Genomic DNA, 57347 nt, shown 5'->3' with positions numbered 1-57347 from the left:
CGCCGCCGAGCTCGCCGCGCTGGAGCGCGAGGTCTTCGGCTTCAGCTTCTCCGACGCGCCGCTGACGGCCGCCATCTGACGGCGGGCGCGCCGCGGCGCGGTCAGCGCACCACCGGCGCGCGCCAGCCGCCGTATTCGCCGCCCTCGCCTTGCGCCAGGGCGTCGAGCTCCCGGCGCAGGCGCAGCAGCTCGACCTGGTCGGGCACCATCATGCGGGTGCCCCGCGCCTGCCACTGGCCGCCGCCGACGCTCTCCTTCACCTCGACGGCGAAGCCGCGCTCGCGCAGGGTGCGCGCGACGCGCGCCGCCGACGCCTCGGAGGGCAGGAAGAGCAGGAAGGCGATGGCGTGCGGGCGCGACAGGTCGGAGCCGGCGTCGCGCAGCTCGAGCAGCGCCGCGGCATCCGGGGCCTCCACCAGGTCGGCTTCGCTGGGCATCGGCGCGGACGGCTCGGCGGCGCGCTGGCGCAGGGCGTAGAGCAGAATGGCGGAGTTGGCGGCGAGCAGTGCGAGGACGGCGGCGCCGCCCGCCACCCACATCCAGGTCGGCCGCGGCGCCGGGTTCCCGCGCCGGTTGACGGCGTAGTAGGTGACGGCGGCGATCAGGAAGAGCGGCAGGGTGGCGAGCCACACCGGGCCGCCGAGCCAGCGCGTCAGCAGCGGGTTGGCGCACACCAGGAGCGCCACCCAGGCGGTCTTCGAGCCGGTGCGATAGGCGGTTGCCGGTCGGATCACGGCGTCGACGGTGATGAGCCCGCCGCCGAGCACGATGGCGAGGACGACGAGGACGAGGAGCTCGGGCGCGCCCATGGCGGCGGAGGCGTGAGCGGGTCAGCGCGTCTGCCGGTCGGCCGTATCGGCGCGGGCCCCGCTCACGGCCGCAGGGCCGTCGCCGGCGCCCAGCAGGCATGCGTGCCGCTGCTGATGCGCTCGGGCAGCGCGACCCTGGCGATCGGGCCGGCGCCGAGGTCCTGGGCGGCGAAGATCCAGCACTGCGAGCGATCGGCGTTCATGTCGGTGACGAAGGTGACGAGATAGCCGTCGTCCTCGGCGCTGCCGCCGGAGCGCGGCGCCAGCGGCGTTTCGCTGCCGAAGATGCCGTCGCCGAAGGCGACGTGCTCCTCGCGCCCGGTCCGCAGATCGTGCTTCACCAGGCCGTCGAAGAGGAAGCGGCCGGGCGGCGCGGTCATGTTGTAGGCGTAGCGATAGGGCCGGCCGCCGTGGCGGCCGTTGATCATGCCGAACTCCATGACGCGATCGGAGAGATCCTCCTCGCGGGTCGCGCCGGTGGCGAGATTGAAGCGCCAGCGGTGGGCGCGCGGCTGCATCTGGTCGAGCGACAGGAAGCGGCCGATGCGCTCGTAATAGGTGGTGGCGCCGCGCAGGGAGGGCAGCGGCGTGCGCTGGAAGAAGCCGTCGAGGACGACCTCGTCGCCCTCCTCGTAGGCGTTGATCCAGTGCAGGACGTAGGTCGGCGCGGCCTCGAACCAGCGCACGTCGCCGGCGCCGCCGCGGCGCGGCAGGATGGCGAAGCGGGTCGGCAGCTCGGGGTGGAAGCGCACCGCGTAGAGGCCCTTGGCCATCAGCTCCGAATCCCAGAAGAGCGGGCAGTCGTTGAGGATCGCGTAGCGCTCGGTGAACGCCATGTCGTGCGGCAGGCGCGGGCCGGGCAGGGGGACGTCGGTGTAGTGCACCAGACGGTCGTCGGCGTCGACGACGCCGTAGTGCAGGTACGGCGCCTGCGTCGAGTAGTTGAAGAAGAGGAGCTCGCCGGTGTGCTCGTCGACCTTGGTGTGGGCCGAGACGCCGGCGGCCGGGAAGCGGCCGCCCCAGGTCTCGCGCCCGAGGGTCTCGAGCGTGCGGACGTCGACGCGGTAGAGGTCGCCGCACTGGTAGAAGCTGGTCTTGGCGACGCCGGCGTGCACCACCACGTCGGTGCTCGAGGCGTCCTTCATGCGCGTGCGCGCGCCCCAGCCATCGGCGCGCCGCGAGCGCGCCGGCGGCTCGGCGAGCCCGGCCCACAGCGGGCCGCCGGCCGCGTTCTCCGCCGCCAGGCCGACGGTGCGCACGAAGCGGTTGCGGTAGCGCGCCGCGCCGTCGGCGAATTCGATCATGTGCAGCATGCCGTCGCCGTCGAACGGGTGGTAGTTGCCGATCGCGTCGTGGACGGGATTCTCGGTGTTGCGCAGGTAGACGCCGGCGAGATCGGCGGGGATGGCGCCGATGACGTCGAGGTCCTCGGCGTCGTACTCGGTGTGCTGCGGCCGCCACGGCCCGGTCCGGTAGGGATGGTCGTCCGCCGCCGGCAGCGTCGAGCGCATGCGCCCGGCCACGTTCACGCGCATCGTGTCGTCTCCTCGGCCCTGCCTGGCACGAAGGCTCGCCGTCGGGCAAGCCCCGGACTCCGTGCGCGCCGCGCCAGCGGGACGCGCCCGGCGTCAGTCGAACTTCGGCGGCCGCCGTTCGAAGAAGGCGGCGATCGCTTCCATGTTCTCGGGCGTGCCCAGGCGCTCGGCGAAGGCCTCGTCCTCGCGCTGGCGGGCGTCCAGGATGGCCTGCCGCCGCCAGGCGCGCAGCAGGCGCTTGGTGTGGCGCACCGCGGCGGGCGGGTTGGCGGCGATCTCGGCCGCCTTGGCCATCGCCGTCTCCAGCAACTGCGCGCGCGGCACGACGGCGTAGGCCAGGCCCATGGCGACGCTCTCGGCGGCGTCGATCCAGCGCGCCGTGAACAGCAGCTCGGCGGCGCGCTGCTGGCCGACGACGATCGGCAGCAGCAGGCTCGACGCCGCTTCCGGCACCACGCCGAGAGTGACGAACGGGGCCCGCAGGCGCGCCCCCTCGGCGATGTAGTTGACGTCGGTGTGGAGGAGGATGGTGAGGCCGAGGCCGATGCCGACGCCGTTGACGGCGGCGACGATCGGCTTGTCGTAGTCGATCAACGTGCGCAGGCAGGCGGGAAAGCCGTGCTCGGCGCCCTCGGCGACCGACATCTCGCTGAAGTCCTGGCCGGCGCAGAAGGTCTCGCCGGCGCCGGTGAGCACGACCACCCGCACCGACGGGTCGGCGAGCGCCGCCGCGAGCGCCGCCGTCGTGGCGCGGTACATCGCGTTGTCGAAGGCGTTGCGCTTCTCGACGCGATTGAAGGTGAGGAGGCGGACGTGCTCGCGCTGCTCGGTCAGGACGAGGTCGGACATGACCCCGTCCTAGCCGGTGGGCGCGCGTCGATTCAACGCCGGCGGACGCTCACTTCTTGAGGCATGCGGCGATGAATTCCTTGCGCGGCTCTCCTTTGAGGTGCTGCGCGGTGGCGCTGGCGTTGCAGTCCTTCATCTTCTGCTGCTGCGGGGTCAGCGCCGCGTGCTGGGTGCCCCCGGCGGCGCCGAGGCAGTCCTTCATGAAGGACTTGCGGGCGTCGCCGGTGAGGTGCTTCTCCGCCGCCTCGGCGTTGCACGTCTTCATCTTCTCCTGCTGCGCGGTCAGCGCCAGCGCCGGGCCGGCGAGCAGCAGCGCCAGGGTGAGTCCGGTGAGGATGCGCGTCATCGTTCGACCTCCTTGGGGCGGAGGCTACTCCGGCCGCGGGCGCCGTCAATCGCTCGACCGCCGCAGATGAGAGCGCGCCTCGACGGGCGGGACGCGGTCGCGCGTTTGACCCCCACCCGGGGGCGCTGACAAGAAGCGCAGGCGTGGCCAGCCGCGACGATCAGGGGCTCGCGTTCGCGACCGACGCCAGGCTCGAGGCGTGGGCGAGCCGGCCGTGGACGGTGCCGGCGGTGCTGGTATTGGCGGCGGGGCTGCGGCTCGCCCACCTGCTGGCCTTTCGCCACTCGCCCTTCTTCGCCACGCTCACCCTCGACGCGCGCTACTACGACCTCTGGGCGCAGCGCATCGCCGGCGGCGCCTGGGTCGGGCGCGAGGCGTTCTGGGTCGATCCGCTCTACGCCTACGTGCTCGCCGGCGCGTACGCGGTCGGCGGCCACGACCTGCTGTGGCCGCGGCTGCTGAACATCGCCTGCGGCGTCGCCACCGCCTGGCTCGCGGCGCGCATCGCCCGCCGCGTCTGGGGCTCGTCGCTGGCGGCCGTGGCCGCGGCGCTGGCGGTGGCGCTGTTCGTGCCGGCGATCCACTTCGAGGCCCAGGTCGAGAAGACGGCGCTCTCGGTGCTGCTGCTGGCCGCGGCGCTCGACGGGTTCCTCGCCGGCAGCGGGCGCGCCATCGCGCTCGCCGGCGTCGCGCTCGGCCTCTCGGTGCTGGCGCGCGGCAATGCCCTCGCCTTCCTCCCGCTGGCGGCGGTGGCGCTGGCGCTGGGGTGGGACCGCGACCCCGGCGATCCGCTGACCGCCAGCGCGGCGCGGCGCTGGCGGCGCGCCGCTGTGTTCCTCGCCTGCGCCGTGCCGTGGATCCTGCTGGCGACGCTGCACAACTATCTCGCCAGCGGCGAGCTGGTGCCGACCACCACCAACCTCGGCATCAACCTCTACCTCGGCAACCATGCCGGCAATCAGTACGGCTATTACGAGCCGCCGGACTTCCTCCACGCCAGCACCGACAGCGAGGCGCACGACTTCCGCGCCGAGGCGGCGCGCCGCGGCGCCGGGACGCTGTCGGACCGCGCCCTCTCCGCCTACTGGACGCGGCAGACGTTGGCGGCGCTGGCCGCCGATCCGGCGCTCGCGCTCCGGCGCGCCGTCCACAAACTGCAACTGGCCTTGAACGACGACGAGGTGCCCGACAGCGAGGACGTGGTGATCGTCGCCGCCTGGTCGCCGCTGCTGCGCGCGCCGCTGCTGTGGTTCGGCCAACTCATCGCGCTGGCGACGCTGGGGGCGGTCGTCGGCTGGCGCCGCCGTGCCGTGCGCGTGCTGGTGGCGGTGGCCGTGGTGTACCTCGCCAGCCTGCTGCCGTTCTTCATCTTCGCCCGCCTGCGCATCCAGCTCCTGCCGCCGCTGGCGGTGCTCGGCGGCGGCGCCCTCGCCTGGCTCGCGGCGACGGTGCGCGCCCGCCAGGGGCGGCCGCTGGCGATCGTCGCCGCGATCCTCGCGGCGGCGGCGCTGGTCACCTGGCACCAGCCCGCCTGGATGGCGCAACGGCGCATCGGCTCGCTGGCCATCGGCTGGCACAACATGGGCGCCGGCTTCGCCGAGCACGGCCAGCGCGAACAGGCGCGCGACGCCTTCGCGCGCGCCGCCGCGATCGACCCCGCGGCCGTTCCCGCCTCGCTGCGCATGCTGGCCACCTACTATCGCGAGGACGGCGACTATCCGCGCGCCGAGGAGACCCTGCGCCAGCTCATCGCCGTGCGCCCCGACAGCCGCTCGGCGCGCAGCGCGCTGGATGCCCTCTACGCCGTCATGCTCGCCGATCCGCGCTGGCGCGACGACGCAGCGCTGGCGCGCCGCCGCGCCGCGTTCGCCAGCGGCGGCACCGGCAGCGGCGCGAGCAGCGGCAGCGGCGGGGTCGCGGCGGCGCCTCCGCCCGTCGTCGCCGCGGCGCCCGCCGGCGCCCGCTGGCAGCTCGCCGGCGACGAGCGCGGCCGGTTCGTCGCCACGCTCGCCGCCCAGCCGCCGGGCACCGGCGCCTGGATCGCCTTCGACGGCCGCGACGCGGCGGCGCGCACGCTGGCGCAGCAACTCGCCGCGGCCTTCACCGCCGCGGGATGGTCGGTGCGCGGCATGAGCGAAGCGCCGTTCCCGTTGCGCGCCGGGCTGTTCGTCTTCGCCGCCGACGAGACCCCGTCGCCGGCCGCCGCGGCCGTCACGACGGCCCTCGAGGCCGCGCACCTGCCGGCCGCGGTGGCATCGGGCTACCGCGACTACGCCACCGACCGCCGCCGCGCCGATCCCACCTGGTCGGGGTTCCAACTCGCGCCCGACCAGGACTTCCTCATCGCCGTCGGACGCCCGGCATCGTGACCGCCGCGCCGCGCTGATCATCAGTCGCACGCCTGACGGACATCACCATCGGTCATGCGGCCTGGCCGAGGTCGGACGTGAAGAGTTGATGACGCGTCTCGTCATTATGACGCAGCGTGTTAGTCTGGATCGGGTAAGGGAGGTGCAGGGCAGATGAACGCACTGACCATCGCCACGCTCGTCAACGTCGCCCCACCGGCGGCCGCCGCCGACGGGATTCTCGTCTTTCCGGTCCCGCCCGTCATGGCCTGGCTGGTGTTCGGCGGCCTGCTCGCCGCCGCCTGCGCGCTGCTCGGGTTCCTGAGCGAGCCGCGGCCGCGGCGTTCGCGGCGCCCGGCGCCGCCGCGCCGTCCGGCGCCGCCGCGGCAGTGGCGCCCGGCGCAACCGCAGCCGTCGCGCCCGTAGCGCCGGCCGGCGCGGTCCGGCGGTGGAACAACCGTCGAGCGATCGGCGCCGCTTCTGCTAGAGGCTCGCCAGCGGTGGCGTGAGGCGCCGCGGATCGGGGGCGAGCGAAGCATGAGCGGAACGGCGACGGCGACGATCGGCCGCGGGTGGCGCGGCGCGGCATTCGTCGGCGTCTGTCTCGCGCTGCTGGTCGGCGCGGGGCGTGCGGCGGCGGACGACGACGCCTGCCTGGCGTGCCACGGCGACGCGACGCTGCGGCGCGAGGCGGGCGAGCGCGCCGGCAGCTCCGTGTTCGTGGACGTCGCGGCTCTCGCCGGGTCGATGCATGGCGACCTCGACTGCGTCGACTGCCATGCCGATGCCAGCGACGACCATCCGCCGCGCCTCGCCGCGCCGGACTGCGCCTCCTGCCACGAGGACGAACAGGCGGAGTATGCCGCCACCCTGCACGGCGCGGCGGCGGCGGCGGGGGTCGCCGACGCGCCGAGCTGCGCGAGCTGCCACGGCGGCCACGACGTCCGCGCCGCCGACGATCCGCGCTCGCGGGTGTCCCGGCAACGGATTCCCGCCACCTGCGGCGCCTGCCACGCCGACGACGCGTTCAACGCCCGCCGGCCGGTGCGCATCAACCGGCCGCTGGCCGGGTACCAGCACAGCGTGCACTTCGCCAGCCTGCTCGCCGACGGCACCGGCGCGAGCTGCACCGACTGCCATGCCGCGCACCGGCTGTATCCCTCCGCGGATCCGCGCTCGACCACCAGCCGCGGCAACATCGCCGCCACCTGCGGTCACTGCCACGACCAGGTCGCCGAGGTGTACGCGGCGAGCATCCACGGGCGCGCGGTGGAGCACGGCAATGCCGACGCGCCGACCTGCGTCGACTGTCACGGCGAGCACGACATCCGCGCCCCCGACGACCCCGAGTCGTCGGTCTACCCGTCGCGGGTCGCCGAGGCGTCGTGCGTGCGCTGCCACGAGTCGGAGCGCATCTCGCGTCGCTATGGCCTCGCCGCCGGCCGACTGCGCAGCTATCTCGACAGCTACCACGGCCTGGCCAGCCGCGGCGGTTCGACGACGGTGGCGAACTGCGCCAGTTGCCACGGCATCCACGACATCCGGCCGTCGAGCGATCCGCGCTCCTCGGTGAACAAGGCGAACCTGCCGCGGACCTGCGGCCAGTGTCATCCCGGCGCGGGCGCGAACTTCGCCCTCGGCGCCATCCATGCCGGGATCGGCGTCGACAACGGCGAGCACCCGCTGGTGAGCCTGGTGCGGCGGCTCTACCTGGCGCTGATCATCCTGGTCATCGGCGGCATGGCGGCGCACAACGGCCTCGATTTCGCCCGCCGATTCGGGCTGCCGCGCCTGCCCTACGGGCGGGACGTGCTGCGCTTCACCCGCGGCGAGCGGTTGCAGCACGGGCTGCTGGCGGTCTCCTTCATCGTGCTCGCCTACAGCGGCTTCGCGCTCAAGTTCCCCGACGCGTGGTGGGCGGCGCCGTTCGAATGGCTCGGCCGCGGCGAGGACACCCGGCGGCTCGTCCATCGCGCGGCGGCGGTGGTGATGGTCGGGCTCGGCGTCTATCACCTGGCGTGGCTGGCGCTCGCCCGGCGGGGGCGCGAGCAGCGGCGCGCCATGTGGCCGGGGCGCCAGGATCTGCGCGACCTCGGGCAGATGCTCCGCTATTACCTCGGGCGGGCCGACCGCGGCGCGGCGTTCGGCCGTTTCAGCTACGCGGAGAAGGCCGAGTACTGGGCGCTGATCTGGGGCAGCGCGGTGATGACCGCCACCGGCTTCGCGCTCTGGTTCGCCACCTGGAGCCTGCGCCTGGTGCCGAAGTGGGCGCTCGATCTGGCGACCGTGGTGCACTACTACGAAGCCTGGCTGGCGACCCTGGCGATCGTCGTCTGGCACTTCTACTGGGTGATCTTCAACCCGCAGATCTATCCGATGAGCCTCGTCTGGTGGCACGGACGCCTGTCGCGCGAGGCGATGGCGCACGAGCACCCGCGCGAGCTGGCGGAGATCGACCGCGCCGGAGCGTCGCCGTCCGACGACGCGTGAGCGGTCCGCGCACCCGCGCCGAGCCGCTCGCGCCTGACGGTGGTCGTCGGCGGGCCGCACGGTCGCGCAGCGGATCCATCGCGGCGCGGAAAGCGGTCGCAGCGGCGCCGGTCTGCCCCTACAATCCGTCGTGCGAGCCGATGACCAACCGCGAGCCGCCAGAGCATCCGCACGACAGCCCCTTCGAGCAGGTGCGCGCGTTGCCGCCGACGGAGAAATTTCGGCTGGCGCTGCGCGCCGATCGGACGGTGCGGGCCATCCTGTTGCGCGACACGGACCCGCGGACGCTGTTCTACCTCTGCCAGAATCCACATCTGACGCTCGAGGATGTGCTGCAGATCGCGAAGGATCCGCGGATTCTCGCCGATACCGTCGGTGCCATCATGCGGGCGCCACAGTGGATCGGGCGGGAGGAGATCCGCTGCGCGCTGATCCGCAACCCCAAGACGCCGCTGGTGAGCGCCCTGCGCCTCCTGTCGGCGCTGACGCCGGGCGCGCTGCGCGCCCTCGCCAAGAGCCAGTCGGTTCGTCGCCAGATCAAACACGCGGCGCTCAAACTGGTGGTGGAGGGACATCCGTGAGGCGGCGCGCCGCCCGGCCGCCGGCGGCGAGCGGCGGGCCGCCAGCGGCGGCGGCCTGATCGACGTCGTTCCCGGCGCGGCGGCCTCCTCTGGGAGCGGGTGCGCCGCCCGTCGACGGTTCAGCGGAGCGGGGCGTAGTCGCCGCGCGCCTCGTCGAGGCGGAAGAGGGGATCGCCGACGAGCCTCGGGTCGTAGGCTTCGCGCTGCAGACGCCCCTTGACGTACTTGAAGCTCGCGGTGAGGTCGGGCGCCTCGAGCAGGCGCAGGAAGAGCGGGCGGGCGTGGCGCGGCAGGGCGGCGACGACATGTGCCGCGAGGCGGGCGGGCGAAAAGTCGGCGGTGGGGACGACCGCGGCCATGCCGGCGCGGCCCTCGCAGCCCGCGACCTCGACGCCGTAGACGATGGCCTCGGCGACCCCGGGGCAGCGCAGCAACTCCTCGGCGACCTCGGTCGTCGAGACGTTCTCGCCCTTCCAGCGGAAGGTGTCGCCGAGGCGGTCGACGAACGAGACCCAACGGCCGGGGTGCCGCCGCACGAGATCGCCGGTGCTGAACCAGTCGTGGCCGTCGCCGAAGGGATCGCGTAGCAGCTTCGCGGCGGTGGCGTCGGCGTCGGTGTACCCGTCGAAGCGGTTGGCGCGGTCGATCCGTCCGATCAGCAAACCGCTCGCGCCTGGGTCGACCCGCAGCAGGTGGCCGCGCCGATCCCGCACCGGCGTGCCTCCGTCGTCGACGCGCACCACCGCCTGGCGCGGCAGCAGGCGGCCGAGCATGCCGGGGCGACCCTCGAGGTTCACCAGGCCGACGTTGCCCTCGGTCGACCCGTAGAACTCGACGATCTCGGGGATCGCGAAGCGCGCCTGCAACGCCCGCCAGACATCGGCCCGCAAGCCGGCGCCGTAGAAGAGGCGGACGCCGTGCCGGCGCTCATCGGCCTGCGGCGGCGACGCGACCAGATAGCGGCAGATCTCGCCGATGTAGGGGACGACCGTGGCGCCGACCTCCCGGCAATCGGACCAGAAGGCCGAGGCCGAGAAGTGGGGGCGGAGGGCGAGGGTGGCGCCGGCGACGACACTGGCGCCCCAGGCGGCGAGGAGGCCGGTGGCGTGGGTCAGCGGCAGGGCCAGGTAGACGACATCCGCGCGACGCAGGCGACAGATGGCGAAGGCGAAACCGGCGGCGAAGCGGCGGAAGCGCCGGACGGTGATGCGCGCCGCCTTCGGCAGGCCGGTGGTGCCCGAGGTGAAGAGGTAGAGGAGCGTCGCCTCGTCCGCCGCCGGGAGCGCCGGCGCGATCTGGTCGCCGCGCAGATCGGCGGGGGCGAGGAGAGTGGGCGCGAGCGCCGGCGGGAGGGTCGCGAAGGCGGCGCGCGCGTCGTCGGAGACGATGACCCAGCGCGGGGCGCAGGCGGCGAGGGCATGGCGCAATGCGTGGCCGCCGATGCCGTTCGGCAGCACCGCCGCCGCGATGCCGAGGCGGGCGCAGGCGGCGACCGAGATCAGCGTCTCCGGCGTGTTGCCGAGCGCCAGGGCGATGGTCTCGCCTCGGCGGGCGCCGCGCGCGGCGAGCGCGCCCGCGCGCCGTCCCGCGTCTTCGTCCAGGGCGCGCCAGGTCCAGCGTGCCTCGCCGCAGCGCAGGGCGAGTCGCTGCGGCGTGCGCCGCGCGTGCGCGGCGATCTGGGCGGCGAGGGTCGCCGGGCGGCCGGGGCGCGCGAGACGCGCCAGCGCGCCGGCGACGCGCGCCGCGGCGCGCAGGCGCCCGACACGGGACGGGGTGGTCACGCCAGGTCGAGCAGCGCGCGCGCCGCCGTCAGGTAGTTGATGTGGGTCGTGCCGGCGCCGAGCTCGAGCAGCTTGGCGTCACGGGCGAGCTTCTCGATGTGGTACTCCTCCATGTAGCCGTTGCCGCCGTGCAACTGGATCGCCTTCAGGGCCACGTCGACCGCCATCTGCGAGCAGTAGGCCTTGGAGGCATTGACGAAGGCGACGTCGCGGATGCCCTTGCGCTGCATCCAGGCGGTGCGGAAGGCGATCGCCTCGACGTTCTTCAGCTTCACGTACATGTCCGCGAGGTCGAGTTGCACCGCCTGGAACTCGCCGATGGCGCGGCCGAACTGGCGCCGCTGTTTCACGTAGGCGAGGCTGCGCTCGTAGCACTCCTCGATGATGCCCCAGGCCATCGCCGGCAGGCCGGAGCGCTCGTTGCCGAGCGACTCCTTGGTGTCGGCGCGGCCCTCGGCGGTCTTTTCGCGGCCGCCGAGCAGGTTGGCCCTGGGGACCCGGACACCGTCGAAGAACAGCTCGCCGGTGGGCGAGTCACGCATGCCCATCTTTCTGAACGGCTTGCCCTGGGTGAAACCCGGCATGCCACGCTCGAGGATGAAAGTGTTCACCGCCATCTCGGCGCGTGGCTGGCCACGGTCGACCTTGGCGTAGACGACGAACACGTCGGCATACGGGCCGTTGGTGATGAACGTCTTCTGGCCGGTGAGCACGTAGTCGTCGCCGTCGGGCCGTGCCGTGGTATGCATCGACCCGAAGGCATCACTGCCGGCGTTGGGCTCGGTCAGGCACCAGGCGCCGATCTTTTCCAGGGTGGCCACCGGCATGCCCCAGCGCTCGATCTGATCGGCGGTGCCCTTGGCGATGATGGCGCCACCGGCCAACGCCAGCGACACGCCCCAGCTCGACGCGAAACCGGGCGAGCAGCGGCACAGCTCCTTGGCGAGGATGGCGAACAGCAACGGGTCGCCACCGGCGTCGCCATCGGCGAGCATCTCGCCGAGGCCGCCGCTCGGCCCCGACTCCGGCGCGCCGCTGGCCTCGCGCTGGCGCAACGTCCGCACCCGCTTCTCGAGTGACGCGCGGGCGACCTCGGCGAGCCCGAACTGGCGCACCAGGTCGCGCATGAGGTCGTAGGGCAGCCGCGCCCCCGATTCCAACTCCGCCAGGCGCGGCCGCAGCTCGCGGTCGCACCACTGGCGCACCATGTCCTGCATCATCCGTTGCGGCTCGGTCAGCTCGAACATCGTCCCTTCTCCCCCGGCCCGTGGCCTATTCACGAAAAGAACTTGAAACTGAATTCAGATTTGAATATGGAGGGAGAAACGAGAGAGGTCAAGCGAGATGGCGAGGACGAACGCGCGGGCGGCGGAGCGAGGTGGGGCGGAGAAGCTGCGCTGGGTGAAGCTGCCGCGACAGGCGCGCAGCCAGGAGAAGCTGGAGCGCTTCATCGCCGCCGCCGAGCGATTGATCAACGAGCGCGGTTTCCAGGCGACGTCGGTGCCGGAGATCGCGCGCGAGGCCGGCTGCTCGGTGGGCCTGTTCTACACCCGCTTCCGCGACAAGCAGGAGCTGCTCCGCTACCTCTTCGAGCACTATCTCGGCGAGGCGGTGGCGACGGCGCGCGCGGTGCTGCGGCCGGAGCGCTTTCGCGACGTGCCGGCGGCCGAGTTGGTGCGCCAGGCCGTGGCCGGCATGGTGCGCATCCACCGCGCCCGGCCCGGCCTCGTCTATGCGTTCTACGAGATGGTGCCGGTCGATCCGGTGCTGGGCGCGCGCGTGCTCGAGGTGCACCGCGAGATCGAGGCGCTGGCGCGCGACGCGCTGGCGGCGCGGGGCGACGAGATCGGCCATTCCGACGCCGAGCTGGCGGCCCGCTTCGGCATTCGCCTGGTGGTCGGAGTGCTGCAGCAGCGGGCCCTGGCCAGTCGGACGATGCCGGCGGGCGACGACCTCACCTGGCAGCAGGTGAATGACGAACTGGTGCGCGCGCTGCTCGCGTACCTGGGCCTGGCCGCGGCCTCGCCGCCGGCGCCGCCGCGCTCGCGCCCGGTGCTGCGCGCCGCCCGCAGATCCGGAGGAGACGCAGATGAGTGAGATTCGCTACGACGGCCGCGTCGCCGTCATTACCGGCGCCGCCGGCGGCCTCGGCCGCTCGCACGCCCTGGCCCTGGCGCGGCGCGGCTGCGCGCTGGTCTTGAACGACGTTGGCGGCGGGCCGCGCGGCGACGGTGGCGACCGCGCTCCGGCCGAGTCGGTGGCCGACGCGGTGCGCGCGCTCGGCGCCGAGTGCATCGCCAACGCCGACGACATCGCCACCACGGCCGGAGGCGAGGCGGTGGTGCGGGCGGCGCGCGATCGCTTCGGTCGCGTCGACATCGTCATCAACAACGCCGGCATCCTGCGCGATTCCACGTTCCACAAGATGAGCGACGAGGACTGGGACCGCGTCTTCGCCGTGCACGTCCGCGGGACGTTCAACGTCACCCGCGCCGCCTGGGCGCACATGCGCGAGGCCCGCTACGGCCGGGTCCTGATGACCACCTCCGGCGCCGGCCTGTGGGGCAACTTCGGCCAGACCAACTATTCGGCCGCCAAGCTGGCCCAGATCGGCATGATGAATACGCTCAAGCTCGAGGGGGCGAAGTACGGCATCACCGTCAACGCCATCGGGCCGGTGGCGCGCAGCCGCCTCACCGAGACGGTCATGCCGGGCGACCTGCTGGAGAAGCTCGATCCGCACCCGGTGTCGCAGTTGGTCGCCTGGCTGTGCTCGGAGGCGTGCAGCGAAACCGGCGCGATCTACGAGTGCGGCGGCGGCTGGTACGCGCGCACCTGGCTGGTACAGCACCCGGGCGCCTTCCTCGAGCCCGAGGCGATCAGCGCCGAACGCCTGCGCGACGAAGTGCTGCCGCGGCTCGCCGACCACGCCGCCGCGGTGCCGCTGGGCGGTTCGCAGGACGCCGCCATCGCCATGATGGCGCACGTGAAGCTCTGAGCGAGGAGGGGCCGTGACCATCGATCCCAGTCGCGCGCTCGGCGCCAGCCTGCCCGCCCGCGAGGCGGCGTGGGGGCCGGACCATCTCATCCTCTACGCCCTCGGCGCCGGCGTCGGCACCGGTGAGGACCCGACCGATCCGCGCGTGCTCCAATACACCTGGGAGGGCGAGCTCCGGGCGTTGCCCACCTACGCGGTGATCCCGGTCTTCGAGACCCTGCTCGGGCTGCTGGACGTGCCGGGCATGGACTTCAATCCGATGATGCTGCTGCACGGCGAGCAGTACACGGAGATCCTCGCGCCGCCGCTGCCGGTCGAGGCGCGCATCGTCAACGAGGCGCGGATCAGCGCCATCCACGACAAAGGCGCCGGCAAGGGCGCGCTGATCGTCACCGAGGTGACGAGCCGCGACGCCACCACCGGCACGCCGCTGTTTCGCAACGAGTTCACCGCCTTCATCCGCGGCGAGGGCGGCTTCGCGAGGCCTGGCGATCCGCCGGCGCCGGCGCCGGGCAACGAGCCGCCGGCACGGGCGCCCGACGCCGTCGTGACCTACCCGACACTGCGCCAGCAGGCGCTGCTCTATCGCCTGTCGGGCGACCGCAATCCACTCCACGTCGACCCGGCGATGGCGGCGATCGGCGGCTTCGAGCGCCCGATCCTGCACGGGCTGTGCACCTTCGCCAACGTCGGGCGCGCCGCCATCGACGCCGGCGCCGACGGCAACCCGGAGCGCTTCCGCTCCATCAAGGTCCGCTTCGCCGCGCCGGTCTATCCCGGCGAGACGATCGTGGTCCGCCTGTGGCGCGAGTCCGCCACCGCGATGCTGTGCACGGCGCACGTGCAGGAGCGCGATCTGAAAGCGGTGATCACCAACGCGCGGGTGACCTTCTTCGAGTAACCACGCGGCGTGAGAGCGATCACGCCCTTTTCCGGAGGAATGATGGGACGCAAGGTCTTCGTGGTCGGCGTCGGGATGACGAAATTCGAGAAGCCCGGTCGCCGCGCCGATTGGAACTATCCGCAGATGGCCAAGGAGGCCGGCGAGAAGGCGCTCGAGGACGCCGGTATTCCCTACGAGCGCATCGAGCAGGTGGTCGCCGGCTACTGCTACGGCGATTCCACCTCGGGCGAGCGCGCCGCCTACGAGCTCGGACTCACCGGCGTGCCGATCTACAACGTCAACAACAACTGCTCGACCGGCTCGACGGCGCTGTTTCTGGCCAAGCAGTTGGTCGAGGGCGGGCTCGCCGACTGCGCGATGGCGCTCGGCTTCGAGAAGATGGAGCGCGGCTCGCTCAAGCAGAACTTCCCCGACCACACGCCGCCGATCGACAAGCACATGCTGCGGATGATGGAGCTGCGGGCCTTCGAGCCGGTGATCCCAGCGCCGCAGGTGTTCGGCAACGCCGGGCGCGATCACATGGACCGCTTCGGCACCACGCCCGAGCACTTCGCCAAGATCGGTTGGAAGAACCACAGACACTCGGTCAACAATCCGTTCTCGCAGTTCCAGGAGGCGTACTCGCTGCGCGACATCCTCGACGCGCCGATGGTGTACTTCCCGCTCACCAAGCTGCAGTGCTGCCCGACCTCGGACGGCGCCGGTTGCGCCATCGTCGCCAGCGAGGACTTCGTCCGCCGCCACGGCCTGCAGGCGAAGGCGATCGAGATCGCCGGCATGGCGATGGCGACCGATGGCCCGGACACCTTCGACCGGGACTGCCGCTACGTCGCCGGCTACGGTCTGACGCAGCGCGCCGCCGCCAAGGCGCTGGCGCAGGCGGGGGCCACTGCCGCCGACGTCGACGTCGTCGAGCTGCACGACTGCTTCTCGGCCAACGAGCTGGTGACCTACGAGGCGCTCGGCCTGTGCGCGGAGGGCACCGCCGGCGAGCACATCGACCACGATGCCTTCACGTACGGCGGCAAGGTGGTCGTCAACCCATCCGGCGGCCTGATCTCCAAGGGCCACCCGCTCGGCGCCACCGGACTGGCGCAGTGCGCCGAGCTCAATTGGCAACTGCGCGGCGCGGCGGGCAAGCGGCAGGTGACCGGCGCCGCCCTGGCGCTGCAGCACAACCTGGGCCTCGGCGGCGCCGCGGTGGTCACCGTGTACCGGCGCGCCGCGCTCTGAATTTCACGCCATTCAATCGCGCCACGAGCGCCGACGAAGGAGAGGAGAACACCATGACGACAGCGGAGATCTTCGACAGCATCGCCAGGTCGTACGACCCGGCGACCGCCAAGGGGTTGAGCGGCACCATCCAGTTCAATCTCAGCGGCGCCGACGGCGGCGAGTGGTACCTGTCGGTGGGGGAGGGCGGCATCGACGTCGGCCGCGGCGCGGCCCCGGCGGCGGCGCTGACCGTGTCGGCCAGCGCCACGGACTACGCCGCGATCGCCACCGGCAAGATCCCGCCCCAGGTGGCCTTCATGCAGGGCAAGCTGAAGTTCAAGGGCGACCTCGGCCTGGCGATGAAGATGCAGGGCCTGTTCAAGCCGATCAGCGCCTGATCGCGACGGAGCAGGGGCGGTGCGGATGAGCTGATCACGACCCGCGGCGGTGTCCGGGTGGGCCGGACGCCGCCGCGGTGCCACGGACGGGCGCCGCGCGAAGCGTGCGGCGGCCGAGGGGGGACACATGACCCACGTCGACGCAAACCACGAGATCGCCACCCGGACGGCGCGCCGGCGCCGGTGTCGTGCCGTCGTGATCCTGGCGGCTCTGGCCTGCGCCGCCACGCCGGCCGCGGCCGCGGCGCAGGGGCAGTGCGCTGCGAAGATGCAAGCCGCTCTGCGCAAGATCGCGCGCGCCGAGAGCAAGACGCTGGCGAAATGCGTGGCGCAGATCGACGAGGCCGCGCTCGGCTTCTCGGTCGCGACCTGCGCGGCGAGCGACCCCTTCGGCCTCGTCCAGAAGGCTCGCGACCGCGCCGCCAGGGACGAGGCGAAGCTCTGCGCCGGCCCGGCCATCGGCTTCACCAGCCTCGATACGGTCACCGCCGCCGGCCTCTACGCCGGCACGGCCCTGGCGCGCGGCCTCTTCGGCCCCGCTGTCGATGCCGCGCTGCGGGCGAAGGCCAGCGACGCCGCGGGGGCGCGGTGTCAGCGTGACCTGCTCACGCGCAGCCAGCAATGCGCCGATCGGGCATTCAAGGCCTACGCGCGCTGCGCCGGCAAGGCGCTGAGGCGCGGCGTCACCGACCCCTTCCAGCTCGTCGCGTGCAAGCCGCTGCCCGACGGCGCTCAGTGCGACGCGGACCTCGCCAAGAGCGTCGGCAAGCACTGTGTCGGGCTCGACGGCGCCGCGCTGTTCCCAGGCTGCGCCGGCGATCTGGCGCGCTGCGCTCGCGCGCACGCCGAGCGCACCGCCAGTCAGGCGGTCAATCAGGCGGCCGCCCTGTGCCAGCAGGTCCTCGTCGGCACGCTGCCCGAGGACACCCTGCTGCGCTGCTTCGCGCCGCCGGCGCAGGAGCCGATGGCGGATTCCGGCGTCATTCCGATGCCCGCCGGCGTCAACCCGCAGCAGGCGAGCTGGGACGAGAGCGGCGAGCACCTGGTGTTCAACTTCACCTCGCCGAGCACGGTCGGCAATCAGCTCGGCATGATCCGGCCCGACGGCAGCGACTTCCGCTGTCTCACGTGCGCCACCGGCCTGATCACCGGCAACCTCAAGGTGGCGCAGCGGTTCCGTGACGGCCAGCGCCTGCTGGTGGCGGGCAACAACAACCCGAACCCGAAGTGGAACGTCCTCGAGTGCACGCCGAGCGTGCTCGACTGCCAGAGCGCGGTGATGCTGCCGATCAAGTTGCCGCCGAACCCCGATCCGACCGTCGGCATCCTGCAGTATCGCGTGCCGCACGTGACCTTCGACGATCAGTGGTTCATCTGGAGCGAGGTGCGCCTGCGCGGCCCGGGCGGCAACGTGGTCGGCATGGGGCGCCTGGTGCGGCAGGCGGATCGCTACGATCTGGCGGACCCGCGCGTCATCGCCCCGCCGGTGTCGTCGCTGGCGCTGGGGGTCGACTCGGACGTCTGGCGCAATTTCACCCAGCCCTTCGAGGCGAAGGAGGCGGTCATGCGCGGTGGGCTCGACTGGGTGGTCGCCGGGACGCCAGAGGCCGGGCACTACGACAACTTCGCCCTCGACCTCGGCAGCGGCGCCGTGCGCCGCATGACCCACTACCCCGACCACAACGAGGGCATCAACTTCAGCGCCGATGAGCAATGGACGGTGGTGTCGAGCGCCCGCACCGACAACCGCGTCGGGTTCCTCGGTCTCCTGCCGCGGCCGCCCTATGTCGACTGGATCGCCTTCTCGCTGCACTTCGTCGCCATCGCCGGCGCGCCGAGCGACGGTCTCAGTCCGGGTGGCAATCCGAACGAACGGGACTGCTATCTCGACCCATGGATGGTCGACCGGTGGTTCGAGCGTGGCGATTACATCGGGCAGCGGTTGCTCAAGCCGGCCGACGAGTGGCAGTCGGCCGCCGGCGGCTTCGAGTGGTCGCCCGACGGCACGCGTCTGTCCATCACCGAGCTGCAATGGCGCCGCGTCACGCCGCTGAACACCCCGCTGCCCGGTCGCCTGCGCGTCTTCACGCTGACCAACCGCGACCCGATCCCGCCCGCCGCGGTGGTGCCGATCGTGGACACGCCGGAGCCGACCTGGGCGATCCGCTACCAGGACTACGTCGTTCCCAATACGTTCGGCGTCACCGTCATCCCCGGCAAGGCCAGCGGCACGGCGACGATCACCAACGACTTCGCCAGCACGCTGAGCGGCTCGGCGCGGGTGGACTACCTCGACTATTCCGATGACGGCGCCTCGGTGCTCAACGGGTTCGAGGAGATCCGCATTCCGGTGTTGGTCAGCAACGGGGCGGAGTACTCGGTGAACCTGGCCCTGAGCGGCGCGCACCACGGGACGATGCAGGGCGACCTCTTCTACGACTTCGTCGCCAACGCGAACACCGGCGAGGTGGTGACGACGCTCGATGGCCGCACGCTGAGCGGTCCCAAGACCTGCTACCAGGCCGGCCTGATCCCGGTGCCATAGTCGGCCGCCGCCGCGGCGCGCGCCGCTGGCGCGCCGCGGCGGCGCGATCAGCCGAGACGGGACAGCAACTGGTCGACGCTGGCGGCGGGACCGCTGACGGTGACGCCGAAGCGCGCGCGCGGGTCGGTCGGTCCGGCGACCATCACCGTCGCGTCGCCGTAGAGGGTCTTCAGCAGGCCGTCGAGCGTCGGCCGGAAGGCGTCGTAGGTCGCCGCCTCGTTGGGCGCGCGCAGGCGGTCGTTGGCGAAGAGCTCGAACGCGCCGGCATCGAAGCGCAGGCGGCCGCCAAGGGCGGCATCCGTTTCCAACATGCGGCAGGCCCGCAGCGCGGCGCCGGCGCAGGCGCGCAGGCGCGCCGCCAGGTCGCCGGCCAGCGGCTGCTTGCGGTAGTACACCAGGCCCGGGCGTCCGCCGACCAGATCGAGGCCGAGGTTGGCCTCGTGCGCGATCAGGAGAATGCCGGGGCCCTCGGGCACGTGGTCGTAGTCGGCGACGTCGATCAGCAGGTGCCCGGGCAGCGCCGCGGTCTGGATCCAGCGATGGAACACGGGCACCAGGTCGCGCGCGGGAAAGGCGGCGTCGGTGGCGGGGATCTTGATCCCGATGCGGTGCAGATCGGCGAGCGCGGGCATGTCGACCTCGGCGGCGGCGGCGGACACCTAGCTCAGCCCTTCCAGGCTCACCACCTGCGACGCGGCGGCCGCCGCCGGGGCGGTCTTCTTCTCGGCCATGCGGAGCTGGCAGGCGTGGCCGGCCTCGACGAAGAGGCTGGCCTCCTCGACCAACTGGTGCGCCGACTCGGGGGTGATGCTGCCGGGGCCCTCCTCGTGGCGGCGGAAGAGATAGCCGGCGACCATCCCCTTGGCGAAGCGATCGAAGAACAGCTCGGTGTCGACGAAGCGCGGCTTGAACTCCGCCACGATGCGCGCCGCATCGTCGCCGACGTCGGGGAGCTGCGTCTTCACCAGCGCCTTCGCCGTCTGCAGCATCGCGCGGTAGGCGAGCGCGTCGGCCTTGGCCACGTCGCCGGCCTCCAGCGCGAGCTGCGCTTCGAAGACTTCGCGCTCGGCGTCGGCGAGATCGAACTCGACCAGCGACACGACCTCGCCGGCGCACTCGCCGGTGCCCATGTCGCCGGTGCTGAACTCGCGCGGGTCGCCCCAGTCCGAGTAGTAGTCCGGATTGGCGTCGTGCGCCGGCACCTTGACGAAGTCGTCGAGCATCTCCTTCAGCGCCTTCTTGCCGATCCGACCGCAGAACTGCTGGAAGGTCTCGGTGCCCTGGCGGTCGCGCACGTAGCGTTCCGCCATGCGATCGACCACCGCCGGGATGTTCTTCGACGGGATGGCGCCGATCGGCAGACCGTACGCGCCGCCGTTGTTGGACCACTGGCCGCCGAGCACGACCTGGAAGTGCGGCACCTGATAGCCGCCCACCTGGCGCGACACGCCGTAGAAGCCGAGATCGGCGACGTGGTGCTGGCCGCACGAGTTGAAGCAGCCGCTGACCTTGATCAGCAGGCCGCGCACCGCCGCGTCGAGCGTGAAGGCCTTCTCGCTCAGGCGGCTGCGCAGCTCGCGCGCCAGGCCGCGCGACGAGGCGATGCCGAGCTTGCAGGTGTCGGTGCCGGGGCACGAGGTGACGTCGACGATCGTCTGCGCGCCGGGCGTCGCCAGCTTGGCGGCGGCGAGGTCGCGGTAGAGGTCGGGCAGATCGGCTTCGCGCACCCAGCGCAGGACGATGTTCTGGTCGACCGTGGTGCGCACCGTGTCGCCGACGTAGCGGCGGGCGATGTCGGCGAGGGCGCGCATCTGGTCGGCGGTGAGATCGCCGAGCGGCAGCGTCACCGTGGCGACGACGTAGCCGGCCTGGCGCTGGCGGTAGACGTTGCTCTGCTGCCAGGCGGCGAAGCCCTCGGGCAGCGCGGCGCCGTTGAGCGGCGCGCCGGATTTGAGCGGCGTTTCGTGCCAGGCGGCGACCGCCGGGATGTACGACGTCCAGCGCGGATCGTGCGCCAGCGCGGCGCGCTCCTCGCGCACCAGGCGGCGGAACTCGTCGATGCCGAGATTCTTGACCAGGAACTTGATGCGGGCGCGGGCGCGGTTGCGCTTCTCGCCCAGGCGGGCGAAGACGCGCGCGATCGCCTGCGAGATCGGCAGCAACTCCTCCTCGCTGACGAACTCCTCGAGCACCTTGGCGTGGTGCGGCACGGCGCCCAGGCCGCCGCCGACGTACATGGTGAAGCCGCGCCGCGCGACCCCGTTCTCCGTCCGCGTGACGGCGAGCAGGCCGAGGTCGTGCATGTTGAGCAGGCCGCAGGCGTGCTGGGCGCAGCCGGAGAAGGCGATCTTGAATTTGCGCCCGAACTCCATGGTGTCGGGATGGCCGAGCATGAAGTGCATCATCGCATCGGCGTACGGCGAGATGTCGAACGCCTCGTCGCGGCAGACGCCGGCCAGGGGACAGCCGGTGACGTTGCGCACCGAGTTGCCGCAGGCCTCGCGGGTGGTGATGCCGACCGCCGCGAGACGGCGCATGATGTCGGGCGTGTCGTCGATGTGGATGTAGTGGAGCTGGAAGTCCTGCCGGGTGGTGACGTGGCAGATGTTGTCCGAATACTCCTCGCAGAGGTCGGCCAGCACCTCCATCTGCCGCGGGTTCATGCCGCCGAAGGGAATCTTGATGCGCTGCATCCCGGGCGCGTCCCACAGCGTCTCCGGCCCCTTGGTGAGCGGCGACGCGAAGGCGAGCGCCTTGGTGCCGGTGCCGTCGTTGCGCTGGCCGTTGTCGTACCGCTGCCCGTAGGCGCCGCGGCGCAGCCGGGTCTCGGCGAACAACTGGTCGGTCAGCTTGCCCTGCTTCTTCAGCTCGATCTGCGTCTCGAAGACGTCGATCTCGCGCGCCCAATCGGCAGGCATGTCGCCTGCGAGCACTTCTTTCCAGCTCATGTCGTCGGGACCCCACACCGTCCTGCGCCCGCTTCGTACGTGGCGCGGTGATGAGCGAGCTCGCTCTTATCGAGAAGCGTTAGCCCGTGTGTCAAGGCGACACAACCGGGGGCGCGGGCGCCTCACCCGGCGGCGACGATGGCGGCGGCGAGGCGCTGCGCCGAGAGCGGCGCCGAGCCCTCGGCCTTGTTGTTGATAATGACATAGGCGGCGCGTCCGCGCGCCGCGGCGGCGCGGCACAGCGTCGCGATCTCGGCTCGCGAGGCCGGGTCCTCGTCGACCAGCCGGTCGAAGGGCCGATAGCGCTGGCGCGCGTCGTCGTAGCGCTGGCCGTGACCGAGCATCCAGCGGACGACGACCGCCGGCGCGTCCTGCGCGAGCTGCGCCGCCTGCGCGCGCGGCGCCGGCATCGTCGGATGGACGGTGACCACGTGGCAGGCTCCGGCGGCGCGCAGGGCCTGGCGATAGGCGTCGGTGAACAGCGGTTCGGTGCGCAGCTCGACGGCGTAGGTGAGGCCGCGCGGCAGGCGGTCGAGGAAGCCGTGCAGCCGTTCGGCGAAGCGCCCCGGTCCGCCGAGCAGCGCCGGCGGCTGTGGCGCGAACTGGAAGACGAGCACGCCCGCCCGCTCGCCGAGGCCCTCGGCGACCGGCGCGCAGATGGCATCGGTCGCGTAGCCGGGGTCGAGGAAGACGGCGCTGCGGGCGCCGCGCTGCTCGCCGTAGCGGGGGTGGTCGGCGAAGCGGACCGTGGTCAGGGCTTCGGGCGCTTTGATGAGGAAGCGGAAGTCGTCGCCGACCGCCGCCGCGTAGGCGGCGAAGTCGTCGGCGGTGATCGGCGCGTAGTAGGTGCGGTCGATGCCGACGGCGCGCAGCAGCGGATGGCGGGCGTAGGCCGCGAGGCCGTGGCGCGCCAGGGTGGCGCTGCTGGCGGCGCGGTCGTAGACGATGCCGGCCCAGCCGGGAAACGACCACGACGACGTGCCCAGGCGCACGTTGCGCGGCAGGTGGGCGGCCAGGGCGGCGACCTCGCTCGCCAGCGGCGCCGGACCGACGCCGCGGCGCGGCGCTGGCGCCGGCGCGCCGAACAGATCGAGCTGATCGGCCATCAGCCCGGCGGCCGCGCCAGGTGCGTCGCCAGCATGTCGGCGAGCAGCGCGACCTCCACCGGCCAGGCGTAGCGCAGGCGCAGCGCCGGATGGCGCGCGCGCAGCCGGTCGAGCGAGTCCGGGATGTCGATCTCGGAGTGCGAGCCGCCCGGCGTCAGCATGCTGGGCACGACGGTGATCTCCTCGACGCCGTCCGCCAGCAGCGCGGCGACCGCGTCCTCGAGCGACGGGGCGCAGAATTCGTTGTACGCCACCACCAGGCGCGTGCCGCCGAGGCGGCGGCGCAACGCCGCGGCCAGCCCCTCGAGGCCGGCCTGATACGGGTCGGTCGCCGCCGTGCGCGGCCAGGCGCGAATGCGACGGTCGAGCGCCTGCTCGGCGGCCGACGGCGGCCCGCCGCGCGCCGCGCGGTCCGCCGCCAACGCCCTGAGCTCGCGCACCAACTCGCGCGGGCAGTCCTTCGGCAGGCCGCCGTGGCCGACCAGGATGACGGCGCGCGTCGGTTCAGCGGCCATCCGCTCCTCCCGCCGCGCGCGCCGCTTCGTAGCGCGCGATCGCCGCCACCCGCCGCTCGGCGTGGTCGACGATCGGCGGCGGATAGTCGCGCGGCGGCCGCGGCGCCAGCCACGGCGCGTGGACGAAGCGCGCGTCGACGGCGCGCAGCTCGGGGACGTAGCGCCGCACGTACGCGCCGTCGGGGTCGAAGCGTTCGCCCTGCAGCACGGGATTGAAGATGCGGAAGTAGGGTTGCGGGTCCGTGCCGGTCGACGCCGCCCACTGCCAGCCGCCGTTGTTGGAGGCCGGATCGCCGTCGACCAGGTGGCGCATGAAGACCCGTTCGCCGGCGCGCCAGTCGAGCAGCAGGTCCTTGGTGAGGAAGCTGGCGACGATCATGCGGGCGCGGTTGTGCATCCAGCCGGTGCGCGCCAGTTGGCGCATCGCGGCATCGACGATCGGATAGCCGGTGCGGCCGGCGCACCAGGCGGCGAACGCCGCCGGGTCGTCGTTCCAGGCGACGCCGGCGAGCTGGCGGCGGAAGGCGCCGCCGAGCACGCGCGGGTGCTCGGCCAGCAGGGCGGCGTAGAACTCGCGCCAGATGAGCTCGTCGATCCACTTGCCGGCGCCTGCCGCGGCGGCGGGCTCGGCGGCGGCCTGCGCGGCGGCGCGCGCGACGCAGCGGCGCACGGAGATGGTGCCGAAGCGCAGGTGCGGCGACAGGCGCGAGGTGCCGTCGCGGTCCGGTCGGTCGCGGTCGCGGGCATAGTCGCGCAGCGCGCCGGCGGCGAAGCGCTCGAGGCGGCGCAGGGCGGCGGCCTCCCCTCCGCTGGGGATCGCTGTCGCGTCGTCGGCGGCGCCGAGCGCCGTCGCATCGGGCAGCGGCGCGCTCGCCAGGTCGGTCACCGGCGCCGGCAGCCGGGGCACGCCGCGCACCGGCGGCGGCGCGGCGCGGTAGCGCGCCAGCCAGGCGTTGCGGTAGGGCGTGAACACGGTGAAGCCGCCGCCGCTCTGGCTGCGGATGGCCTCGGCTTCGAAGACCACGCGATCGCCGTGCTCCTCGACGACGACGTCGCGCGCCCGGGCGACGGCGCGCACCGCGGCATCGCGGCGCCGCGCGTACGGCGTGGTGTCGCGGTTGAAGACGAGCCGATCGGCCCGGCTCTCGTCGAGCAGACGCCCGACCTCGGTGGCGGGGTCGCCGACCCGCACCACCAGCGGGGCGCCATGGTGCGCCAGGTTGGCGGCGAGGCTGGACAGGCAGGCGGCGAGGAAGCGGCGGCGCGGCGGGCTGACGTGGGCGCGCGCCAGCAGCGCCGGGTCGAGCACGAAGAGCGGGATCAGCTCGTCGCCGCGCGCCGCCGCGTGCAGGGCGGTGTTGTCGTGCAGGCGCAGGTCGTTGCGGAACCAGTGCACGACGCGCATGCGAAAGACCATATCGGCGGCGGCCGGCGCTGCAAGCGGACGCGGGCCGGCGCATGGGGAAGGCGGAGCCGGCGGCCCTGGCTGCGCTGCGCGGTGGCCCAGGCGCATGCCTGGTCATCACGCCGAGCGGACGTCGAACGAGGTCGGGCTCGCGCCGTTCGGCCGTTGCCAGCGGACGGCCGCGGCGGTCGTGCTCCACCGCCCATTGCCGGCGTCGCCGCGCGCCGTTCGGCCGTTGCCAGCGGACGGCCGCGGCGGCCCGGCGCCCCCGCCCCGCCGTCGCCGCGGCGCACATTCAGCTTGTCTATGGGGCCGTCTTCCGACAGATTTCACCCGCCGCTGCGCACGCCGGACAGGCGACGCGCCGGCAGGGGGTAGCGATGGCGAGGCCGCGGCGAGGGGCTGGGATCGCAGAATCCGGATGGCGGGCGCGGGCGTGGGTGGGCGCCTTCGCGGGCATCTGTCTCGCCGCCACGGCGATGGCGAGCGAGCAGGTGCGCCTCGATCCGGGGCGGCAGGCGCGCATCGTCAACGGCGTCCACACGCACGCCTATCCGACCACCGGCGCCCTGCTCTACGGCGGCGGCGGGGCGGCGATCACCAGCGACAACGCCTACGCCCGCTGCTCCGGAACCCTGATCGGCTGCCGGACGTTCCTGGTCGCCGCCCACTGCGTCGACGACGACCCGCGGCCGGACCACTACTGGGTGTACCTGCAACACGCCGGCATTTCGGCGGTCAGCCGCATCGTGCCGCACCCGGATTCGACGCCGTTCAACTTCCCGCTCTCGGACGTGGCGGTGGTGCAGCTCGCCGATTGGGTGACCGGCATCGCGCCGACGCCGCTCAACACCGTCGATCCGGTCCCCTTCATCCCTGCCGTCGGGACGATCGTCGGCTTCGGCCAGACGCAGGGCAACGGCAACGACTACGGCATCAAGCGCGCCGGCACGGTGCTGACCGCCCCGTGTCCGGAGGGTCTGCCGTCGAATGCGACAGACGCCGACGTGGTGTGCTGGAACTTCCTCGGCCCGCTCGGCGCGCCGGGAACCAACTCCAACACCTGCAACGGCGATTCGGGCGGACCGCTGCTGCTGAACCTGGGCGGCGGCGAGGTGGTCGCCGGCGTCACCTCGGGCGGCATGAGCTCCAACTGCCTGCCCAGCGACACCAGTTACGACGCCAGCGTCTTCGCCGCCCAGAGCTTCCTCGTCGGCGCGCTCGCCGGCGACGACACGGCGGCGTGCGGCGGCCTGCCGCCGATCGGCGCCGGCCAGAACACCGTCGCGGTCGTCGACGACACGCTCGACGCCGTCGATGTGTCGGACAGCTTCACCCTCAACGTGCCGCCCGGCGCCAACGCGCTGCGCGTGGCGCTCAACGGCAAGGACGACGGCCTCTTCGACGTCGATCTCTACGTCAAGCAGGGCAGTGGCGCCGGCCCGGGCAACTTCGACTGCAAGGCGGACGGGCACGCGGTGTTCGGCGCCTGCACCATCGACCACCCGGCGGCGGGGCCGTGGTCGGTGGCCGCGGTGCGCACCCTCGGCGCCGGCGAGTACCAGATCACCAGCACCGTCTTCGGCGGCGCCGCACCGGTGTGCGGCAACGGGACGCGCGAGTTCGACGAGGACTGCGACGGCAGCGACGCGGCGCTCTGCGCCGGCCTGTGCCAGGGCGATTGCCGCTGCCCGGCGCCGGTGTGCGGCAACGGCGTCAAGGAGCGGGGCGAGCAGTGCGACGGCGCCGCGGCGACGCTCTGCCCCGGCGCCTGCCGCGCCGGCTGCACCTGTCCGCCCCCCTGCACCAGCGGCGACCTGTTCGACGTCAGCGCGCGCCTCGATGCGCGGCGGCTCAAGCTGCGCAGCCGCCTGCTCAACTTCGCGCATGCCTACGACGGCGCCGATCCGCGCCGCGGCTTCTCGCTGGCGCTCGCCCAGGGCGCCAACACCCTGACCATCGCGATTCCCGCCAACGATCCCGGGTGGTCGCGGTCGCGGCCGGAGAAGGGCCGCTACCAGTGGGCCGGCGCCGCGAACGGCATCAACGGCATCACGATCGTCGACCGCAGCGCGCGGCAGGGAATCTGGAAGCTGGTGATCGTCGGCAAGAACGTTCCCGGCGCCGGCGCCTTCGACCTCGGCCAACCGATCGACGTGCGGCTGACCATCGACGACCGCTGCACGGACGATTCGTTCTGACCGCCCGGCGCGGTCCGCGACGGCCTCGATGATCGGCGCGCGCCGCCTGGTGCTGCTCCTGATCGCCTGCGGCGCCGCCGCCTGCGGCGACGACTCCGGAGCGACGACGCCGGCCAACGGGGCGGTCCGTGAACGCATCGCCGCGCTGGCGCCGGCCGCCAATCTGGCGCACCGCGGCAGCGGTCCGACGCGGCCGCGTTCGCCGCTGCCGGAGAATTCGCTCGCCGCCTTTCGCCGCGCCATGACGCTCGGCGCCGACGGCGTCGAGCTCGACGTCGAGCTGACCCGCGACCGCCGCCTGCTGGTGATGCACGACGACACCCTCGATCGCACCACCACCTGCCGCGGGTGCGTCAGCGCCTACACCCTGGCCGAGGCGCAGCAGTGCGCGCTGGTCGACGGCCGCGGCGAGCCGACCGCGGAGCGGCCGCCCAGTCTGGCGCAGGTCTTCGCGGCGCTGCCGGACGAGGCGCTGGTCAACGTCGAGCTCAAGGTCTACGGGCAGTGCGCGACGCCGGGCACCGGCGCCGAGGACCTGGCCGGCGCCGCCGCCGCCGAGGTGCGCCGGCTCGGCGTCGCCCGCCGCACGCTGTTCTCCTCGTTCGAGGAGGACGCGGTGCTGGCGATCAAACGCTTCGACGCGAGGCTGTACGCCGCGCTGCTGACCGGCAGCGCCGGTCCCGACGCCGTGCGCCGCGTGGTCGCGCTCGGTCTCGACGCGATCCATCCCATCTGGTCGGGGATCAGCGCCGACACGATCGCGCTCGCTCGCGCCAGCGGCCTGCAGGTCAACCTGTGGACGGTGAATTCGCCCGACTTCCTCAGCCAGTCCCTGGCCAAGGGGCCGACCGCGATCATCACCGACGAGCCGGACGTGCTGGCGGCGCTGCTGCGGACGGACGGCGGGTGAAGCGGGGGCGCGAGCGATCAGCGCGGGTAGTGGTAGCCGAGATCGAGCGGTGAGCGATCGCGCGCGCCGTCGGCGGTCGTCGAGCGGTCGCCGAGGGCGGTCTTCAGGGCGTCGTCGATGCGGCCGCTGCCGGCGTCGATCGCCGGACTGTGCGGTTCGAGGTGGACGTCGCCGACGCCGACGTTGACGAACTGCGCGTCGACGTTCAGGTCGTGGCGGCCGCGCAGGGTGGTCGGATCGTAGGCGGTCGTCTGGTTGGCAGCGCCCGGTTGGTAGACGAGGTTGTAGTCGCCCGTGTAGGCGCCGTTGGTGCCGGGGGCATCGATGGCCGCGCCGGTGCCGTTCTCCTGGACGATGCAGTTGGTGGCGCTGACGTTCCTCGGCGTGCTGCCGCCGCTGGCGCGTATCGACAGGGCGGCGCGGTCGCTGAGGGCGATGGTGTCGTTGATCAGCGACACGCGGTTCGAGCTGCCGGTGACGATGATGCCGCGGTCGGCGGAGAAGACGAGGTTGTTGAACAGCAGCACGTCGTTCGAGTTGTCGACGCGGATGCCGTCCGCGGGTTGGGCGTTGGCGACGACGCAGTTGCGGATGGTGACGTGATCGGAGCCGCCGCGGATCCGCAGATTGACGGCGCTGGTGCTGGCGGTGGGCGCGGCGCCGCGCAGGATGAAGCCGTCGATGGTGAGGTAGGGCGAGCTGGTGACGACGATGGAGGCGAGCTCGCCGTTGCCGTCGATGACGACGTCGCCGCGGTCGCCGGTCTGCGTGCCGGCGCGGTCGGCGAGGATCTGCACCGGCAGCGTCGCCGTGCCGACGATGTCGCTGACCGCCAGCCGCTCGGCGTAGACGCCGCTGCCGACGTGCAGCGTGCTGCCGGGCGACAGCCGCTTCATCGCCGCGCCCAGGGTGCGCAGCGCCTGGCTGGGCGCCGTGCCGGCGTTCTCGTCGCTGCCGCTGATGCGCACGTACAGCGTCACCGGTGGACCGGGTGTGCGGGTCGGACGCGGGGTGTCCGTCGGTCCGCCGGTGCGGGTGGGGGTCCGCGTCGGTCCGCCGGTGCGGGTCGCGGTGCGCGTCGACTTGGGGGTTCTGGTGGCCGTCCGCGTCGCGTTCGGATCCGGCGTCTTGGTCGGTTTGGACGACGAGCCGCTGCTGCTACCGCATGCCGGCAGGACCAGACCGGCCACGACGAGAAGGAGCAGGAGTCGACGCATGCGCACCTCGATATCGCTCGACGCTACCCACGGCGTCCGCGTTTGCCAATCAAAAGGTGAGCGGCTCCTCAGCCGCGCAGCCGGCGGTCCTGCGAGGCGTCGGCGATCGCCAGGGCGCGGGTGGCCAGGACGGCGGTCGGGCGGACCATGCCGGCGAACCCCTCGCCGAGGGTCTTGCCCTGCAGGAACCGCGCGTAGATGCCCTCGGCGATGATCGCCAGCTTGTAGAGCGCCAGCACCTGGTAGAAGTCGATGGCGGTGACGTCGCGCCCGCTGGCGCGCGCGTACGCCGCGATCAGCTCGGCGCGGCGCAGGAAGCCGGGGAGCTGGGTGAACGGCGAGACGCTGCCGATGCTCGCGGCATCGATCTGGTCGCCCGGGTCGGCCCAGTAGATCAGCGTGTAGCCGAGGTCGGCGAGGGGATCGCCGAGGGTCGCCATCTCCCAATCGAAGACGGCGACGACGCGCCCCGGATCGGCGGGGTCGAGCGCCAGGTTGCCGAGGCGGAAGTCGCCGTGGACGATGGTCGGCGGCGGCGATGCCGGCAGCGCGGCGCGCAGCCGGCCGGCGAGCGCCTCGATCGCGGGCAGCGGCCCCGTCTGCGAGCGCTCCCATTGCTGCCCCCAGCGCCGCACCTGGCGTTCGAGGTAGCCCTCGGGATGGCCGAAGTCGGCGAGGCCGACGGCGCGGTAGTCGATGGCGTGCAGCCGCGCCATGGTCTCGATCATCGCCAGGCTGATGCGCCGCCGCGCTGCCTCGCCGTCGGCGTAGCCGTCGGGAAGGCTGTGGGCGAGCACGACGCCGGGCCGGTACTCCATGACGTAGAAGGGCGCGTCGTTGATCGCGACATCCTCGCAGAGGGCGAGCGGCCGCGCCACCGGGACGTCGCTGTCGGCGAGCGCCGCCAGCACCCGGTATTCGCGCGCCATGTCGTGCGCCGTCGGCAGCACGTGGCCGAGCGGCGGCCGCCGCAGCACCCAGGAGCGCCCGCCGCCCTCGACCAGGTAGGTCAGGTTGGAGCGCCCGCCACTGATCAGCGAGAAGGTCAGCGGAACCGCCCCCCCGGGAACGTGGGCGGCGAAGAACTGCGACACGGCGGCGTGCTGGATCCCCTCGATCATCGGGCGAGCCATACCACACCCGGAAGGCGCTGCGCCTCCGCATCCCGCTGTGGTAGAGCGGCGCCATGATCCGCGCGTCGATGCCGGGGCGGCGAAGAACGGGAACGATCACCACGGACGCGACGCCGCGCGCGTCGGTCGCGGACCGCGGTGGCCGCTGACGCCATGACGCCGGTCATCATCGAGGCGGCGATCAACGGGGTGGCCAACAAGGCGCGCAATCCCCACGTGCCCTGCGAGCCGGCGGAGATCGCCGCCGACGCGCTGGCCTGTCTGGCGGCCGGGGCGGCGATCGTCCACAACCACATCGACCAGTTCGGCAGCGCCGCGCCGGCGGCGGCGGCGCGCTACCTCGAGGGGTGGCGGCCGGTGCTGGCGCGACGGCCGGACGCCATCCTCTACCCGACCGTCGGTTTCGGGGGCGACGTCGTCGAACGCTACGCCCACATCCCGCCGCTCGCCGCCGCGGGGGCGATCCGCATGAGCCTGTTCGACAGCGGCTCGGTGAACCTCGGCACGATCGGCGACGACGGGCTGCCGGGCGGCGGCGTCGATTTCGTCTACGCCAACAGCTTCGGCGACGTGCGCCACATGGCGGCGCTGTGCGAGCGCCACCGCCTCGGGCCGAGCGTCGCGGTCTTCGAGCCCGGCTTCCTGCGCACCGTGCTCGCCTACTGGCGGGCGGGCAAGCTGCCGCGCGGCACGTTCGTGAAGCTCTACTTCGGCGGCGACTACGATTACCTCGGCGGCGGGCGGCGCGGCGTCAGCTTCGGCTTGCCGCCGACGCCGACCGCGCTCGCCGCCTATCTCGAGCTGCTCGGCGACTGCGACGTGCCGTGGGCGGTGGCGGTGATCGGCGGCGATGTCGTCGCCAGCGGCATGGCGCGCCTGGCGCTGGAGCGCGGCGGCCACCTGCGCGTCGGCCTCGAGGACTACGCCGGCGCGCGCCAGCCGGCGAACGTCGAGCTGGTCGAGGAGGCCGCGGCGCTGGTCCGTGCCATCGGCCGCGAGCCCGCCAGCACGACCCAGACGGCGAGCATCCTCGGCCTGCCGGGCTAGGACTCGGTTCGAGACCTGGGTGCCCGCCGGCGGCGAGCCGGCGGGCACCCAGGGGCGGGGCGTGGACGATCGGCGCGGGCGCCGGTCACGGCTTCACGTAATACGACCCCAGGAGGAGGAACATCTCGTCCTCGGTAGTGACGCCGCCGCGCAGCGTCAGCGCGTCGCACCAGCCGTCGCCGGCGCCGGCGCTGGTGTCGCACGAGCGATTGCGCTGCTCCGCCGTCGCGCCGCTGCAGAGCGCGCCCACCTTGCCGGTGTAGCAGTGGGTCGCCGCCGCATTGCCGAACGGCGACGGCGGCGAGGTCGACTGCCGCTTCACCTTGCTCGGATCGGTGTAGCCGTTGTCGTACAGCGCGCAGTAGGTGAGCGAGCGCTCCGCCTTGCTGCCGGTGAAGACCAGGGCCGGGTCGAAGCGCAGCTCCACCGGGTCGTTGTAGATGAAATTGGTGTAGAGCAGGCTGGCCATCGGATCGCGCCCGTCCGGCGCGGCGCAGGCGACGCCGGGGTTGCACTGCGACGGGCTGAGCGGATCGCAGGGGATCAGCGCGCCCTGGGCGCCGGTCTGTCCCTGGCAGGTGAACTCGCCGCGGAAGGTCCGCCAGCGCTTGCCGCGCTGGTGCATGTGCGAGCTGAGCTCGAAGAGATTGGCCTTCGCCGGCAGCACGTTGATGTTGCACACCTCCTGCTGCTGGAACGGCGGCACGACCATCTTGAAGATCGCCGTGGTGTCGAAGATACCGCTGGCGACGTAGAGGCGGTCCTCCGGCTTGGCGTAGGTGAAGTTGATCCAGGCGCGCAGCAACCCGTCCTTCTCGGTGAGGTTGAAGGCGTGCGAGTTCCACCAGATCATTCCCTTCAGCGGCACGCACCGATAGGCGCCGGAGGGGAAGGCGGAGGCGGCGTTGGCCTGCTGGGCGCCGGAGAAGGGAATCGCGGCCCGGCCGTTGTCCGGCGGCCCGAAGCCGTTGCAGGCGACGCTGTTCTTGATGGCGGTGATGCAGAAGCCGTCGGCGCCGCAGGCGTCCTGCACGGTCGGATCGCAGGTCTGGCCGTCGCGCTCGCCGCCGGTGCAGTGGAACCCGCCCCACGACGGATCCTCGGGACCGTAGGTGCCGATGTAGCGGTTGACGATCAGGTGGTGGCTGAGCGGATCCTGGCGCAGTTGCTCGGCGTTGTAGCAGAAGGTGTCGTTGGGGCCGCGCAGCGCCTCCGGCACCTGTTCGGTGAGGTCGTAGTAGCTGCCGAAGCAGACTTCGTGCTCGCTGTGCGCGGGGACGATCCACGGCGGCATCTTGAGCTGCACGCCCTCGGTCGCGGCGGGCGGATCGAGCGGCTTGATCTGGATCGGCTCCGGCTGCGGCTGGCAGGCGTTGAGCAGATCGCCGACCCCGGCCACCGCGCCATCTTTCGGGGCGCCGGCGACGATCCAGTGGCGCAGCGCCTCGAGCTCGTCCTCGCTCAGGCCGGGGACGTTGCCCAGCGGCATCGGCGTGCCGATGCCGAGCTTCTCGAAGTCGTACTGGTCGGGCAGGGTCTTCGCCGCCAGCTTGAGGAAGAGCAGGCTGCGCTGTCCGTCGCCGGGCTCGATGCGGTGGCGCGACGGATCGATGCTCGAGGGGACGTCGATCAGGCTGGCGTAGGCGACGCCGGCGCGCAGGTCGAGGCCGCCCGACTGCGCCGTGCCGTGGCAGGCGTTGTTGGTGCAGCCGTGGTTCTCGAAGATCGCCTGTTGGATCAGCTCGTAGGTGCTGCCGAACGCCTCGCAGTCGGTCTTCACGCAGTCGCTGCGGCAACCGTCGCCGTCGTAGTCGTTGCCGTCGTCGCACTCCTCGCCGCGCTCCTGCATGCCGTTGCCGCACACCGGCGTCGGGCAGGTGACGGCGTCCTGCACGTAGACGAATCCCGCCATGCAGCCGGCCTGGGCGGCGATGCGGCCGAGGAAGGCGTCGGTGCTGCCGCGGTAGACGTCGGCGAAGGCGCTCTCGGGACAGCTCGCCGCGATGGCGGCGGCGCTGCGCGACCGGGCGCGCGTCACCTGCTCCTGCGCCCACTGCACCAGCCGCGTCTTCTGCGCCGGCGTGTTGTCGGTGCCGGCGATGCGGTCGAGCGCCTGCTGATGGGTGCGCATCGCGTAGCGCAGCAGGCGCGTCGACTCGCGGGCGCCCGCTTCGATGCAGGCGGCCTTGGCGCCGTCGACGCTGGCCACCGTGCCGCCCACCATGGCGGGGGCGAAGGCCGCGCTCATCGCCGCCGTGTCGAGTTGGCGGCAGGCGTCGGTGACGTCCTTCTGCGCGTCCTGCAGGTCGATGTAGCCGAGGTTCTGCAGTTGCGTGACCGTGCAGGCGCGCTGCAGGCGGTCGAGCGCGCGCTGGCGCGCCGCGGTGACGTCCGCGTCGAGCGCCGCCCGATCACACGTTCCGCCGCTCAGGGCGCCGCTCAGGCAGGTGGCGCGCAGCATCGCCACGCGGGTGATGCAGGTGGACGTCGCCCGGCTGAGCACGCGCTGGCAGCGCGCCGCGTCCGCCGGGAACGGTCCCCAGAACGCCAGCTCGGCCGGCTGCCCGTGCGCCAGTGCGCTGGCGGCGGAGAGAGAGAGGAGCAGCCCGACGAGCAGCCCCCGGATGCGCCCATTCATCATGTGCTTCGCCCCCGGAACGATGTTCCTGCATACCGGCACCGCCCGGGTGTGACAATACGCCGCAGGGCCAACGGTTGGATTTCGTGTCCGAAGCGCACCCGGGATCGGGGGGGCCCGCCGCCCGCGATCCCGGCGGGCTCACGGCCGCGGCACGACCTTGTAGATCTCGCCGCCGTAGTCGACGACGTAGAGCTCGCCGCGGGCGTCCTCGCCGAAGCTGGTGACCGAGCCGATGCTCAAGCCGCCGCCGGGGGCGAAGGCGGCGGTATGGTCCTGCAGGCCGAGGACGATGCCGTCCCCCACCGCGAAGCTCCTGATGAACGGCGTGCAGTAATCGCTGAAGAAGTACCGGCCGCGCAGGTCGGGGAGGGCGCAGCCGCGGTAGACGTAGCCGCCGGTGATCGAGCAGCCGTCGCGGTGCGTGTAGTCGAGGATCGGCGGCGTGAAGGGCGCGACCTGATCGCCGCAGCCCTGCGGCGGCTCGTGACAGATCTGGCCCTCGAAGACATCCCAGCCGAAGTTGCTGCCGCCGGGTGTGCCAGCGGGGAGATAGTCGATCTCCTCGCGCCGTCCCTGGCCGACGTCGGCGATGTAGAGGTCGCCGGTGCCGCGGTCGAACGCGTAGCGCCACGGATTGCGCAGGCCCTTGGCCCAGATCAGCCCGAGCGGCGCGCCCTCCGCGGCGCGCGGGTTGTCGGCCGGCACGGCGTAGTACGGCGGGTCGTCGACGTCGACGTCGAGGCGCAGCAGCTTGCCGAGCAGCGTGGCGTCGCTCTGGCCGTTGCCGTTCGGATCGTCCTGGCCGCCGCCGTCGCCCATGCCGACGAACAGCGTGCCGTCGGGCGCGAAGGCGACCAGCCCGCCGTTGTGGTTGGCGAACGGTTGGTCGATGGTCAGCAGAATCCGCTCGCTGGCCGGGTCGGCGCGGTCGGGATCGGCGCCGGCCGTGAAGCGCGCGATCACCGTTTGGCCGGCGCGATTGGTGTAGTCGACGAAGAAGCGGTGGTTGCGTTCGTAGTCGGGATGGAAGGCGAGGCTCAGCAGGCCGCGCTCGCCGCAGCAACTGACGCGCTCGTGGATGTCGAGGAAGGGCTCATCGAGCCGCGCGCCGTCCTTCATCAGGCGGATGACGCCGCCCTGCTCGACGATGAACAGGCGGCGCGGATCGAGGCGCGGCGCGCCGACGAACACCGGCAGCGACAGGGAGTCGGCCACCAGCACGGTGCCGGCGGCGGCGCCTGGCGCGTTGGCGACGCCGGCGCACGGATCGCCGCCCGGCTCGAGCTGGCAGGCGGCATCGCAGCCGTCGCCGCTGATGGTGTTGCCGTCGTCGCACTCCTCGTCCGCATCGGCGATGCCGTCGCCGCAGCGCAGCGGCCCGGGCGTCGCGGTCGCGGTCGGCGTCGCGGCCGCCGGGCAGCCGGTGAGAGCCGCGTCGACGCCGGCGACCAGCTCGGCGATCGTCACCTGGCCGTCGGTGTCCCGGTCCGCGGCGGCGCAGCGCCCGCTGTCGGCGCTGCCGAGCGCGATCTGCACGGCGAGCACGAGCTCGTTGACGGTCACGGCGCCGTCGCCGTCACAGTCGCTCGGACAGGCGAGCGCGGGGAGGGGGACGAGGAACGCGAGCAGAGCGAGCGCGCGCAGGGGCATGCGGCGATGTTAGACGTCGCGAGCAACGGAGCAAACCGCCGGCGGTTGCGCGAGCGCGTCGACCACGGACGACGCCGCTCCCGCCGGTGACGACGGCCATGAGCGGCGTGATCCGTGGGGCGCTCTCGATCACGCGCAGATGCCGTCGGCGATGAGTTGGCGGGCCTCGTCCGCCGCCAGGCCGAGGACGCGCACCAGCACATCCTCGGTGTCGGCGCCGAGCAGCGGTGCCGGGCCAGCGGTGGTCAGCAGCGGCCGGCTCATGCGGATCGGCGTGCCGATGTGCCGTTCGGGCCCGATCTCCGGATGTTCGACGGTGACGATCGCCTGGCGCGCCTGCAGGTGGGCATCGGCGCGCAGCTCGTCGGGACCGAGAACGGCCATCGCCGAGACGCCGGCGGCCTGCAGGGTCGCGGCCGCGTCCTCCGCCGCGCGGGCGCGGGTCCAGGCGGCGAGGCGCTCCTCGATCGCGGCGCGCGCAGCGCGGCGGCCGTCCAGGGTCGCCAGCACCGGCTCGTCGGGCCAGCCGCAGCAGCGCGTCAGGCGCTGCCAGGCGGCGTCGCCGGCGACCGCGATGGCGATCCACTGGTCGTCGCCGGCGGCCGGATACACGCCGTGCGGCACGGCGTCGTCGGCGGCATTGCCGACCTGCCGCGGCGGCGTGCCGGTGCAGGCGGTGCGCAGGTACTGCTCGCCGAGCAGGAACACCGCCGCCTCGGTCTGCGCCATGTCGATGTGCTGCCCCTCGCCGCTGCGGCGGTGGTGCTCGAGCGCCGCCAGCACGGCGACCGCGGCGAGGCGGCTGGCGATGTGATCGGGGTGGTTGAGCGCGGTGCCGGCCGGGTAGGGGCTGTCGGGGTGGTTCCACAGCCAGTGGACGCCGCAGTACGCGGCGTTGAGCGGGCCGAAGGCGGGCGCGTCGGCGAGCGGACCGGTGGCGCCGTAGCCCTGCGACGACAGCCAGATCACGTCGGGGCGGCGGGCGGCGACGGCCTCGTAGGTGATGCCGTGGTGGCGCAGGGCGCCGCCGCGATAGTTCTCCAGCACCACGTCGGCACTGGCGCAGAGTCGCAGCGCCAGCTCGCGGCCGCGCGGCTGGCGCAGATCGAAGCAGGCGCTGCGCTGGCCGCGGGAGGCGTCGTTGAAGGTGAAGGCGCGGTTCGGCGTGTCGGGTTCGACGGTGATCTGGCGCAGCAGGTCGAGGCCGGCGCGCGACTCGACGCGGATGACGTCGGCGCCCAGCTCGGCGAGCAGCGTCCCGGCCTCGGGGGCGACGACGGCGTAGCCGAAGACGACGACGCGGACGCCGGCGAGCAGCGGCGTCGCCGGGGCGGCGGTGCCGGCGGCCGGCGCCGCCGGCGTCCATGCCGGCGCCTCGGCGAGCGCCTGCGGCGGGCGCGGCGGATCGAGCGGCGTGCGCGAGAAGCGGAAGGGGGCCGGCGCCACCGGCGCGTCGCCGAGCACGCCGCCGGCGCGGCGGAAGCTGCCGCGGGCCCGGCTCTGCTCACTGGCGACGAACTCGTCGGGCGTCTGGATCGGGGCGAGCGGCACGTTGCGGGCGCGGGCGGCGGCGAACACGTCGGCGCGGCTGCGCTGCCGCAGCGCGTCGGCGGCGACGGCGCGGATGGCGTCGTGCGCCAGCATGCGGAACAGCGGCAGGTCCCATTCCGGCGCCGCGAACGCCTCGGCGCGGTCGAGGATCTCGACCAGGCCCTGCCAGTGGCGGCGGCCGGCGGGCAGGATGCGCACGTGGCCGTCGGCGACCGGCAGCACGAGGTAGTTGCCGTCGGCGGCGCGCGGCGGCGCGCTCGGCACCATCGGGTAGAGCCGGTGGTAGTCGGCGAGCGGGATCGCCCACGGAGTGAAGCCGGCGATGGCGGCTTCCTGCGCCGACACCTCGACGGTCTGGCCGCGGCCGTGGCGGGCGCGATCGAGCAGCGCGGCCAGCGCGCCGGCGACGCCGAACACCGCGGCGCAGTCGTGGGCGGCGAAGCCGGGCAGCGCGCACGGCGGACGATCGGGGAAGCCGGTGGCGAAGAGGGCGCCGGAGCCGGCGAAGGCGACCAGCGGCTCGGCGTGCCAGTGGGCGCGCGGGCCACCGAGGCCGAAGTCGGTGAGCGCGACGTGGACGAGGCGCGGGTGGCGGTCGCGCACCGCCTCGGGCGCCAGGTCGAGCACCTGGCGGCGGTTCGGCCCGTAGCTCTCGAGCAGCACGTCGGCGCCGTCGCAGAGGGCGCGGAAGCGCGCCGCGTCGGCGGCGGAATGCAGGTCGAGCGCCAGCGTACGCTTGTTGAGGTTGCGATAGACGAACGGCAGGGAGCGATCCGGCGCCGCGACGTTGCCGGCGAACGGCGGCGTCAGCCGGCCCGCGTCGCCGCCCGGCGGCTCGATCTTCAGCACCTCGGCGCCGAGATCGGCGAGCAGCCGTCCGGCGAGCGCGCCGCGCAGATCGGTGAGATCGAGCACCCGCAGATGGGCGAGCGGTCCGGGCATGCGTGCGGTGTCTAGCGGTTGGCCCCGAACCGGGAAACCCTCGCGCCCTTGTGCCGCCGGACACGGCGGGTAAAGAAAGCGCAACGCGGGCGCCGAGCCGCCGGGCAACGCAGCGGTGCGTCGCCTGGATCTCGGAGCCGGCGAGTGTCCGCGTCGAGGTGATTCGGAAGGAGAGCATGATGGCGATCGAGGAAGGCAAGGCGGCGCCGGCGTTCACGCTGCCGGACGCGAACGGCAGCAAGGTCTCGCTCAAGGACTTCGCCGGCCGGGACGTGATCCTCTATTTCTACCCGAAGGACGACACGCCGGGGTGCACCAAGGAGGCGTGTGGGTTTCGCGACGACTGGAAGACGCTGCAGAAGATGGGCGTCGTCGTGCTCGGCGTGTCGGGCGACAGCCAGGCATCGCATCAGAAGTTCGCCGCCAAGTACAAGCTGCCGTTCCCGCTGCTCTCCGACCCCGAGCGCGCGGTGATGGAGAAGTACGGCGCCTACGGCGAGAAGATGATGTACGGCAAGAAGGTCACCGGCGTCATCCGCTCCACCGTCTGGATCGGCAGGGACGGCAAGGTGAAGAAGCACTGGAAGAAAGTGGCCAGCGCCGCCGAGCATCCGGCGAAGGTGCTCGCGGCTCTCCAGGCGGAGGCGTGACGGACGGCGGCGGGCGAGGGAACCTGGTTTGACAAACGTTCGTTTGGCGCAGTAACTCCCGCCCGCACCGCAACGTCAGGAGGAGTCACAGCATGAGCGCGCCAGGCGCGGTGGAACCCATGTACCAGGAACAGGTCATGGAGTTCCCGTACAAGCATTCGACCGGCGAGACGGTGGGGCGGTTCCTCGCCGGGCTGAAGGAACAGCAGACGATCTGGGGGCATCGCGTCGCCGGGCAGGGTGTGGTCGTGCCGCCGATGGGCTACTCGGAGATTGACGGCCGCGGCGGCGGCGAGTGGGTGGCGGTGAAGGACACCGGCGTCATCACCGCCGCGGCGATCGTGCACCACCCGATCGCGCGGCTGCATCCGTTCGAGCAGCCGTTCGCCTTCGTGCTGGTGCGGCTCGACGGCGCCGACACGGCGCTGGCCCACGTGGTGCGCGACGACCTCGGCAAGGTGAAGGTCGGGGCGCGCGTGCAGGCGGACTGGAAGCCGGACGGGGAGCGGGTCGGCAGCGTGCGCGACATCGCCGCCTTCCGCGTCGTCGGCTGAGCCGCAGGGGAGCACCATGCAGGAACCGCCCAAGGAACCGGTCAAGTACGTCGAAGCGAACGTCTACCTGCCGTACCGCTACATCGCCGGCGACTACCGCGCCCGCGCCATGCACGGGCTGAAGGAGAAGAAGTTCATCGGCTCGAAGGACTCGAAGACCGGCAAGGTGTTCGTGACGCCGCTGGTCAACTCGCCGGAGAGCTTCGCGCCCTGCACCGAGTTCGTCGCCCTCGAAGGCCGGGGCGTCGTGACCACCTTCTGCATCGTCAACATCCCAGTCATCGGCCGCGACCTGCAGTTGCCCTATGTCGCCGCCTCGGTGGCGCTCGATGGCGCCGACATCTCCATCTTCGCCGCCATCCAGGAGTGCGCCGTCGCCGACGTGCGCATGGGCATGCGCGTCGAGGCGGTGTGGAAGCCGGACGGCGAGCGCACCGGCTCCTTCGACGACGTGCTCTACTTCCGGCCGACCGGCGAGCCCGACGCCAAGCCGGAGACCTACCTGAACAGACTCTGAAGAATTTCACCGCAGAGACGCGGAGGGCGCGGAGATGACCTGCCAGGTCCGCCATCTCCGCGCCTCCGCGTCTCTGCGGTGAAGAGGATTGAGGATATGACTCAACTTCGTAACGTCGCCGTCGTCGGCTTCGCGCAGGCGCCGATCGTCGCCCACGATCCGCACCGCATGGCGAACGAGATGCTCTACCCGGTGGTGCGCGAGGCGCTGGCGCAGTGCGGAGTCGAGCGCGACGCGATCGACTACCAGACCGCCGGTTCGGCCGATTACATCGACGGCCGGCCGTTCGGCTTCGTCGCCGCGCTCGACGTGATGGGCACCTGGCCGCCGCGCCAGGACTCGCACCTCGAGATGGATGCGGCGTTCGCGGCCCATTACGCCTGGATCCGCATGCAGGCGGGCGAGTGCGACACCGCGATGGTGGTCGGCTATGGCAAGGTCTCGGAAGGGCAGCCGGAGCGGGTGCTGAACCTGCAGCTCGATCCCTACTACCTGGCGCCGCTCGGCCTCGGGCCGCTGTCCACCGCGGCGCTGCAGGCGAGCGCCTACATGGCGCGCAGCGGCGCGACGGACGCCGATTTCGCCGCCTGCGCGGCGCGCAACCGCGCCGCCGCGGCGAGGAACCCGCACGCCCAGGTGCGCGACCCGGCCCCGGCGGCGGCGCTGCAGCAGACGCCGTGGGCCGTCGAGCCGCTGCGCCAGGGCTACGTGGCGCCGGTGGGCGAGAGCGCCGTCTGCCTGATCCTCGCCGCCGAGGGGAGGGCCGAGGCGATGTGCCGAGCGCCGGCGTGGATCCACGGCGTCGATCAGCGCGCCGAGCTGCAGTCGCTGGGGGCGCGCGATCTGTCGCGCAGCGCCAGCGCGACGCTGGCGGCGGAGAAGGCGCTGGCGATGGCGGGCCTCGGCAGCGCCGCCGACGTCGACCTGGTCGAGCTCAGCGCCGCGACGCCGGCGGAGGAGATGATCCTGCGCGAGTCGCTGCGCTTGCCGGCGCAGGGCGACGGCAGGCCGGCGATCAATCCGTCCGGCGGCGCCATCGCCGGCAACCCGATCATGATGACCGGGCTGATCCGCCTCGGCGAGGCGTTCAGGCAACTGAGCGGCGGCGCCGGCGAGGCCGCGGTGCCGAACGCGCGCCGCGCCATCGCCCACGCGGCACAAGGGCATTGCCTGCAGCAGAACCTCTGGTTCGTGCTCGGGCGCGAGCGGAGGTGGTCGTGAAGCGTCCCGTCGCAGTCGTCGGAGTCGGACAGACCAAGCACAGCGCGCGGCGCGCCGAGGTCAACATCGCCGGCCTGGTGCGCGAGGCGGTCGATCGGGCGCTGCTCGACGCCGGCCTCGAACACGGGGACATCGACGCCGTCGTCATCGGCAAGGCGCCGGACATGCTCGAGGGCGTGATGCAGCCCGAGCAGTTCCTGATCGGCGCCATCGGCGGCCATCTCAAGCCGGTGGTGCGCATCCACACCGCCGGCTCGGTGGGGGCGACGACGGCGCTGGCCGGCGTCACGCACGTCGCCTCGGGTCTCTTCGACCGCGTGCTGGTGATCGCCTTCGAGAAGCAGTCGGAGGGGAACGCCATGTGGGCGCTGTCGCCCAACATGCCGTTCATGCCGCCGCTGGTGGCGGGCGCCGGCGGCTACTTCGCGCCCTACGTGCGCGCCTACATCGCCCGCAGCGGCGCGCCGGCGCACATCGGCCCGATGACCGCCGCCAACGCCCGCGCCAATGCCGGGCGCAACGAGTACGCCCACCTCACCGAGCCGATGACGGTCGAGGACGTGCTCGAGTCGCCGGTGCTGTGGGATCCGATCCGCTACCTCGAGACCTGCCCGTCGTCGGACGGCGCCGTCGCCATGGTGCTGGCCAGCGCCGAGCAGGCGAAGAAGGGGCCGCGGACGCCGGCGTGGGTGAAGGGCGGCGCCTCGTACGCCGAGGCGATGTGGGTGCCGGGCCGCGACCAGGTGAACCCGCTCGCTGGCCGCACCTGCGCCAAGCACGTCTACGACCAGGCCGGCATCACCGACCCGTGGAACCAGATCGACACCGCCGAGATCTACGTGCCGTTCGCCTGGTTCGAGGCGATGTGGCTCGAGAACCTCGGGTTCCGCCCGCTCGGCGAGGGGTGGAAGGCGGTCGAGCGCGGCGACGTGAAGATGGGGGCGCATCTGCCGATCAACCCGTCGGGCGGCGTGCTCTGCACCAACCCGATCGGCGCCTCCGGCATGCTCCGCCTCGCCGAGGCCGCCCTGCAGGTGATGGGCCGCGCCGGCGCCCACCAGGTCGAGGGCGCCAAGACGGCCCTCGGTCACGCCTACGGCGGCGGCGCGCAGTACTTCGCGATGTGGGTGGTGGGCAGCGAGCTGTAGTCCGTTCGCGCCAGTCGCGGTCCACGACCCTCATGACCGGCGGCGCGCGTCTTGACAAACAAACGTTTGGTCGACTACAGGCGCCGACATGAGGGCCCGGTCGGCGGCGCGGCGGCCGCGGGAGCTGCGCGCGACGCGCGATGTGATTCTCGATGCGGCCGAGCGGCGCTTCGCCGAGCGCGGCTTCGCCGGGGTGTCGGTGCGCGAGATCGCCAGCGATGCCGGCCTGAAGAACCAGGCCAGCCTCTACCACCACTTCAAGAACAAGAAGGCGCTCTACGAGGCGGCCCTGGAGCGCGGCCTGGCGCCGATCATCGAGCTGGTCGCCGGCAGCGAGACGGCGGGGGATGCCGCGGATCCGGTGCTCGACCGCATCGTCGACTACCTGGCCGACCGGCCGCACCTGCCGCGGCTCATCCAGCGCGCCGGCCTCGATGACAGCAAGGCGCTGCGCGGCAGCGTCAGCCGGCTCCTCGCGCCGCTCTACAACAGCGGCCTGCGCGTTCTCGCGGGCAGCAGCGGCGCCTGGGCGGAGTCGGAGATTCCGCACCTCGCCGCCGGCCTCTATCACCTGATCTTCGGCTACTTCGCCAACGCGGCGCTGCTGGAAGCGGTGCTGCCGGACGATCCGCGCAGCCCGGCCGCGCTGCAGCGACAGACCCATTTTCTCAAGGTCGCCGTGGCGCGTCTGCTCGGCGGCGAGCCGGCGCCGGCACGCGTGGCGCGCGGCGCGAGCAAAATCCACTGACCAGGAGACCGATTGCCATGCCGCTGTCCGACATCGACCTCGCCAATCCCGACCACTACCAACAGAACGGTCCGCCGTACGCGATGTTCGACGCCGTGCGTCGCGAGGCGCCGGTGTTCTGGCATCCGGACAAGGAGACGCCGGGATTCTGGGCGCTGACCCGCCACGCCGACGTGGTGTACGTCTCGAAGAATCCGCAGCTCTTCTCGGCCGCGAAGCGCTCGGTCTTCCTCTTCGAGTCGAGCGAGGAGGATCTCGCCAACCTGCAGATGATGCTGGTCAATCGGGATCCGCCCAATCACACCAAGCTGCGCCGCCTGGTGAGCCTCGGCTTCACCCCGCGCCGCATCGCCATGCTCGAGGAGCGGGTGCGCCTGCGCGCCAGCGAGATCATCGATCGCGTCGCGCTGCGCGGCACCTGCGAATTCGTCACCGACCTGGCGGCCGATCTGCCGCTGCAGGTGATCGCCGAGCTGGTCGGCGTGCCGATGGAGGACCGCGGCAAGGTGTTCGAGTGGAGCAACAAGCTGATCGGCTTCGACGACCCCGAGTACGTCGGCGACCGCGCCGAGCAGCGGCAGACGGCGATGGAGGTCTACCTCTACGCCAATCAGCTCGCCGAGCAGCGGCGACAGCAGCCGGCGGACGACCTCACCAGCGTCCTGATCCACGGCGAGGTCGACGGCGAGCGCCTCAGCGAGATGGAGTTCGACCTCTTCTTCCTGCTGCTCCTGGTGGCCGGCAACGAGACCACCCGCAACGCCATCTCCGGCGGCATGCTGGCGCTCATGCAGCATCCCGAGCAGCGGGCTCGGCTGCTCGCCGACCCCGGCCTGATCCCCACCGCTACCGAGGAGATCCTGCGCTGGGTGTCGCCGGTGAACTGCTTCCGCCGCACCGCCATGCAGGACGGGGCGATCGGCGGCCAGGCGGTGCGCGAGGGGGACAAGGTGGTGATGTTCTACCCGGCCGCGAATCGCGACCCGGCGGTGTTCCGCGAGCCGCACGCCTTCGACGTCGGGCGCACGCCGAACGAGCACGTCGCCTTCGGCATCGGCACCCACTTCTGCATCGGCAACGCGCTGGCGCGGCTCGAGATCAAGGTCATGTTCGAGGAGCTGCTCCGCCGCCTGCCCGACATCGACCTGGCGGGCCCGGTCGAGCGCCTGCGTTCGAGCTTCATCAACGGCATCAAGCGCATGCCGGTGCGGTTCACGCCCGAACGCCTGCGCCGCAGCGCCTAGCGCGAGGTCGGCGGATGGCGCGGCTCACCGGCTGACCCGCGCCATCCGCCGTCGCGGCTCAGGCGGCGCGCCGGCGCATCGCCACCCAGGCGACGCCGACCAGCACCAGCGCCCCGATCGCGAGCGCGAGGGGCGACGCCGCCGGCGCCGGCACCGGATTGCGCCGACAGAACGCGCTCGACGTGCCGTCGGTCGCGTCGACGTCGCCCGGCGTCGTCGCGGTCGCGGTGTTGACCATCACCGGCGGCGCGTTGCCGGCGACGGCCAGGGTCACGGTGATCGTCGGGGCGCTGCCGCCGGCGTTGAGGATGGCGCCGCGCACGCAGACGAGCTGCGTCGGCGTCGAGCCGCCGCAGTCCCAGCCGCTGCCGGTCGCCTGCACGAAGGTGAGGCCCGCCGGCAGCGGGTCGGTCACGGTGATCGCGCCGGCAGTCGCCGTCTCGCCGATGTTGCGCACCGCCAGCAACATGGTGGTCGTGTTGCCCGGCCGGCAGAGGCCCGGGAAGGACTTCCGCAACTGGATGTTCGGCGCCACCACCGGCACCGGCGTGTTGTCGCTGAACGTCTCGGTCGGCGTCGCCGACGCGGTGTGGATCGGAGTCGCGGTGGTGGTCGGCGTGTTCACCGGCGTGTTGGTGTTGGTGCTGACCGGGGTGTTGGTGGCGGAGGCGGTGGCCGTGGCGGTGTTCTGCGGCGTGCTGGTCGGGGTGTTCGCGGGCGTGTTGGTGGCGGTGTTGACCGGCGTGTTGGTGGCCGTGGCGGAGGCGGTGGCCGTGGCGGTGTTCTGCGGCGTGCTGGTCGGGGTGTTCGCGGGCGTGTTGGTGGCGGTGTTGGCCGGCGTGTTGGTGGCCGTGGCGGAGGCGGTGGCCGTGGCGGTGTTCTGCGGGGTGCTGGTCGGGGTGTTCGCGGGCGTGTTGGTGGCGGTGTTGACCGGCGTGTTGCTGGCCGTGGCGGAGGCGGTGGCCGTGGCGGTGTTCTGCGGGGTGCTGGTCGGGGTGTTCGCGGGCGTGTTGGTGGCGGTGTTGGCCGGCGTGTTGGTGGCCGTGGCGGAGGCGGTGGCCGTGGCGGTGTTCTGCGGCGTGCTGGTCGGGGTGTTCGCGGGGGTGTTGGTGGCGGTGTTGACCGGCGTGTTGCTGGCCGTGGCGGTGGCGGTGGAGGTGTTCTGCGGCGTCTTGGTCGGGGTGTTGACCGGGGTGTTGGTGGCGGTGGCCGTGGAAGTGTTCTGCGGCGTCTTGGTCGGGGTGTTGACCGGGGTGTTGGTGGCGGTGGCCGTGGAAGTGTTCTGCGGCGTCTTGGTCGGGGTGTTCGCCGGGGTGTTGGTGGCGGTGGCGGTGGAGGTGTTCTGCGGCGTCTTGGTCGGGGTGTTGACCGGGGTGTTGGTGGCGGTGGCCGTGGAAGTGTTCTGCGGCGTCTTGGTCGGGGTGTTCGCCGGCGTCTTGGTGACGGTAGAGCTCGGCGTTCTGCTCGCCGTTGCCGTGCCGGTGGCCGTGTACGTCGATGTCGCGGAGCTGGTTCGGGTCGGCGTCACGGTTGCCGTCGCGGTGGGCGTCTGTGTCTTCGTCGGCGTGAGAGTCTTCGTGGCAGTGGCCGTGGCGGTCGCGGATGCCGTCCGCGTGGCCGTTGGCAGCGTGCACGACTGGCAGGCGGGGCCGAGTGTCGAGACCGAGCCGCATGCCGTCCCCGCCTTGAAGGCGAGCGAGCTCGCGCCGGTCGCGACATTGCCGGCGAACGTGGCGGTGAACGTCTGACAGGTCGGCGGGCTGTCGCCGCAGGCGCTGTCGAAGCCGACGTCCCACTTGAGGATGGGGCTGATGCCGCTGGCGCACGTCGGGTCGCTGCTCCTGATCGGCCCGGGCGATGCGCTCACGAGCGTGAGGTCCTTGCAGATGCCGGACGAGAGATCGAGCACCAGGTGGCTGAGCGCGTGCGCGCCGCACGAGCAGCCGGCGGTGGCGCCGCGGCACACCTGCCAGCGGAAGGTGGTGTTGGTGCCGTCGTAGCTGCCGGCGCTGGTCGGCTGGCCCGACGCGTCGACGAGCGTCACCTGGAAGCCATTGGTGCTGCAGACGGTGGAGCCGGGACACGGGGTGACGGTGGCTTGCGCGTCCCTGGCCAGTCCGACGAGCACGAACGCCACGGCCGTGAACACCGTGACCACCAATCCAACGACATCGAATCGCACGATCGCCTCTCCCAAAAAACGCGCCCTGGTTTTTCGCGTAACGCTAGGGAGCGCGCCGGCGACTTGCAATAGATAAATCCACATCAGTCAACATAAATGAAAGCATATCGTCATATGCAACATCTGCCATGCGAGCTGACTACCCGTTACCTGCGAGATGGCAGGCGAGATCGCTGGCCGGCTGCGGCGTCGCGCGGCGGATGGCTCGTTGGCGCCGCGCCTCGGCATCGCCGCGAGCGATCACTTCAACGGCCGGTGCGATCGGCTACGGTGCGGGTGGAATGCCGCCTCCAGACGCGATCCGTCCGCTCGGCGATGCGACCTGGGAGGTGCCCGCGAGCTGGCGCCAGGGCATGCGGGTGCCGATCCGCGTCTTCGCGACGCCGCCCCTGCTCGAGGCGATGGATGACGCGGTGTTCGCGCAGGCGGCCAACGTCGCCTGCCTGCCGGGCATCGTCGGCGCCAGCTACGTCATGCCGGACGCGCACTGGGGATACGGTTTCCCGATCGGCGGCGTGGCGGCGATGGACCCGGAGGCGGGGGTGATTTCACCGGGGGGAATCGGCTTCGACATCAATTGCGGCATGCGCCTGGCTCTCACCGACCTGACGCTGGACGAGGTGGAGCCGCGGCTGCGCGAGCTGGTCGACGGCCTCGCCGACCGGGTGCCGGCCGGGGTCGGCTGCACGGGATTCGTCCACCTCTCGGCGGCGGAGCTCGACGCGGTGTTGCGCGAAGGCGCGGGGTGGGCGGTGCGGCGCGGCTTCGGCACGGAACACGATCTCGCCTGCACCGAGGAGCGCGGCTGCTTCCCCGGCGCCGACCCGCGCGCCGTCAGCGCCCGCGCCGTCGCCCGCGGCGAGCGGCAGATCGGCACGCTTGGTTCCGGCAACCACTACCTGGAGATCCAGGTGGTGCGCCCGGAGCACGTCGTCGACCCGCCGCTGGCTCGCCGCCTCGGCATCACGCGCCCGAACCAGATCGCGGTGATGTTCCACTGCGGCAGCCGCGGCTTCGGTCACCAGGTGGCGACCGACTACCTGCAGGAGTTTCTCGCCGTGATGACCCCCAAGTACGGCCTGGCGATCACCGATCGCGAGCTCGCCTGCGCGCCGTTCCGCTCGCCCGAGGGCCAGCGCTACTTCGCCGCGATGGCCTGCGCCGCCAACATGTCGTTCGCCAACCGCCAGGTCATCCTGCACCGGATCCGCGAGGTGTTCGCGGCCGTGATGGGTCGCGACATGGCGGCGCTCGGACTGCGCATGCTCTACGACGTCGCGCACAACACCGCCAAGCTCGAGACGCACATCGTCGATGGCCGGCGGCGCCGCCTGCTCGTGCACCGCAAGGGCGCGACGCGCGCCTTCGCCCCCGGCGCCGACGGTCTGCCGGGGGAGTACGCCGCGACCGGCCAACCGGTGATCATCGGCGGCAGCATGGAGACCGGCTCGTACCTGCTCACCGGCGTGGGGAGTGGGGAGGCGAGCTGCTTCAGCACCGCCCACGGCAGCGGCCGGACGATGAGCCGGACCCGCGCCAAGCGGCAGTATCGCGGACGCGATCTGCAGCGGAGCATGGCGGCGCGCGGCATCTACGTCCGCAGCGCGTCCTACGCCGGCCTGGCCGAAGAGGCGGGCGGCGCCTACAAGGACATCGACGCCGTCGCCGAGGCGACCGAGCGCGCCGGCCTGAGCCATCGCGTGGCGCGGCTGACGCCGATCGGCAACGTCAAGGGCTGACCGCGTGCCCTTCGCCTGGCTCGAGGACGCGGTCACCAGCGACGTCACCTTCCGCGCCTGGGGGCCGACGCTCGACGCGGTGTTCGCCGCCGCGGTCGAGGCGACGACGGCGGCGATGGTCGCCGACCTCGGCAGCGTGCGCGCCGTCGAGCGCCGCTCCGTCGCGCTCGCGGCGGCGTCCCTCGATCTCCTGCTGGTGCGCCTCCTCGACGAGGTGATCTTCCTCAAGGATACGGCGTCGCTGCTGCTGCGCCCCGAGCGCGTGACGGTGGATGCCGGGGCGAGCCCGCGCCTCGCTGCCGTGCTGGTTGGCGAGGTGATCGATCCGACGCGGCACGCGCTCATCACCGACGTGAAGGCCGTGACCTGGTACGGGTTGCGGGTCGAGCGGATCGGCGACGCCTGGGAAGCGCAGGTGACCCTCGACGTATAGCCGTGGCTATGCCACCGGCCACCCGGCGTCGAGCAGCTCGCGCCACATCGCCGGCAAGCGCTCCAGGGCATCGCGCACCGCGCCCCGCAGCCCGTCGCGGTCGCGCGCGCCGGCGCCGCCGACCGACAGCCACACCACCTGAGGCTCGGTGATCGGGGCGCCAATGCGGCTGGCGAGGAGACAGGTGGCGTGGTCGATGTCCGGTCGCTGCGCCAGCTCGGCGGTCAGGCGGGTCGCCCAGGCGTTGTAGAGCTTGCCGACGTGCGACACCGGGTTCTTGCCGGCCATCGCCTCCAGGCTCATCGGCCGGCCGGGGGTGATGAGGCCGTTGGCACGGTTGCCGCGCCCGACCTGGCCGTCATCGCCGGCCTCGGCGCTCGAGCCGGTGACGGTGAGGTAGAGCTGCCCGGCCGCGGGGCGGTCGGCGGCGTTGACCACCACCCGCGCCGGTTCGACGCCGAGATCGGCGGCGAAGCCGCGCACCAGCCCGCCCACCGCCGCGCGCGCCTCCTCGTACTGCGCCAGCGAGGCGATCTGCGCCGCGATGAACGCCACGGCGACGGTGAGCTCGACGGCATCGTCCACCCGCACCGCCAGCACCTTCACGTCCTCGCCGAGGAACGGATGCGCGGCGAGCGTCCGGTCGTCGGTGAGCATTCGTTCGACCGCCAGGACCACCTGCTCGGTGCGGCTGAGCGGCGCGAAGCCGCAGCCGATCGACGTGTCGTTCGCCGCCGGGACGGTGGCGGCGTCGGCGAAGAGCCCGGCCAGCGCGCTGCTGGTCGGCCGCAGCAGCGATGCGACCTCGAGGTGGCGCGCGGCGTCGAGGCGCCGCAGCGCCGTGGTGAAGACGGCGCGGGTCGCGGCGTCGGCGATCGCGTCGACGTCGAGTGGCGCGCCGGCCGCCGTCATCGTCGCGCGGCCGACGTGGATCATGCGCATCGGCCGGGTCACCTCGCCGCCGCCGAGCTCGGCGCGCGCGCTGCCGCCGCACAGCACCGCCTTGTCGACGTTGTGGTGGAGGACGCGGCCGGCCCGCTCCAGGTAGGCGCGGCAGAGTGCGGCGCTCAGCGCCTCCGCGGCGCGGTCGCAGAGCGTATCGGGGTGGCCCCGGCCCTTGCGCTCGACGATCTCGACCCGCGCGCTCGCCGGTCCGCCATCGCCCGCCGGTTCGATCAGGATCCGCATGTGTTCGTCCGTCCCCGCGCCGAGGGTCCGCTCCGTTCCGGTGCCCCGATCCCGGCCCGTGCCGTCGCCCTGCCGAGGGCACCGGCACGGGCCGAGCGGCGCGATCGGCGTTCAGTCGTCGGTCGGCTCCGCCGCCGTTTCGGGCGCTGCGCGAGCGAAGGCGCGCAGGCCTTCGGCGAGGGCGCGCAGGCGTTGCGCGGCGGCGTGGTGGATGGTGCCGGGTTCATCGACCCGGCCGGCGACCTTGCCGGTCAGGATCGCCAGCGCGTCGTCGAGCGTGTCGACGGCGTAGACGTGGAAGGTGCCGGCGCGCACGGCGTCGAGCACGTCGTGATCGAGGATCAGGTTGTCGCGGTTGCGGGCCGGGATGATCACGCCCTGCCGTCCGCTCAGGCCGACGACGCGGCAGACGCGGAAGAATCCTTCGATCTTCTCGTTGACGCCGCCGATCGGCTGGACGGTGCCGAACTGGTCGACGCTGCCGGTCAGCGCGAGGTCCTGGCGGATCGGCACCTCGGCCAGCGCCGAGATCAGCGCCGCCAGCTCGGCGAGGGAGGCGCTGTCGCCCTCGATGCCGCTGTACGACTGCTCGAAGCAGACGCTGGCGGCGAGCCCGAGGGGGAAGTCGCGGGCATAGGTCTGGCGCAGATAGGCGGCGATGATGAGCACCGCCTTGTCGTAGGCGCGGCCGCTGAGCTTGGCCTCGCGGTCGATGGCGATGACCCCGGCGCTGCCCATCGACACCACCGCGGTGATGCGCGACGGTCGGCCGAACGCGTAGCCGGAGACGTCGAGCACGGCGAGCCCGTTCACCTGGCCGATGCGTTCGCCCGCGACGTCGACCAGCAGGACGCCGTCGTGAATCAGCTCGCGCAGCTTCGCTTCGATGCGGTCCGAGCGGTACGTGCGCTGCGCGATCGCCTGCTGCACGTCGGCGGCCTCGACCGCCGCGGCGTCGCGCCGGCGGGCCCAGAACGCCGCCTCCCGCATGACGTCGGCGACGTCGCTCCACTGGCTCGGCACCTTGCGCCGATCGCCGAGCTGGCGGGCCGCCTGCTCGAGGAGGCGGGACACGGCGTCGGCGCGGAACGGCGGCAGGTGTTCGGCGCGCGCGAGGCGCGCCATCTGGGCGACGGCGTTGCGGCGCGCCGCGTCGCTGTCGGCCTCGTCGCCGAAATCGGCGCGTATCTTGAACGTCTCGCGAAACTCCTCGTCGAGCGCGTGCAGGATCTGGAACGCCTCCGGCGGACCGGTGAGCACGACCCGGGTGTCGATCGCCATCGGCTCGGGCTTGAGGACGGCGGTGGCGAAGAGGGCGAACGGGTCGTAGGTCTCGATCTCGACGTGTCCGGCGGCGAGCGTCTGCTTGAGCGCCCGCCACACCAGGGGCTCGGAGAGGGCGTCGAGCAGGTTGATGATCACGCAACCGCCGTGGGCGCGGAGCAGCGCGCCGGCGACCACGCGGGTGAAGTTGGTGACCAGCTTGCCCTGCCGATCCACCATGCGCTCGATGGCGCCGAAGAGGTTCTTGTAGGTCGGCGAGGTCTCGACGATCACCGGCGGACCTTCGGCGCCGCTGTTGTCGACCAGCACGTTCACCGCGTAGGCGAGCAGCGCGTCCTCCTCGGCGCCGGCCATGAAGAAGGCGAGCGGCGGCGGCGGGGGCGGCTGGTCCTGGAAGAGGCTGAGGTGGTCGAGCGCGTGCGCCTTCACTTCCGCCAGCCAGGCGCGCACGTCGGCGCCGGCATAGCGCTCCGTCAGCTCGTCGAAGATCGGCGTGATCGCCTCGTCGGCGACCCGTCGCTCGGCCTGGCGCACCTCGCGGCCGAGCAGGCGCATCAGCGCCTGCTGCTCGCGCATCACCGCCTTCACCTGGCGCGCCAGCTCGCGCTGCCGGCGGCGCAGGTCGGCGCGCTCCTCGTCGCTCAGCTTCTCGCTCTCCTCCGGGGTGATCGGCCGGCCGCCGCGCAGCGGGATGAACATGACGTCGCCGTTGGGCGCCTGCTGCAGCGCGAATCCGGCCTGTGCCGCCTGCTCGTCGAGCCGGCGGCTGATGGCCTCGCCGCGGCTGCCGAACTGCTCCGAGAGCCGCTCCTTCTCCTCCTCGAACGTCTCGCTGCGGAAGGTCTTGGGCAGGAGCTGTCGCAGCTCCTCGACCATCTCCTGCATGTCCTGGCGCAGGCGCGCACCCCAGCCGGCGGGCAGCGACAGGGTGCGCGGGCGATCCGGGTTGCGGAAGTTCTGCACCAGCACGCGATCGCCGGGAGTCGGCTGCCCAAGCGTGAAACGGCGCAGCAGCGCCGCCAGCTCGGCGGCGCGATGGGTGCCGGTCAGGCCGGTGACGAAGATGTTGTAGCCGGCGTGGCGGACGCGCATGCCGAGCTCGAGGGCGGCGAGGGCGCGCTCCTGGCCGGCCCAGTCGCCGTCGGGGGCGACGTCGTCGGTGGTGGTGAAGTCGAGCGGCGCGGTGGTCCGGTAGCACAGCGCGTCGTACGACAGCGGCGCCACCGGATCGGCGGCGCGCAGCGGCGTCGCGGGCGGGGTAGGGCGGGTCATCGCGGCGGCCTCGCGCGCAGGCGGACGCGGACGTGCAGCGTCCCGTCCTCGAACTGGGCCTCGAGGCCGACCACGTCGGCATCCTCTGGCAGGGCGACGATGCGTTCGGCCGCGCTGCTCGATGCCTGCCCGCCGACGCCATGCCGGGCGCGCACCACCAGCCGGTGCTCCTCGATGGCCACGGATACGTCCTGGCGCTCGCCGGCTCGCACCGGGACGGCGAGCGCCAGCTCGGTCTCGCCGGCGCGCGGCCGCGGCGGGTGGTGCGGTCGCGCCCACGGGTCGCGCACCAGTTGCTCGAACAGGCGGTCGATCTCGTCGATGAACTTCGGTCTGCTCATGATGGTCGCGGGGACTCTAGCCGAGCGACCCGCCTGCCGTCACCGTCGGCGATGCGCCCGCCCTCGGCTGACGTCGAGCAGGCTGAACGCTGACATTGGTCATCGACCACGACGAGCGCCTGGCGCAGAAGAACCGCCATTCGAGAGCGCGAACCACAGTTCACAGCCAAGGGGGCCTGAATGGAGTTCGGAATCTTCTCCCAGATGCACGTGCCGGACAACGAGGACGAGCATACGCGCTTCAAGCGCAGCCTCGAGGTGTCGCTCGCCGTGGACGCGGCGGGCTTCAAGTACGACTGGTCGCCGGAGCACCACTTCCTCACCCACTACTCGCACCAGCCGAGCCCCGAGGTCTACCTGAGCTTCGTCGCGGCGCGGACGCGGCGCATCCACGTCGGCACCGCCATCGTCAACATCACCGCCAAGGTGAACCATCCGGCGCGGGTGGCGGAGCAGATCGCGGTGCTCGACCACCTGAGCGAGGGGCGGATCGAGTTCGGCACCGGGCGCGGCTCCTCCACCACCGAGTGGGCGGGCTTCGACATTCCGGCGGCCAGCGAGACCAAGCCGATGTGGCGCGAGTCGCTGGAGCAGATCCCGCGCATGTGGCGCGACGAGCCCTACAGCTTCCAGGGCCGCTACTTCCGCATGCCGGAGCGCAACGTGCTGCCGAAGCCGTACTCGAAGCCCCATCCGCCGATCTGGGTGGCGTGCTCGAGCCCGCAGACGTTCATCGAGGCCGGCGAGCTCGGCCTCGGCTGCCTCTGCTTCACCTTCGGCGCCCCGGACGAGATCGCGGAGCACGTGCGCAACTACAAGCAGGCGGTGGCAGGCTGCCGCACGCCGATCGGCGCCTACGTGAACGACAACATCGCCGTCACCACCAACATGTTCTGTCTCGACGACGGCGACGAGGCGCGCCATCTGGTGGCGCGGGCGCGCACCGAGCACTACGGCGAGCTGTTCCTGCAGTGGCTCGACTCGTTCCCGCGGCCGCCGCACCTGCCGCGCACCGGACCGGTGAAGCTGCCCGCGCCCACCCCGGCCGAGCTGAAGGAGCGGCTGGCGCGCGGCGCGGCGCAGTACGGCTCGCCGGAGGAGATCGCCGAGGTGATCCGCCGCTACGCGGCGATCGGGGTCGACCAGCTCATCTACTCGCCGCTGACGATGTCGATGGACCAGCGGAACGTGCTGCGCTCGATCGAGACCTTCGGGCGGCGCGTGCTGCCGCTGTTCGACACCGACCCGGTGCACCGCACCACACGGCAACGCGAGGCGGCGCTGGCCGCCGCCGCCTGAGCGCCACCAGACGAGGAGACATCGCATGGGCATCAACGGTTATCGCGTCATCGACGCCGACGGCCACGGCGGCGAGCTGCCCGATTGGCAGGCGCGCATCCCGGCCGCGCTCGGCGACAAGCTCGCGGCCTGGAAGGAGCGCTGCACCCAGCACTACGCGCGCCTCGCCATTCCCGGCGGCGGTCTCGCCCGCCAGGGCGATCACTACCGCAACACGTCGGCGGTCACCCGGGCGGAGATCCGGCCGGGGATGTTCGATCCGGCGGCGCGCCTGGCCGACATGGACCTCGAGGGCATCGACGTGACGGTCAACTTCACCGGCGGCGCCGGCGAGGAGTGGGCGCTGCTCGACCGCGAGCTGGCGATCGCCGTCTGCCGGGCGCTCAACGACGCCAAGGCGGCCTTCAACCGCCACGCGCCCGACCGCTTCAAGGGCGTCGCGATCGTGCCGATGATCGATCCCGACGCCGCGGCCGCGGAGCTGCGGCGGGCCGTCAACGAGCTCGGGCTGGTGGCGCTCGTCACCCGCCAGCACGTGCGCGACAAGAACCTCGACGACCCGTCGTTCGACGTGTTGTGGGCGGAGGCGGAACGGCTGAACGTGCCGGTGTGCCTGCACGGCGGCGGCCAGGCGCCGGACCAGGTGCCGATCGCCGTCGACCGCTTCCATTCCCGCCTGACGGTGCACGCGCTCACCCATCCGCTCGGCAACATGATCGGCATCATGTGCTTCACCGTCGGCGGCATCCTGCACCGCTTCCCCTCGCTGCGGGTCGGCTTCATGGAATCGGGCTGCGGCTGGCTGCCGTTCTGGCTCGAGCGGCTCGACGAGCACTGGGAACGCATGCCGGAGCAGGCGCCGGGGATCGACCGCAAGCCGAGCGAGTATTTCCTCGACGGCCGCTGTTTCATCGGCTGCGATCCCGACGAACGCACGCTCGCCGCCACCGTCCAGTTGCTCGGCGACCGCCGCATCGTCTACGCCTCCGACTACTACCACTGGGACTGCCGCTTCCCCGACTCGGCGCGGCTGATCGCCGAGCGCACCGACCTGAGCGAGGCGAGCAAGCAACGCATCCTGGCCGAGAACGCGCGCCAGTTGTACGCCCTGTAGCTCCGGCCGCCACGCCGTCGCGCAAGAGAAAGGACCGTCGCATGCCCGCCCTCCGTCTCGTCGATGCCGACGCGCATGTCGTCGAACCGCCCGATCTCTGGGCGACGTGGTTGCCGCCGCGGTTCCGCGATCATCCCGACACCCCGAAGCTGGTGCGCGACGTCGAGGGCGGCGACGCCTGGCAGTTCGGCGCCGGCGCGCCGCCGGCGCCGCTCGGCATCTACACCGCGGCCGGCAAGGCGCCGGAGGAGATCAAGTGGACGGGCGCGCGCTACGACGCGGTGCGTCCCGGCATGTTCCGCGGCCGCGAGCGGCTGGCCGACATGGACGCCGACGGCGTCGACGTCGCCGTGCTGTTCGGCTCCGCCCGCCCGATGGGCCTCTTCCTGCGCAGCCGCGAGCGCGACTTCCACCTCGCCGGCTTCCGCGCCTTCAACGACTTCGTCTGCCAGGACTTCGCCGCCGCCGATCGCCGCCGCCTGGTGCCGCTCGCGTACATCCCGGGTCTCGGCGTCGAGGCGGCGATCGCCGAGCTGCGCCGCGCCCACGCCCAGGGCGCGCGCGGCGCCGCGCTGATGTGCTGGCCGAGCGCCGGCGACACCTGCTCCCCCGCCGATGATCCCTTCTGGGCCGCCTGCGAGGAGCTCGACGTGCCGGTGATCGTCCACGTCCGCCTGATCTCGGTGCGCTCGGCGCCGCCGCCGCCGACCGGCAAGCAGGGCGGCGATCTGCCCGGGCTCTCGACCACCGGCCTGCTCGACATGCCGCTGGTGATCGCGCGGATGATCTTCGCCGGCGTCTTCGAGCGCTTTCCCCGCCTGCGCGCCGGCTTCATCGAGGCCGGCGCCGGCTGGGTGCCCTACCTGCTGCAGCAGATGGACGACCGATTCCGCCGCAATCGCCACTGGACCGGCTGCGATCTGAGCCTCCTGCCCAGCGAGTACTTCCAGCGCAATTGCAAGGTGAGCTTCATGTACGACCCGTACGCGGTGCAGAACCGGCACGCCTGCGGCGTCGAGACGCTGATGTGGTCGAGCGACTACCCGCACCACGGCACCGACTGGCCACATTCGCGCCGCGTCATCGACCAGACCTTCACCGGCGTTCCCGAGGCGGAGCGCCACCGCATCCTGGCGGGCAACTGCGCCGAGCTCTTCCGCCTCGAGGGCGCCTAGGGCGCGGGCGCCGGCGCCGGCTCAGTCCAACGCGTCGCCGGGCGCGGTCGGGTCGCCCGCCGGCGTTCGCCCGAGGGTGAACGAGAACGTCGCGCCCTGGTCTGGCGCCGCCTCGGCCCAGACGCGGCCGCCGTGGCGGTGGACGATGCGCTGGACGATCGCCAGGCCGACGCCGGTGCCCTCGAATTCGGACTGGCTGTGCAGGCGTTTGAAGACGCCGAACAGCCGGTCGACGTAGCCCATGTCGAAGCCGGCGCCGTTGTCGCGGACGAAGTAGACGACCTCGCCCTGCTCGCGCCGGCTGCCGATCTCGATGCGCGCCACGGCGCGCGGGGTGGTGTACTTGAAGGCGTTGCTCAGCAGGTTGAGCCACACCTGGCGGAGCAGCGTCGGGTCGGCGTCGCCGGGCGGCAGCGCGCCGAGCGCGACCTCCACGGCGCGTCCGACGGCGAGCGGCTGCAGGTCCGCCAGGACCTCGCGCACCAGCCGCGCCATGTCGACCGGCCGGCGCAGCAGCGCCTGGCGGCCGAGGCGCGAGAGATTCAGCAGGGCGTCGATCAGCGCCCCCATGCGCTCGGCGGCCCCCTGGATGGTCGCGAGATGGGCGCGCGCTTCGCCCGGGAGCTGAGAGGCGAAGTCGTCGAGCAACGCCTGCGAGAAGCCGCGGATGCTGCGCAGGGGGGCGCGCAGGTCGTGCGACACCGAATAGCTGAAGGCCTCGAGCTCGCGATTCGCCGCCTCGAGCTCGCCGGTGCGCTCGGCGACCCGCTGTTCGAGCTCGCCGTGCAGCCGGCGGCGCTCCTCCTCGGCGCGCTGCCGTTCGGTGACGTCCTGCTTGACGGCGATGAAGTGGGTGATGGCGTCGCCGTCGCCGCGCACCGGCGTGATCGTCATCTCCTCGGTGTAGAGGCTGCCGTCCTTGCGGCGGTTGACCACCTGCCCCTCCCAGACGTCGCCGGCGGTGATGGTCTGCCAGATCCGGGCGTAGAAGGGGGCGTCCTGGACGCCCGACTTGAGGAGACGTGGGTTGCGCCCCAACACCTCGCCGAGCTCGTAGCCGGTCAGGCGCGTGAACGCCGGATTGGCCCACACGATCGCGCCGCCGCGATCGGTGATCACGATGGCATTGGCGGCGGCGCGCAGGGCGGTGGTCTGGATGGCGGTGCGGACGTG

General features: G+C 72.5%; 47 protein-coding genes (2 of these 47 only partly in view). 26 read left to right on the top strand and 21 right to left on the bottom strand.

Features of this window, described 5'->3' with window-relative positions:
- Positions 1-79, top strand: partial view of a hypothetical protein gene (locus tag KF840_14780; protein ID MBX3026171.1) — the 3' portion only. 503 nt of this gene lie to the left of the window's left edge; the window shows 79 of its 582 coding nt (coding positions 504-582); its start codon lies beyond the left edge, outside the window; the stop codon is at positions 77-79.
- A gap of 22 nt (positions 80-101) precedes the next feature.
- Here KF840_14780 and KF840_14775 read toward each other — a convergent pair whose 3' ends face one another.
- From KF840_14775 to KF840_14760, 4 genes are all read right to left on the bottom strand, one after another.
- On the bottom strand, positions 102-809 hold the full coding sequence (locus KF840_14775) for a ribonuclease E inhibitor RraB (protein MBX3026170.1): 708 nt from the start codon (positions 807-809) through the stop codon (positions 102-104).
- 62 nt (positions 810-871) lie between these two features.
- Complete coding sequence (locus KF840_14770) at positions 872-2344, bottom strand: carotenoid oxygenase family protein (protein MBX3026169.1); 1473 nt, start codon at positions 2342-2344, stop codon at positions 872-874.
- Between the two features lie 93 nt (positions 2345-2437).
- A complete protein-coding gene (locus KF840_14765; GenBank protein ID MBX3026168.1) occupies positions 2438-3193 on the bottom strand; it encodes an enoyl-CoA hydratase/isomerase family protein in 756 nt (251 codons plus the stop codon).
- Positions 3194-3242: 49 nt separating this feature from the next.
- Positions 3243-3539: a phosphate starvation-inducible protein PsiF gene (locus KF840_14760; GenBank protein ID MBX3026167.1), complete on the bottom strand. Its 297-nt coding sequence runs from the start codon at positions 3537-3539 to the stop codon at positions 3243-3245.
- A gap of 143 nt (positions 3540-3682) precedes the next feature.
- Between KF840_14760 and KF840_14755 the strand changes: the two genes are divergently transcribed.
- From KF840_14755 to KF840_14740, 4 genes are all read left to right on the top strand, one after another.
- Positions 3683-5908: a glycosyltransferase family 39 protein gene (locus KF840_14755; protein ID MBX3026166.1), complete on the top strand. Its 2226-nt coding sequence runs from the start codon at positions 3683-3685 to the stop codon at positions 5906-5908.
- 153 nt (positions 5909-6061) lie between these two features.
- Positions 6062-6313: a hypothetical protein gene (locus KF840_14750; protein ID MBX3026165.1), complete on the top strand. Its 252-nt coding sequence runs from the start codon at positions 6062-6064 to the stop codon at positions 6311-6313.
- A 111-nt stretch (positions 6314-6424) separates the two neighbouring features.
- Positions 6425-8377, top strand: coding sequence for a cytochrome c3 family protein (locus tag KF840_14745; GenBank protein ID MBX3026164.1), 1953 nt, complete (start codon positions 6425-6427; stop codon positions 8375-8377).
- Entirely contained in the window at positions 8374-8958 is a 585-nt protein-coding gene (locus tag KF840_14740; protein MBX3026163.1) for a hypothetical protein, read from the top strand. Before KF840_14745 ends, KF840_14740 begins: the two co-directional genes overlap by 4 nt.
- 119 nt (positions 8959-9077) lie before the next feature.
- On the opposite strand, the gene KF840_14735 is transcribed toward KF840_14740, so the two are convergent.
- Both KF840_14735 and KF840_14730 read right to left on the bottom strand, forming a co-directional pair.
- A complete protein-coding gene (locus KF840_14735) occupies positions 9078-10739 on the bottom strand; it encodes an AMP-binding protein (protein ID MBX3026162.1) in 1662 nt (553 codons plus the stop codon).
- Positions 10736-11986: an acyl-CoA dehydrogenase family protein gene (locus KF840_14730; protein MBX3026161.1), complete on the bottom strand. Its 1251-nt coding sequence runs from the start codon at positions 11984-11986 to the stop codon at positions 10736-10738. Before KF840_14730 ends, KF840_14735 begins: the two co-directional genes overlap by 4 nt.
- 97 nt (positions 11987-12083) lie before the next feature.
- Here KF840_14730 and KF840_14725 point away from each other — a divergent pair, with 97 nt between their 5' ends.
- From KF840_14725 to KF840_14700, 6 genes are all read left to right on the top strand, one after another.
- Positions 12084-12836: a TetR/AcrR family transcriptional regulator gene (locus tag KF840_14725; GenBank protein MBX3026160.1), complete on the top strand. Its 753-nt coding sequence runs from the start codon at positions 12084-12086 to the stop codon at positions 12834-12836.
- Complete coding sequence (locus KF840_14720; protein ID MBX3026159.1) at positions 12829-13737, top strand: SDR family oxidoreductase; 909 nt, start codon at positions 12829-12831, stop codon at positions 13735-13737. The genes KF840_14725 and KF840_14720 overlap by 8 nt, the downstream gene beginning before the upstream one ends.
- Positions 13738-13750: 13 nt before the next feature.
- Positions 13751-14638, top strand: coding sequence for a 3-alpha,7-alpha,12-alpha-trihydroxy-5-beta-cholest-24-enoyl-CoA hydratase (locus tag KF840_14715; GenBank protein ID MBX3026158.1), 888 nt, complete (start codon positions 13751-13753; stop codon positions 14636-14638).
- 42 nt (positions 14639-14680) lie between these two features.
- Entirely contained in the window at positions 14681-15874 is a 1194-nt protein-coding gene (locus KF840_14710) for a lipid-transfer protein (GenBank protein MBX3026157.1), read from the top strand.
- A gap of 53 nt (positions 15875-15927) precedes the next feature.
- A complete protein-coding gene (locus KF840_14705; GenBank protein MBX3026156.1) occupies positions 15928-16254 on the top strand; it encodes an SCP2 sterol-binding domain-containing protein in 327 nt (108 codons plus the stop codon).
- A 127-nt stretch (positions 16255-16381) separates the two neighbouring features.
- Positions 16382-18799 (top strand): hypothetical protein, encoded by a 2418-nt coding sequence (locus KF840_14700; GenBank protein ID MBX3026155.1) that lies wholly within the window; start codon positions 16382-16384, stop codon positions 18797-18799.
- A 47-nt stretch (positions 18800-18846) separates the two neighbouring features.
- On the opposite strand, the gene KF840_14695 is transcribed toward KF840_14700, so the two are convergent.
- The 5 genes from KF840_14695 to KF840_14675 form a co-directional block, all read right to left on the bottom strand.
- Positions 18847-19458: a hypothetical protein gene (locus KF840_14695; GenBank protein ID MBX3026154.1), complete on the bottom strand. Its 612-nt coding sequence runs from the start codon at positions 19456-19458 to the stop codon at positions 18847-18849.
- Positions 19459-21747, bottom strand: a complete 2289-nt coding sequence (locus KF840_14690; GenBank protein ID MBX3026153.1) for a nitrite/sulfite reductase — start codon at positions 21745-21747, stop codon at positions 19459-19461.
- 122 nt (positions 21748-21869) lie between these two features.
- Complete coding sequence (locus tag KF840_14685; protein MBX3026152.1) at positions 21870-22853, bottom strand: DUF72 domain-containing protein; 984 nt, start codon at positions 22851-22853, stop codon at positions 21870-21872.
- A complete protein-coding gene (locus KF840_14680; protein MBX3026151.1) occupies positions 22853-23368 on the bottom strand; it encodes a CbiX/SirB N-terminal domain-containing protein in 516 nt (171 codons plus the stop codon). The genes KF840_14685 and KF840_14680 overlap by 1 nt, the downstream gene beginning before the upstream one ends.
- Positions 23358-24773 carry a deoxyribodipyrimidine photo-lyase gene (locus KF840_14675; protein ID MBX3026150.1) on the bottom strand — a complete coding sequence of 472 codons (1416 nt, stop codon included), beginning with the start codon at positions 24771-24773 and terminating at the stop codon, positions 23358-23360. The genes KF840_14680 and KF840_14675 overlap by 11 nt, the downstream gene beginning before the upstream one ends.
- Positions 24774-25213: 440 nt before the next feature.
- On the opposite strand from KF840_14675, the gene KF840_14670 reads away from it, so the two are divergent.
- Positions 25214-26974, top strand: a complete 1761-nt coding sequence (locus KF840_14670) for a trypsin-like serine protease (protein ID MBX3026149.1) — start codon at positions 25214-25216, stop codon at positions 26972-26974.
- A gap of 28 nt (positions 26975-27002) precedes the next feature.
- Positions 27003-27884, top strand: a complete 882-nt coding sequence (locus KF840_14665; protein ID MBX3026148.1) for a hypothetical protein — start codon at positions 27003-27005, stop codon at positions 27882-27884.
- Positions 27885-27901: 17 nt separating this feature from the next.
- Here KF840_14665 and KF840_14660 read toward each other — a convergent pair whose 3' ends face one another.
- Together KF840_14660 and KF840_14655 are read right to left on the bottom strand one after the other, a co-directional pair.
- Positions 27902-29101: a right-handed parallel beta-helix repeat-containing protein gene (locus KF840_14660; GenBank protein MBX3026147.1), complete on the bottom strand. Its 1200-nt coding sequence runs from the start codon at positions 29099-29101 to the stop codon at positions 27902-27904.
- A gap of 68 nt (positions 29102-29169) precedes the next feature.
- Complete coding sequence (locus KF840_14655; protein ID MBX3026146.1) at positions 29170-30222, bottom strand: phosphotransferase family protein; 1053 nt, start codon at positions 30220-30222, stop codon at positions 29170-29172.
- A 165-nt stretch (positions 30223-30387) separates the two neighbouring features.
- On the opposite strand from KF840_14655, the gene KF840_14650 reads away from it, so the two are divergent.
- On the top strand, positions 30388-31281 hold the full coding sequence (locus tag KF840_14650; protein ID MBX3026145.1) for a 3-keto-5-aminohexanoate cleavage protein: 894 nt from the start codon (positions 30388-30390) through the stop codon (positions 31279-31281).
- Between the two features lie 85 nt (positions 31282-31366).
- Here KF840_14650 and KF840_14645 read toward each other — a convergent pair whose 3' ends face one another.
- From KF840_14645 to KF840_14635, 3 genes are all read right to left on the bottom strand, one after another.
- Positions 31367-33919 (bottom strand): DUF4215 domain-containing protein, encoded by a 2553-nt coding sequence (locus KF840_14645; GenBank protein ID MBX3026144.1) that lies wholly within the window; start codon positions 33917-33919, stop codon positions 31367-31369.
- 141 nt (positions 33920-34060) lie between these two features.
- Positions 34061-35239: a PQQ-dependent sugar dehydrogenase gene (locus KF840_14640; protein ID MBX3026143.1), complete on the bottom strand. Its 1179-nt coding sequence runs from the start codon at positions 35237-35239 to the stop codon at positions 34061-34063.
- A 462-nt stretch (positions 35240-35701) separates the two neighbouring features.
- Positions 35702-38065, bottom strand: a complete 2364-nt coding sequence (locus tag KF840_14635) for a CoA transferase (protein MBX3026142.1) — start codon at positions 38063-38065, stop codon at positions 35702-35704.
- Between the two features lie 179 nt (positions 38066-38244).
- On the opposite strand from KF840_14635, the gene bcp reads away from it, so the two are divergent.
- The 7 genes from bcp (at position 38245) to KF840_14600 (ending at position 44147) form a co-directional block, all read left to right on the top strand.
- A complete protein-coding gene (gene bcp, locus KF840_14630; GenBank protein MBX3026141.1) occupies positions 38245-38715 on the top strand; it encodes a thioredoxin-dependent thiol peroxidase in 471 nt (156 codons plus the stop codon).
- A gap of 92 nt (positions 38716-38807) precedes the next feature.
- The gene (locus KF840_14625; protein ID MBX3026140.1) at positions 38808-39269 is read left to right on the top strand and encodes an OB-fold domain-containing protein; all 462 of its coding nucleotides are present in this window, start codon (positions 38808-38810) and stop codon (positions 39267-39269) included.
- A 16-nt stretch (positions 39270-39285) separates the two neighbouring features.
- Positions 39286-39786, top strand: coding sequence for an OB-fold domain-containing protein (locus KF840_14620; GenBank protein MBX3026139.1), 501 nt, complete (start codon positions 39286-39288; stop codon positions 39784-39786).
- Between the two features lie 96 nt (positions 39787-39882).
- The gene (locus KF840_14615) at positions 39883-41007 is read left to right on the top strand and encodes a lipid-transfer protein (GenBank protein MBX3026138.1); all 1125 of its coding nucleotides are present in this window, start codon (positions 39883-39885) and stop codon (positions 41005-41007) included.
- The gene (locus tag KF840_14610; protein MBX3026137.1) at positions 41004-42155 is read left to right on the top strand and encodes a thiolase domain-containing protein; all 1152 of its coding nucleotides are present in this window, start codon (positions 41004-41006) and stop codon (positions 42153-42155) included. Before KF840_14615 ends, KF840_14610 begins: the two co-directional genes overlap by 4 nt.
- Before the next feature lie 88 nt (positions 42156-42243).
- Complete coding sequence (locus KF840_14605) at positions 42244-42903, top strand: TetR/AcrR family transcriptional regulator (protein MBX3026136.1); 660 nt, start codon at positions 42244-42246, stop codon at positions 42901-42903.
- Between the two features lie 17 nt (positions 42904-42920).
- Complete coding sequence (locus KF840_14600) at positions 42921-44147, top strand: cytochrome P450 (GenBank protein MBX3026135.1); 1227 nt, start codon at positions 42921-42923, stop codon at positions 44145-44147.
- Positions 44148-44205: 58 nt separating this feature from the next.
- On the opposite strand, the gene KF840_14595 is transcribed toward KF840_14600, so the two are convergent.
- On the bottom strand, positions 44206-46329 hold the full coding sequence (locus KF840_14595) for a hypothetical protein (protein MBX3026134.1): 2124 nt from the start codon (positions 46327-46329) through the stop codon (positions 44206-44208).
- Between the two features lie 281 nt (positions 46330-46610).
- Between KF840_14595 and KF840_14590 the strand changes: the two genes are divergently transcribed.
- The gene (locus tag KF840_14590) at positions 46611-48068 is read left to right on the top strand and encodes an RtcB family protein (GenBank protein ID MBX3026133.1); all 1458 of its coding nucleotides are present in this window, start codon (positions 46611-46613) and stop codon (positions 48066-48068) included.
- A 4-nt stretch (positions 48069-48072) separates the two neighbouring features.
- Positions 48073-48501 carry an archease gene (locus tag KF840_14585; GenBank protein MBX3026132.1) on the top strand — a complete coding sequence of 143 codons (429 nt, stop codon included), beginning with the start codon at positions 48073-48075 and terminating at the stop codon, positions 48499-48501.
- A gap of 6 nt (positions 48502-48507) precedes the next feature.
- Here KF840_14585 and KF840_14580 read toward each other — a convergent pair whose 3' ends face one another.
- From KF840_14580 to KF840_14570, 3 genes are all read right to left on the bottom strand, one after another.
- Positions 48508-49689, bottom strand: a complete 1182-nt coding sequence (locus tag KF840_14580) for a methionine adenosyltransferase (protein ID MBX3026131.1) — start codon at positions 49687-49689, stop codon at positions 48508-48510.
- Positions 49690-49800: 111 nt separating this feature from the next.
- Positions 49801-52245: an AAA family ATPase gene (locus KF840_14575; GenBank protein ID MBX3026130.1), complete on the bottom strand. Its 2445-nt coding sequence runs from the start codon at positions 52243-52245 to the stop codon at positions 49801-49803.
- A complete protein-coding gene (locus KF840_14570; protein MBX3026129.1) occupies positions 52242-52586 on the bottom strand; it encodes an Hsp20/alpha crystallin family protein in 345 nt (114 codons plus the stop codon). Before KF840_14570 ends, KF840_14575 begins: the two co-directional genes overlap by 4 nt.
- A gap of 180 nt (positions 52587-52766) precedes the next feature.
- Between KF840_14570 and KF840_14565 the strand changes: the two genes are divergently transcribed.
- From KF840_14565 to KF840_14555, 3 genes are read left to right on the top strand one after another with little or no spacing between them, the layout of a single operon-like run.
- Complete coding sequence (locus KF840_14565) at positions 52767-53885, top strand: LLM class flavin-dependent oxidoreductase (GenBank protein MBX3026128.1); 1119 nt, start codon at positions 52767-52769, stop codon at positions 53883-53885.
- A 25-nt stretch (positions 53886-53910) separates the two neighbouring features.
- Positions 53911-54999, top strand: a complete 1089-nt coding sequence (locus tag KF840_14560; GenBank protein ID MBX3026127.1) for an amidohydrolase family protein — start codon at positions 53911-53913, stop codon at positions 54997-54999.
- A gap of 41 nt (positions 55000-55040) precedes the next feature.
- Positions 55041-56174 (top strand): amidohydrolase, encoded by a 1134-nt coding sequence (locus KF840_14555; protein MBX3026126.1) that lies wholly within the window; start codon positions 55041-55043, stop codon positions 56172-56174.
- Between the two features lie 21 nt (positions 56175-56195).
- Here the strand turns inward: KF840_14555 and KF840_14550 are convergent, their stop codons facing one another.
- Positions 56196-57347, bottom strand: partial view of a PAS domain S-box protein gene (locus KF840_14550; protein ID MBX3026125.1) — the 3' end only. The gene runs 3096 nt beyond the window's last position; only the last 1152 of its 4248 coding nucleotides appear in the window; its start codon lies off the right edge, out of view; it ends in the stop codon at positions 56196-56198.

The organism is bacterium (assembly GCA_019637795.1).
GTDB lineage: Bacteria > Desulfobacterota > Binatia > HRBIN30 > CADEER01 > JAHBUY01.
The sequence above is the reverse complement of the archived record's forward strand: the minus strand, read 5'-3'. Positions and strand labels throughout refer to the sequence as shown.

What these genes read in the sequence shown, in the direction of transcription:
- KF840_14700 (MBX3026155.1), top strand. Translation starts at nt 16,382, where the DNA reads ATGACCCACGTCGACGCAAACCACGAGATCGCCACCCGGACGGCGCGC.
- KF840_14600 (MBX3026135.1), top strand. Translation starts at nt 42,921, where the DNA reads ATGCCGCTGTCCGACATCGACCTCGCCAATCCCGACCACTACCAACAG.
- KF840_14690 (MBX3026153.1), bottom strand. Translation starts at nt 21,747, where the DNA reads ATGAGCTGGAAAGAAGTGCTCGCAGGCGACATGCCTGCCGATTGGGCG.
- KF840_14710 (MBX3026157.1), top strand. Translation starts at nt 14,681, where the DNA reads ATGGGACGCAAGGTCTTCGTGGTCGGCGTCGGGATGACGAAATTCGAG.
- KF840_14575 (MBX3026130.1), bottom strand. Translation starts at nt 52,245, where the DNA reads ATGACCCGCCCTACCCCGCCCGCGACGCCGCTGCGCGCCGCCGATCCG.
- KF840_14645 (MBX3026144.1), bottom strand. Translation starts at nt 33,919, where the DNA reads ATGAATGGGCGCATCCGGGGGCTGCTCGTCGGGCTGCTCCTCTCTCTC.
- KF840_14620 (MBX3026139.1), top strand. Translation starts at nt 39,286, where the DNA reads ATGCAGGAACCGCCCAAGGAACCGGTCAAGTACGTCGAAGCGAACGTC.
- KF840_14705 (MBX3026156.1), top strand. Translation starts at nt 15,928, where the DNA reads ATGACGACAGCGGAGATCTTCGACAGCATCGCCAGGTCGTACGACCCG.
- KF840_14680 (MBX3026151.1), bottom strand. Translation starts at nt 23,368, where the DNA reads ATGGCCGCTGAACCGACGCGCGCCGTCATCCTGGTCGGCCACGGCGGC.
- KF840_14560 (MBX3026127.1), top strand. Translation starts at nt 53,911, where the DNA reads ATGGGCATCAACGGTTATCGCGTCATCGACGCCGACGGCCACGGCGGC.
- KF840_14635 (MBX3026142.1), bottom strand. Translation starts at nt 38,065, where the DNA reads ATGCCCGGACCGCTCGCCCATCTGCGGGTGCTCGATCTCACCGATCTG.
- bcp (MBX3026141.1), top strand. Translation starts at nt 38,245, where the DNA reads ATGGCGATCGAGGAAGGCAAGGCGGCGCCGGCGTTCACGCTGCCGGAC.
- KF840_14725 (MBX3026160.1), top strand. Translation starts at nt 12,084, where the DNA reads ATGGCGAGGACGAACGCGCGGGCGGCGGAGCGAGGTGGGGCGGAGAAG.
- KF840_14775 (MBX3026170.1), bottom strand. Translation starts at nt 809, where the DNA reads ATGGGCGCGCCCGAGCTCCTCGTCCTCGTCGTCCTCGCCATCGTGCTC.
- KF840_14750 (MBX3026165.1), top strand. Translation starts at nt 6,062, where the DNA reads ATGAACGCACTGACCATCGCCACGCTCGTCAACGTCGCCCCACCGGCG.
- KF840_14665 (MBX3026148.1), top strand. Translation starts at nt 27,003, where the DNA reads ATGATCGGCGCGCGCCGCCTGGTGCTGCTCCTGATCGCCTGCGGCGCC.
- KF840_14660 (MBX3026147.1), bottom strand. Translation starts at nt 29,101, where the DNA reads ATGCGTCGACTCCTGCTCCTTCTCGTCGTGGCCGGTCTGGTCCTGCCG.
- KF840_14745 (MBX3026164.1), top strand. Translation starts at nt 6,425, where the DNA reads ATGAGCGGAACGGCGACGGCGACGATCGGCCGCGGGTGGCGCGGCGCG.
- KF840_14565 (MBX3026128.1), top strand. Translation starts at nt 52,767, where the DNA reads ATGGAGTTCGGAATCTTCTCCCAGATGCACGTGCCGGACAACGAGGAC.
- KF840_14655 (MBX3026146.1), bottom strand. Translation starts at nt 30,222, where the DNA reads ATGATCGAGGGGATCCAGCACGCCGCCGTGTCGCAGTTCTTCGCCGCC.
- KF840_14685 (MBX3026152.1), bottom strand. Translation starts at nt 22,853, where the DNA reads ATGGCCGATCAGCTCGATCTGTTCGGCGCGCCGGCGCCAGCGCCGCGC.
- KF840_14590 (MBX3026133.1), top strand. Translation starts at nt 46,611, where the DNA reads ATGCCGCCTCCAGACGCGATCCGTCCGCTCGGCGATGCGACCTGGGAG.
- KF840_14625 (MBX3026140.1), top strand. Translation starts at nt 38,808, where the DNA reads ATGAGCGCGCCAGGCGCGGTGGAACCCATGTACCAGGAACAGGTCATG.
- KF840_14720 (MBX3026159.1), top strand. Translation starts at nt 12,829, where the DNA reads ATGAGTGAGATTCGCTACGACGGCCGCGTCGCCGTCATTACCGGCGCC.
- KF840_14760 (MBX3026167.1), bottom strand. Translation starts at nt 3,539, where the DNA reads ATGACGCGCATCCTCACCGGACTCACCCTGGCGCTGCTGCTCGCCGGC.
- KF840_14570 (MBX3026129.1), bottom strand. Translation starts at nt 52,586, where the DNA reads ATGAGCAGACCGAAGTTCATCGACGAGATCGACCGCCTGTTCGAGCAA.
- KF840_14730 (MBX3026161.1), bottom strand. Translation starts at nt 11,986, where the DNA reads ATGTTCGAGCTGACCGAGCCGCAACGGATGATGCAGGACATGGTGCGC.
- KF840_14765 (MBX3026168.1), bottom strand. Translation starts at nt 3,193, where the DNA reads ATGTCCGACCTCGTCCTGACCGAGCAGCGCGAGCACGTCCGCCTCCTC.
- KF840_14675 (MBX3026150.1), bottom strand. Translation starts at nt 24,773, where the DNA reads ATGCGCGTCGTGCACTGGTTCCGCAACGACCTGCGCCTGCACGACAAC.
- KF840_14615 (MBX3026138.1), top strand. Translation starts at nt 39,883, where the DNA reads ATGACTCAACTTCGTAACGTCGCCGTCGTCGGCTTCGCGCAGGCGCCG.
- KF840_14605 (MBX3026136.1), top strand. Translation starts at nt 42,244, where the DNA reads ATGAGGGCCCGGTCGGCGGCGCGGCGGCCGCGGGAGCTGCGCGCGACG.
- KF840_14770 (MBX3026169.1), bottom strand. Translation starts at nt 2,344, where the DNA reads ATGCGCGTGAACGTGGCCGGGCGCATGCGCTCGACGCTGCCGGCGGCG.
- KF840_14555 (MBX3026126.1), top strand. Translation starts at nt 55,041, where the DNA reads ATGCCCGCCCTCCGTCTCGTCGATGCCGACGCGCATGTCGTCGAACCG.
- KF840_14580 (MBX3026131.1), bottom strand. Translation starts at nt 49,689, where the DNA reads ATGCGGATCCTGATCGAACCGGCGGGCGATGGCGGACCGGCGAGCGCG.
- KF840_14650 (MBX3026145.1), top strand. Translation starts at nt 30,388, where the DNA reads ATGACGCCGGTCATCATCGAGGCGGCGATCAACGGGGTGGCCAACAAG.